The sequence below is a fragment of the Demequina phytophila genome, assembly GCF_000971135.1.
Classification (GTDB): Bacteria; Actinomycetota; Actinomycetes; order Actinomycetales; family Demequinaceae; genus Demequina; species Demequina phytophila.
The window spans coordinates 1-55,357 of sequence record NZ_BBLW01000003.1 but is presented as its reverse complement, the minus strand read 5'-3'; the positions used below and the strand labels follow the sequence as shown (position 1 = coordinate 55,357).

Genomic DNA, 55,357 nt, shown 5'->3' with positions numbered 1-55,357 from the left:
CGCTGATCGCGCGCATCGGGTCGATCGGCTGGGTGGTCGGCGCGTTCGGGCACTCGCTCGCGACGTACGCGAGCATCCGCGGCGCGCTGCCTGACGCGTCGCGCTTCGTCGAGGAGTGGTGGAGCTACTCGACCTCGGTCGACCTGCTGATCGCCTACCTGCAGGTGCTGGCCGCCGGCCTCGTGGCCTCCGTGCTGTGCACGCTGGTGAGGACGCCCGCGGTCGCCGCGTGGTCGCTGGTGCCGGTGGCGTGGGCGCTAGGCTGGCTCGCGGAGACCGGCCACGCCGCGGGCGCAGCCGACCATCACCTCGCGACGTCCGCCATGTTCCTCCACCTGGCCGGCGCGACGGTGTGGACGGGCGTGATCGGCGTGATGCTGCTGCTGCGCCGCTCGCTCGGGGACCGGACCAAGGACGCGGTGCGTCGCGCGTCGCGCATCGCGATCTGGGCCGCGGCCGCCGTGGTGGTCTCGGGCGCCGTGAGCGGCTGGATCCGGCTGTCGAGCCCCACGGAGCTGATCACCACCACGTACGGGCGTCTGCTGCTGCTCAAGATCGGCCTCATGGCGGTCGCGGTCGCCCTCGCGGCGCTGCACAGGCGCGTATCGCTGCCCCGTCTCAACGAGGCGCAGGCGCGCGAGCGCTTCTGGCGGCTCATGCTCGTCGACGTGGGAGCGCTCATGGCCGTCATGGGCGTCGCCGCGGTCCTCGCGTCGACCGCGCCGCCCATCCCGATCGTCCCCGTCGAGGAGCCCAGCCCCGCCTACTTCCTCACCGGCTACGAGCTGCCGCCCGCGCCCTCGTTCGCGACGTGGGTGGGGCTGTGGCGGCTCGAGATCATCACCGCGTTCGTGCTCGCCGCGATCGCGATCACGTACGTGCGGTGGGTGGTGCGGCTGCGTCGCCGCGGCGACGCGTGGCCCTGGTACCGCACGGCATCGTTCCTCGTGGGCATCGCGATCCTGGTGTGGATCACCCAGGGCGGGCCCACGGTGTACGGCATGGTGACCTTCAGCGGCCACATGCTGGAGCACATGCTGCTCGTCATGGTGGTACCCGTGCCGCTCACGTTCGGCGCACCGGTCACGTTGGCGCTACGCGCGCTCGCGCCCCGGTCGGATGGGTCGATGGGGCCGCGCGAGTGGATCCGCACGGTGGTCGAGTCACGGTGGATGCGCTTCTGGGCTCATCCGATCGTCGCCGCCGTGAGCTTCGCGGGCTTCCTCATCGTCTTCTACTACTCGCCGCTGTTCGAGTTCGCGCTGCGCAACCACGTGGGCCACCTGTGGATGATCCTGCACTTCACTGTGGTCGGGTACCTGTTCGTCAACGCGCTCGTGGGCATCGACCCGGGGCCCACGCGGCCCGGCTACCCGCTGCGGATCGTGCTGCTGTTCGCGACCATGGCCTTCCACGCGTTCTTCGGCGTCGCGATCATGATGTCGACCGTGCTCATCGCGCCCACCTGGTTCGGGCTGATGGGGCGCACGTGGGGTTCCGACGCGATCACCGACCAGCAGTACGGCGGGCAGATCGCGTGGGGCATCGGGGAGTTCCCCGTGGTGCTGCTCGCGATCGGGATCATCGCCGCGTGGCGTCGTGCGGACACGCGCGAGAGCCGTCGCCTCGACCGCAAGGCCGAGCGCGACGACGACGCCGAGCTGCGCGCCTACAACGCCATGCTGGCCCGCACCGCCCAGGAGGACGCGCAGCAGGAACGCTGAGGCGCGCTGGCCGGCTGTTGCTCGCGCCGCTCTCCACACGGATTCTGCAACCGCACCCGCGCTGGTCGGGTGTTGCGACGCGACCTGCATCGAAATCCGGCCTGGCACGGGCATCCGTGTGGAGCCCGGTCGGGTCCGACCGGGACGCCTAGCCCTCGAGCACGGTCCCGTCGGGGACGACCTCCGCCTTGCCCGTGTCCTCGAGCGTCACCACGCCCCGCACCACGACGCCGGCCCCGAAGGTCCAGTCGCCGCGCACGGTGAGCGAGGTCGCGTCGCGCAGCGACGGCGCCCCATGCGGGAACCGCGCCTCGAACGTGGACATGGTCTTGAAGTGCTTCGGGTCCAGGTCGACCAGCGGGGCCGCCTCGACCGCGAGGCGCAGCGCGCCGTCCGTGTCGAGCGTGTAGGCGTCCGAGCGCAGCAGCAGCAGGTCGTTGGTGGTCTTCACCGGCAGGAACCGGTCGCGGCCCACCACGATCGACGTCGCGCCCTCGAACACCTCGATCGCGGCGCCCATGGCGGTCTCGATCTGGAAGACCTCGGGCGACGTCGAGTCGGTCGGGTCGACGTTCTTGACGTTGCGGATGAGGGGCAGGCCCAGCACCGCGCCGCGCTCCTTGAGCGCCGCGAACAGCTTCTCGAGGTCGAACCACAGGTTGTTGGTGTGGAAGTACGGGTGGTGGTGCTCGTCCGTGAAGTAGTGCATCTCCTCGGGCGCCGTCTGGGCGGTGTCGCGCAGGATGAGCCGGCCGTCGGACCTACGGATCGCGAGGTGGCCGCCCTTGCGGTCGGCGGCGGTGCGGCGGCACAGCTCGGCCGCGTACGGCGCGCCCGACGCGGCGAACCAGCCCGCGATCGTGGGGCTCGGCACCGCGCCGAGGTTGTCGGAGTTGCCGGTGGAGGCGTAGCGGAAGCCCTCGTCGAGGAGCCGCTCGAGGATCCCCGAGCCCAGCAGGGCCGTGTAGATGTCGCCGTGGCCGGGCGGGCACCACTCGAGGGTGGGGTCGGCGGGCCACTCGGCGGGCATGAGGCCGTCGACCAGCAGCTTCGGCTCCGCGTTCTGCAGGAAGTCGAGCGGCAGGCCGTCCACCGCGAGGTCCGCGTACGGGGCGAGCGCCTCGAGCGAGTCGTCCTGCGTGCGGAAGCTGTTCATCAGCACCAGCGGCAGACGGGCGCCGGTGGCCTCACGGGCCTGGCGCACCTGCTCGACGATGAGGTCGAGGAACGACCTCCCGTCGCGGACCGGGAGCAGCGACTTCGCCCGATCCATCCCCATTGAGGTGCCGAGGCCGCCGTTGAGGCGGATGATCGCGGTCTTCGCGAACGCGTCCCTCGCCGCGTCATCGTCGATCTCGATCCCCTCGAGGAACGGCGGGTCCAGCAGCGGCTCGATCGTGTCCTCACGGATGAGGCCGGTCGCGCCGGCCTCCAGCTCCCCGAAGTAGTGGGAGAAGACGTCGATGGCGGTCTGGTCGACCCCGGCGGCGGCCATCTTGGCCTGGGCGGCGATGAGTCCAGGTGCGGTCATGCCCCCGAGCCTAGGGGGTGTGCGAGGGCCGCGGCCAGGTCGAAGGGCTCGGGATGTCAACGTCAACATGGGCATGACGCTGTTTCCACAGATTTCTTCCACAGGTGTGGGTAAAACCGTTCGGCTCCGCACGCGGCATGTGGATGACCATGTGGGGACATGGTGGACGGATGTTCGATGGCCGCTACGCCTTGCGCGCGCCCGCCGACGCGAGTAGAAACGCCTCTAGCGAGATGGTGGCGTGCGTGCCATCGGGGGCCGCTGAGAGCGTTCTCCGAGGTTCGTCGGACCCGTTGCGACGCCGGGAACGGCACGGGACGGGGGCGATGGCCGGCGCGTGCGCGCCTGATCGGACTCCTCGGACAACGGCGGTCCGCGTCTGCGGCCTCCTTGCGAGGCGGGCGGACCTGTGGGTGACGGCACAGGGCACGACGGGCCCGGGGGGTCGGCCGAGAGGTCGTCGCCGCGTCAGGGCGCCGCCCACCGTGGTCTCTCGAGCTACAGCAAGGCCCCCCGGACCCGAATTCCGGGGGGCCTTCGCTGTGCCCCCGCCGCGGGACGATGCGACACGCGCCTGCGCGCGGGACCGTCGCCTCCCGCGTGGGAGACTTGCCGGGATGCACGGCGGTCTGGAGGGCGCGATGGTCGACACGGTCGAGGTGCAACCGCGCGAGGATCTCGCGCGCGAGGGTGGTGACGGGCTGGGCATCTCCGCCTTCGTCGCCGGTTGCGTGGGCCTCGGACCCGTCGCGATCCTCCTCGGCGCGCTCGGGCTGTCGCGCTGGCGCCAGGGCCGTGCCGCGCATCGGCGCTGGCCGCTTGCGGGACTGGTGCTCGGGATCGTCGGCACCGTCGGATGGGCGGTGATCGCCGTGGCCGCGACCTCGTCCGACGCGCCTGCCGCGGAGCGCGACCTTCAGGCGCAGGTGGATGCGGTGACGCTCGGCAATGCGGTGGTCGACTGGTACGCCGCGAATCCTGGCGCGACGGCGATCGAGGTCGGTGTCGACGGCACGTCCTACGTGGTCGACGGCGCGCCCGTGACGATGACGCTGCCAGCCGACGCGCACCCCTCGGTCGCGGTCGAGGGCGTCACCGCCTACGACTGGTGCCTGAGGCTCGGGTACGACGGCGGCGAGGCGCCGGCGGCGGCGTACAGCGCGACCGCGGGCCTGGTCGATTCCTGCCCGACCGAGGGCTGATCGTTGTGACAGTGCTAATAGACGCTGGTGCGGCGACGATTGTTGCGCAAGAATGTGCCTCGGTTGGGTCCTCCAGCCAACAACCAGGTAGGACGATGTCATTCCTTGGGCTCATCCCTTCAGCGAGCCCGAGGGTCAGGCGGGGCGTCGCCTCGCCCATGGCGGAGTCCTCGAGCAGAGGGAGAACACCATGAGCAAGTGGAACGCATTCAAGGAGAGCACCGTCGTTCGCGCGTCCGCGAGCACCGGCACGCTCGTCGCCATCGCCGTGATCGTCGGCGCTGGGTATAAGTGGGCGTGATCCCACCTCGGAGCGAGGGCGGTGCGGGGAGGCGACTCCCCGCACCGCCCTCGCGCCTTGCCGTCTATGTGACGGTGATCGGCGCGCTCGGCATCGCCGGAGTCGCCTTTGTTCTCACCGGCACGTCCTGGTCGGACGTCGTCGACCAGCCGCTGCTCGGGTCCGCGGTCTTCCTCGCGGTCGCGGCGATCTTCGGCGAGGTGAAGCCGATCCGGCTGATCCGTGAGGGTGGCGAGGAGCGCACGCTCTCGACCTCGGCGCCGTTCATCCTTGCCTTGCTGGCGGTCTCCGGCGTGGGCGCCGCGGTGCTCGTCCAGGTCATCGCGAGCCTTCTCGACGACATCCTTCACCGCCGCCCCTGGCAGAAGTCGCTGTTCAACATCTCGCAGTACGCGCTGAGCGTGGTCGCCGCTGGCGCCGTGTACACGTGGCTGGCCGGTATCCCGTTCCTCGGTGTGTCGACCATCGGGCCGGGGGACAGCATCGGCGCGCTGCTTGTCGCCGGCACGGCGATGGTCGCCGTGAACTGGTTCCTGGTGGCGGGCGTCGTCTCTCTTGCCACGTCGCAGCCCCTGTCGCTCGCCCTGCGCGAGGAGTCCTGGCACGCCTTCGTCACCCACATCGTCCTGCTGACCATCGGTGGCATCGCGGCCGATGTCGCGGCCGACGGCGTCGCGACCCTCGCGCTCCTGGTGCCGCCCGTGATCGCGGCGCACCTGTTCACCGCCTCCGCCGCGCGCCACGCGCACGACGCGACGCACGACTCGCTGACCGGCCTCGGCAACCGCGGCCATCTGTATTACCAGCTCGAGCATGCGTTCGACTCGTCCGGCCCCGTTCGTCTCGGAGGTCCCGGCCTGGTGCTGGTCGACCTCGACCACTTCAAGGACTTCAACGACACTCTCGGCCACCCCGTGGGCGACGAGATCCTCCGGCAGGTGGGCGCGCGCCTGCTCGAGATCGCCCCGGAGGGGGCCTCGGTCCACCGGCTCGGCGGCGACGAGTTCGCCGTCGTCGTCCGCGGCGACCTCGCCCAGACCCGACAGGTGGCTCGCGACGTGCTCGCGTCGCTCGACGCCCCCGTCCACGTCGAGAGCCTCGAGCTGCTCGTCCGCGCGAGCGCCGGCGTCGCCGTCGCGCCGCTGCACGGAGACGACGGCGAGACCCTCATGAAGAACGCCGACATCGCGCTCTACCACGCCAAGCTCGAGCGCGACCGGATCAGCACCTTCTCCCAGGAGTTCGACATCAACACGGTCGAGCGCCTCCGCCTTCTCGCCGACCTGCGCACCGCCCTCGACACGGGCGAGCTCCACGTGGTCTACCAGCCGCAGTACGACCTCACCGACGGTCGCGCGGTCGCCGTCGAGGCGCTCGTCCGCTGGCGCCACCCCGAGCGCGGCCCGGTCCGTGCCGACGAGTTCATCCCGCTCGCGGAGAACTCGGGGCTGATCTTCCCGGTCACCGCGTTCGTCCTCGAGACGGCGCTCGCCCAGCTGGCGCGCTGGCACGCGTCGGGGCGGAACCTCCGCATGTCCGTCAACCTCTCGGCGCGACACCTGTCCGACCAGGGCCTGCCGCAGCAGGTGGCCGCCGCCCTCACGCGCCACGGCGTGCCGGCATCGTCCCTCGTCCTCGAGGTGACGGAGACCGCGATCCTCTCGGACCCCGCGCGCGCGGACCTGGTGCTCCACGCGCTGCGCCGGCTCGGGGTGTCGATCGCGATCGACGACTACGGCACCGGCAACGCCTCGCTGAGCTACCTGCGCCGCCTCGAGATCGACGAGCTCAAGATCGACAGGTCCTTCGTCAGCAACATCGGCGCGGACCACCACGACCTCATCATCGTGCGGTCCACCATCGCGCTGGCGCTCGCGCTCGACCTTCGCGTGGTCGCGGAGGGCATCGAGGACGCCGAGACGGTGACCGCGCTGCGCGGCCTCGGCCACGTGATCGGCCAGGGCTACCACCTGGGCCGGCCCGTCGAGGCGTCGGCGCTGGACCGCGTGTTCGGCACCGAGCAGGGCGTCGCCACCGCCGAGTCCGGCGAGCCGACCACCGGCCCCATCCGGAGCGTGTGACCGTGCTCGTGCTCGCCGCCTGCGTGATCGCGGTGCTCTCCCCGCTCCTGGCCGGACGCTGGCCCGCCGGGCTGCTGCTGCGCCGGTGGCGGTGGGCGTGGCTCATCTGGGCCTCGCTGGTGCTGCAGATCGTCATCATCGATGTCCACCTCCCCGGGGCGCTGTCCGAGGTGCTGCACGTCGGCACCTACGTGGCCGCGTTCGCGTTCCTGTGGCTCAACCGGGAGGTGCGCGGCACCCTCGTGGTCGCCGCGGGTGCGATCTCGAACGGCGTCACCATCGCGCTCAACGGCGGGGTCCTGCCCGCGAGCGCCGCCGCGACGGCCGCGGCCGGCATCGACCCGGACCACGCGTTCGCGAACACCGCCGTGATCGAGGACCCCGTGCTGCCGTGGCTGGGCGACGTGTTCGCGTGGCCCGACCCGCTGCCGCTGTCGAACACCTTCAGCGTCGGCGACGTGCTCATCGTCGTCGGCGTCGCCATCGTCGCCTGGTCGTCGTCGCGGCCCCTGCGGTCCGCCGGCGACGCTCGCGCGGGGGACGACGCGCCGGTCGCCCGCGCGGAAGGGTGACCCGCCGCTCGAGAGGGGCGTTGGTCGCCGCGCTCGCGGTCTACCTGGTCGCGCTCACCCTCCGCCCGGCGCAGACCTCGGTGGGGCCCGTGCTGGGCGACATCGGCTCCGAGCTGGGCCTGGGCGAGGGCGCGCTCGGCCTGCTGGGCGCGCTCCCGCTCCTTGGCTTCGCGGCCGTGTCGCCGGTGGTGCATCGCCTGTCGCGGCGGTGGGGCGCCGAGGGGACGCTCCTCGCGGCGCTCGCGGGACTCGTCGTCGGTGTCGTCGTACGGTCGTGGACTGGGGTGCCGGGACTGTGGGTGGGCACCGCGGCGATCGGAGCCACCGTCGCGATCGGCAACGTCCTCGTCCCGGTGATTGTCAAGCGCGACTTCCCCGATCGGGTGGCGGTCGCGACGGGGGCGTACTCCGCGGTGATCGCCGGCGCGGCCGCCGTCGGTGCCGCGGTCGCGGTGCCGTTGGCCGAGGTCGGCACGTGGCGCCTGTCCCTCGGGGTGTGGGCGGCACCGTTCGCGCTCGTCGCGTGCGTGTGGTGGCTGCGGACGCGCGTCGGCCACGATCCGGAGGCCCGCATCGCGGACGCGGACCTCGCACACGCGAGCGTCTGGCGATCCGGCACCGCGTGGCTCGTCACCGGATTCATGGGGCTGCAGGCGACCAGCTTCTACGTCCTGGTGACATGGTTGCCCACCATCGAGGCGTCCTTCGGGGTCTCGGCGCACACCGCGGGCATCCACCTGTTCGTCTACCAGATCGTCGGCATCGCCGGAGGGTTGCTCATCCCCCTCGCGATGCGACCGGACAGCGAGAGGGGCGCGGCGGTGCTCGCGACGGTCCTGGTCGCCGGCGGCACGGCGGGCCTCATCCTCGCCCCCGACGCGGCGGTCCTGTGGATCACCGTCGCAGGTCTCGGGTCGGGTGCGTCGCTGGTCACGGCGCTGTCCCTCATGAGCCTGCGGGGGAGGACGCCCTCGGAGACCACCCAGCTGTCGGGAATGGCGCAGTCGGTGGGCTACCTCCTCGCCGCTGCGGGGCCCGTTCTCGCGGGCGTGCTCGCCGAGTCCACGGGCTCGTGGACCCCGACGCTGCTCCTGCTGCTCGGCTTCGCGACCCTCCAGCTGGTGGTCGGTGTCGTCGTGGGCAGGGACCGTCGCGCGAGCCGCTGACGCGCCTCGCGAGCAGCGCACTCCTTGGACTGATACACCGGTGCAGACTCGAGGCAGCTTCTCTGCACGATCAGATCAACGGAGCACCCCGGCGCCGCCGAGAAACGACGAAGGCCCCTCCGGAGAGGGGCCTTCAGCAACGAGCGGGTGACGGGAATCGAACCCGCGCTATCAGCTTGGGAAGCTGAAGTTCTGCCATTGAACTACACCCGCGACGGCCGTCCGAGGGCGGCGCGTGCACCCAGTCTAGGGGGTAGCGGCGGGCGTCTCGCCCCCGGCGCGCCCCGCACCGTGCAGCGCGGGGGAGCGACGACGCGCCACAATGGCGCCATGCCTCGCCCGTCCGTGCTCCGTCTCGCCGTCGCGGCAGCGATCGTGGCGCCCGCGCTCGCGAGCTGCGCGGACGCCCCCGAGTACCCCGTCCTCGCGACCGCCGCGGTGGCGCAGCTGCCCACCGACTCGTTCGCGACGCGGTCGATCGAGGTCACCCTCGAGTCGCGGTGGGACGGTCCCGTGGTGGTGACGGGCGGCACCGTGTTCACGTCCTACTTCGAGCGCATGGACGCCGTCGGGGTGGACGCCGCCCTTCCCGCGGGAGGCGAGGTCACCGTCCGGCTGCCGCTCGGCGCGCCGACGTGCCCGGCGGGCGAGGGACCCACCAGCGCGCAGCTGGTGATCGACACCGGGGACGGAGAGCTGCTGCAGTCGGTGATGCTGCGCGACCGCGAGCTGAAGCCGCTCAACGCACGCGCGTGCGAGCTGATCGGCGGCCTCGACGACGAGTGAACCGAGGCGCGCGTCACCGCGCGCCGCGATCGCCTATTCCCACCTGTGACAATTCGCGTCATGCCTGGTAGATCACGCTAAAGGCGGACCCGGCGGCCTCGGTCCGGGGCATCGTCCCTGGCAGAGCGGCGTTGCACCGTCGGCGGGATCGCGACACACGCCCTCGGCCGGAGATCCCGGCGCGACGGAACGGCCCGCCGGAGAGCAGGGAACGCATCATGGCACTCGGTACCGGGATCTTCCTCATCGTCGTCGGTGCGATCGCGGCCTTCGCGGTCGACGACGCGATCGACGGCGTCGACCTCGCGATGGTCGGCTACATCTGCATCGCGGCGGGCGTGATCGCCCTCATCGTGTCGCTGGTCGCCAACCGCCAGCGCAGCCACACCACGCACACCGAGGTGCGCGACGAGCACGTGGACCAGCAGCGCCGCGTCGAGGGCTGAGCCGACGGGACCACCGCGGCGAGCGGCGCGTCCCGCCTCGCAGATGAGGTGATCGGGCGCGTCGCTTGACCCTCCCGTAGCGGGAGGGCCGATGCTGACGGCATGCACTCGGGAGAGCTTCTCAGCATCGGCCAGCTGGCCGCGCTGAGCCGCCTGTCCGTCAAGGCGCTCCGGCACTACGACGACCAGGGCCTCCTCACCCCCGTGCGGGTCGACCCCGTCAGCTCGTACCGCTACTACTCGACCGATCAGATCCGCTGCGCGACCCTGATCGGCGCCATGCGTCGCATCGACGTCCCGCTGCCCGTGATCCGTGAGCTCCTCGACGCCACACCCGCGCAGGCGGCCCCGGCGTTCGACGCGTGGTGGATCGCTCAGGAGAGGCGGCACGAGCAACGACGAGGGCTCGTCCGGTACATCGGCCACCAGCTGCATCACCAGGGGGAACCCGCCATGGACATCGCCACCCGCGTCGTGCCCGAGCGCACGCTCGCCTTCATCGCACGCGAGGTCTATCAGCCCGAGCTCGAGGAGTTCGTGATGACCGCGTTCGCCCGGCTGTTCGACTACGCCGCCGCCCATCCGGACCTGCGGCCGCTCGACACCACGCCCGAGGACCCGACCTACGCGATCTACCACGGATCCGTCACCCCCGACCAGAGCGCCCTGGTCGAGGTGTGCGTCGTGGTCGCGGCCGGTGCCCCTCCGGTGCCCGGCGTCGCGATCCGGCTCGAGCAGGCCCACGAGGAGGCCTTCGCGACGCTCACGCGTGCGCAGATCGAGTTCCCCGCGATCCTCGAGGCCTACGACGGCGTCGCGGGCTGGGTGCTCGCGCACGGCGAGATGATCGACGGGCTGCCGGCCCGCGAGGTCTACTTCACCGACGTCCTCGCGGCGGGAATGGACGACCCGGTCTGCGACGTCGCCTTCCCGTACCGGGCCGGCTGACGCCCCGGGGGACGATGCGGCGGTCGCCGCGGCGCGCATCGTCCCCCGCGCGGATCGTCCCGCGCGGACATACGCTGGCCGGTGGCGCGGGGGCCGCGCCGCGAGCCCGGGAGGAACCATGGCGACCGTCTCCACCTACCTCAACTTCGACGGCACCTGCGAGGAGGCGTTCGCCTTCTACAAGGAGGTCTTCGGCGGCGACTACGCGGCCCCGCTGCAGCGGATCGGCGAGGTACCCCAGCCGCCCGGCGCACCCGCGCTGAACGACGAGGAGGCCAACCGGGTCATGCACGTCGCCCTCGAGACCGTCGGCGGGCACCTGATCCACGGCACCGACATCGTGCCGTCGATGGGTCACGTGCTGGTCAACGGCAACGCGATCTCGATCAACGTCGAGCTCGATGACGAGGACGCGTTGCGCGACATCTGGACGCGGTTGTCGGCGGGCGCCGAGATCGAGATGGAACCCACCCCCATGTTCTGGGGCCAGCTGTTCGCGTCCTTCGAGGACCGCTACGGCATCCGTTGGATGATGGTCGCCCCGCTGACCGAGGGGACCGGGCTCGCCTGAGCGACCCGCCTACGAGTCGACGCCGTAGGTCTCCTCGATCGCGTCGAAGAACGCGTCGGCGAGGGACTGGAACGTCTCCCGGTCGAGGCGGATCGGGTCCCCGGAGTCGAGCCCGAGCACCGTCGTGGAGGCGTCGAGGCCCGAGCCCTCCGGCGGGTCGAAGCGACCGCCGTTGCCGTTGAGCGACGCCACCACGGCACGCAGCTCCTGCAGGGGGCCCGGCGAGGCGCCCTCGGCGCCGCGGCCGCGGTCGGTGAACATGCCCTCGAGCTGGCTCGCGACCGCCACGAAGTACTCGTCCTCGATGTCCTGGATCGCGGAGTCCATGGTGCCGTCGCCGGGCGCCTGGCTGCGCAGCAGGTCGAACGCCGCGACCTCCGCCTCGATGCGCCACCGGCAGGAGTCGATGTAGTCGCCGCTGTACTCGCTCACGTGGTCCACGGTCCACCTCCTGGGCCCCAGTATGGCGGGCGGACGCCGGTCGCGGCACGGGTGAGTTCGCGGGCGACCGGTCACGGCTGTGCGGAACGGTCCTCCAGCTGCTGGGCGAGGATGTCCTCGGCCGCCTGCGCACGCCGCTCGCGCTCCTCCTCGACCGCGGTGGGGTAGCGCACCCGGACGAACGGCCTGGACAGCTGGTAGCTGAGCGTCAGACGCGCGTCGCGCACCACCCACGCCGCCGCGGCCAGCGAGACCGCCAGCGCCGCGATCGCGCCCACCCCGATCGACCAGCGCGGACCCCAGTGCTCCCCGATCCACCCGACGATCGGGGAGCCGATGGGCGTGCCGCCGAGGAAGATCATCATGTAGAGCGCCATCACGCGCCCCCGCATGAGCGGCGTGGTGGTGGTCTGCACCGCGGCGTTCGCGGACGTGATCATGGTGAGCGCCGTGAAGCCCACGGGGATGCAGCTGAGGGCGTACAGCCAGTACGAGGGGGCGATCGCCATGAGCCCCGCGGCGACGCCGAACGCGAACGCCGCGCCCACGACCAGGCGCAGGCGGGGCCGCTTGCGCCTCGCGGCGAGCAGCGCGCCCGTGAGCGACCCGATCGCGGTGATCGAGCCGAGGATCCCGTACTCGCCCGGGCCCCTGCCGAACTCGGTGGCCGCCATCATCGCGCTGGTGAGCTGGAAGTTGAGGCCGAGCGCCGCGACGACGCCCACGACCACCATGATCACCACGATGTCCGGGCGGCGGCGGATGTACCGGATGCCCTCGCGCACCTGGCCGCGCCCGCGCGCGGCACGCTCCTGGTGGTGCAGCTCGCCCAGCCGCATCGCCGTGAGCGCGAAGATGGTGGCGCCGAACGTCGCGGCGTTGATGAGGAACACCCACCCCGTGCCGACCGCCGCGATGAGCAGGCCCGCGACGGCAGGCCCGATGAGCCGGGCAGCGTTGAACGAGGCGCTGTTGAGCGCGACGGCGTTCGGCAGCGAACCGCTGGGCACCAGGTCGGACACGAACGTCTGACGTGCCGGGCCGTCGATCGCGGACACCACACCGAGCCCGAGGGCGAACGCGTACACGTGCCACAGCTCCACATGGCCCATCACCGTGAGCAGGCCCAGCCCGAGCCCCATCGCACCCTGGCCGACCTGCGTCCAGATCAGGAGCTTGCGGTGGTCCACCCGGTCGGCGAGCACCCCCGCCCACGCGGACAGGAAGAGGAACGGCGCGAACTGCAGCGCGGTGGTGATGCCGACGGCGACGCCCGACTCGGGGGTGAGCACCGTCAGCACGAGCCAGTCCTGCGCGACCCGCTGCATCCAGGTCCCCACGTTGGACACGAGGGCGCCCGCGAACCACAGGCGATAGTTGAAGAAGCGCAGCGAGGCGAAGGTAGAGGACATGCCACCTGTTCAACCGGCTGACGCGGGCGGTTGTTCCGCGGCGTCGCGTCGGTACTGGCGCCTCCGCCACCCTACGCCCGCGGGCGGGCCCGGCCCGCGCATCGTCCACCCGTACCCACCCCCGCCCGCGCTCCACACGGAATCTGCACATCCACGCCCGCTCGTCGGGAGATGCGATGCGACCTGCGCCGCGGGAGCGCTCCCAGGCGGAGGAACGTGTGGAGCGCGGTCGGCAAGGCGCGTACCCTGGCACGAGCGCGCCGCGAGGGTCGGCGTCGAGGAGGAACGTTGGAGCTCTAGGGACGCCGGACCACGCGTCTGGCCACAGGTCACCTGCACCTTCCAGACCCCTGCGGAGCTCCCCATGCATGCCCTCTCCTTCTCCCACGTCTCCTTCGCGTGGCCCGACGGCCGCGCCCTGTTCACCGACCTCGACCTGACGGTGCCCGCCGGGCTCACGGCGCTCGTGGGTCGCAACGGCATCGGCAAGTCGACCCTGATCCGGCTCGCGGTGGGCGAGCTCGCCCCCGACACGGGCACGGTGACGCGTCCGCCCTCGTGGGCGTACGTGCCCCAGTCCGTGACCCTGGGGCTCGATTCCAGCGTCGCGCACGCGCTGGGCGTCGCATCCCGCGTCGCGGCGCTTCGCGCCATCGAGGCGGGTTCCGTCGACCCCGTCGACTTCGACGCGCTCGCCGACGACTGGTCTGTCGAGGAGCGCGCGACCGCGATGCTCGCCTCGCTCGGCCTGCCCGGCGATCTGGACCGCACCGTCGGACGGCTCAGCGGCGGCGAGGCGGTGCTCCTGACCATCGCCGCGGCGCTGCTCGACGGCCCCGACCTGCTGGTCCTCGACGAGCCCACCAACAACCTCGACGCGCCCGCGCGTGCCGGGCTCGCGGACCGGCTCGCCGCGCGCGACGGCGCGACGCTGGTGGTGAGCCACGACCGCGACCTGCTGGCGCGCGTCGACCGGATCGTCGAGCTGCGCGAGCGCGACGACCGCACCGTGCAGGCGCGAGGGTTCGGCGGCGCGCTCGACGCGTTCGAGTCCGCGCGCGAAGGCGAGCGGGACGCGCTGGCGCGCGACGTCTCCGCCGCCTCGTCGCAGGTGGTGCGCCAGTCACGCGTGCTCGCCGCGCACGCCGACGCGGCGGGCCGGCGACGCCGTGCCGGGGAGAAGGCGCGCGCGGACAGGCGCGTGGTCGGGCTCGCCGCCGACGCGAGGCAGCACCAGGCCGAGCGCACCGACGCCCGCGTTCGCGGGATCCACCAGGACCGGCTCGGCGCCGCCCGCGCGCGGCTCGCGGAGGCCCGCGCCGCGCTGCCGCGCGACCGGACCATCCGCGTCGACCTGCCGGGCACCGCCGTGCCCGAGCGGCGTCTGGTGCTCGAGGCCTCCGGGCTGGTCACGCGCACCGGCGCGACGCTCGACGCGCTGGTGCGCGGTCCCGAACGCATCCACGTCACCGGGCTCAACGGCGCAGGCAAGTCCACGCTGGTGGCGACGCTGCTCGGGGAGGCTCCCGCGGCGGCGGGCGAGGCGCGGATCGGGGTGCCCGTCGGGGTGCTCCCGCAGCGGCTCGTAGGGCTCGACGAGGGGGCCTCGGTGCTCGACAACGTGCGGCGTCGCGCTCCCGGGGCCGAGCCGCAGGAGGTCCGCGACCTGCTGGGACGCTTCCGGTTCCGCGGGGGCGCCGCGGACGCGCCGGTCGCGACGCTGTCGGGCGGGGAGAGGTTCCGCGCCTTCCTCGCGTGCGCGCTGCTCGCGCGCCCGGAGCCGCAGCTGCTGGTGCTCGACGAGCCCACCAACAGCCTCGACCTCGACTCGCAGGCGCAGCTCGTCGAGGCGCTGGACGGGTACCGCGGCGCGTTGCTGGTGGTGAGCCACGACGTCGCGTTCGTGGACGCGATCGCGCCGACCCGCGCGTGGGAGGTGAGGCCGGGCGAGCCGGTCGCCGACCGGCAGCTCCGCTAGGTGTCACCGCGTGCGGCTAGCCTGACCGCATGCCTTCCTTGCTCGTCCTTGGCGGAACCGCGTGGCTGGGACGCGAGATCGCGACCCAGGCGATCGCCCGCGGCTGGGACGTCACGTGCCTCGCGCGTGGCGAGTCGGGTGTGGTCGCGCCGGGCGCGGAGCTGGTGATCGCGGACCGCGACCAGGCTGGCTGCTACGCGGCCGTCGCCCGGCGCGACTGGGACGCGGTGGTCGAGGTCAGCTGGCAGCCGCGACAGGTGCGGGAGGCGGCGCAGGCGCTCGCGGGCCGCGCGCTGCATTGGACCTATATCTCCTCCGTCGCGGCGTACGCCCCCAGCCGGGAGCTCATCGCCGAGGACGCGCCGCTGCGCGAGCCCGCGGCAGTCGACGAGGCGGTGGACGGCTCGCGCTACGACGCCGCGAAGGTGCGCTGCGAGCTGGACACGGCCACCTCGCATCCGGACGCGCTGCTGGTGCGTGCCGGGGTGATCGTCGGTCCCGGCGACCCGACCGAGCGGTTCGCCTATTGGCCGCGCCGGGCCGCGCAGGCCGGCGGGGAGCCGATGCTGGTGCCCGCGCCCCCTGCCCACCCGGTTCAGGTGATCGATGTGCGCGACCTCGTCGCGTGGCTGCTGGGCGCGATCGAGGCGGGCCTGTCCGGCCCCGTCAACGCGGTCGGCGACCAGCGCGAGGGGCTCGAACTCATCGAGCTCATGCGCGAGGTCGCCGGCGCGCACGGCCCCATGGTGCGCCCGTCCGCGCCGTGGCTCCTGGACCATGGCGTGCGCCCGTGGAAGGGACCCGGGTCGCTGCCCCTGTGGGTCCCCGACGACGGTGAGCCGGCACGCATCGGGTACCACGCGGACGCGCGCTACCTCGCGACCGGGGGCACGCGGCGCCCCCTGATCGAGACCGTGCGGGACGTGCTCGTCGAGGAGAGGTCGCTGGGGCTGGACCGTCCCGGGCTCGCGGGCCTGTCCCGCGCGCGTGAGCTGGAGTTGATCGAGGAGTTCCGCGGGGAGTGAGCCCGCCGGGTGGTCGCCGCCGGCGACGCCCCTACGGCGTCGTGGCGCCGTCGATCGCCGCATCGTCCACCACCGGCACCGCGGCCGTGGCGGGCCGCGCCTTGCCGGGGCCCAGATAGAGGACCGTCGACCCCTTGGGCGGGATGAACCGCTGGTCGGGGGAGATGAGCCGCAGCGCGCCGGCCGGGTCGACGGCGCCGAGCGGGATGATGTCGGCGTCCCCGCCCAGGCGCTGCGCGAGCTCGCGCCTGCCGTACTCGCGGGTGAGGTGGGTGGCGTGGACGCGCCAGCCGTCGGCGACATGGGCGTCGAGCGAGGCGAGGTCGGTGGAGCCGTCGAACGCGTACGAGGCGCGCCGCTCGAACGTGAGGGCGCGGCGCTCGCCGGTGCCCTCCGCCGGCGCGACCTGGAAGGACCGGTGGAAGCCGTACTCGGTGCCGAGGCTGCGGGCGACGAGGGCGTTGTAATAGTCGTTGTCGGTGGCCGCGAGCACGTGGCTGACGCCCGCCTCCTCGAGGGTGTCGTCGGCGTGCTCCGACAGCACCTCGCCGAAGTACGTGTCGACGCCCGCCATGCGGGCGGGCTGCAGGCTCTGGTAGCGGCCGTCCGCGACGGTGGTCCTCACGCCGAGGCGCCGGAGCGCCTCCGCGAGCTCGAGCCCGAACCGGGACGCGCCCACCAGCAGCAGCCCGTTGCGCGGCCCCATGGTCAGCCCGAGGCGGCGTGCGAGCGGGGCGAGCGTGAAGCCGTGGGCGATGACGGTCACGATGATCACCAGGAAGACGGTCGGCACCAGCTGCGCTCCGTCGGGGTAGCCCGCGGCCTCCATCGCGGGGCCGAACGAGCCCGCGGTCGCCGCCGCCACGATCCCGCGCGGCGCGATCCATCCCAGCAGGATCCGGTCCGGCTTGGGCACGTCCGAGCGCAGCGTCACCAGCGCGATCGTGACCGGGCGCACCACGAACATCAGCACCACGACGAACGCGACGATGCGCAGGTCGAGCTCGCGCAGGTCCTCGGCGGTGAGCGTGGCCGGGATGACGATGAACAGCGAGCTCACCAGCACGATGGTGAGCCCCTCCTTGAAGTGGAGGAGCTGTTCGCGCTCGGCGAGGCGCATGTTGCCCAGCACCAGGCCCATCGCGGTGACGGCGAGCAGGCCGGTCTCGTCCTGCAGGCGGTTGCCGAGTCCGGCCACGAGCAGGACCGCGACGAGCAGCAGCGGTGACTTGAGGTGGCCGGGGACCCAGCCGCGACGGAACGAGACGCCCATGAGCAGACCCACCGCGGCGCCCATGCCGCCGCCCACGATGATCGCGAACAGGAGGCCGCCGAGGACCGAGACAGGGCCGTCGTCCGCGAGGGAGAACAGCTGGAACGTGAGGAAGGCCAGGGTGACGCCGATGGGGTCGTTGACGATCCCCTCCCACTTGAGCAGCGCCGCGGAGTCGCGCCGCAGGCCCGCCTGACGCAGCAGCGGCGCGATCACGGTGGGCCCGGTGACCACGAGGATCGCGCCGAGCACCAGCGCGACGGGCCAGTCGAAGTCGCCCACCCAGTGCGCGGCGCCCGCGGTGAGGGCCATCGCGACCGGCGGGCCGGCGATGGTGAGGCGGCCGATCCCCTTGCCCACGCGACGGAACTCGGAGAAGCGCAGGCTCATGCCCCCCTCGAACAGGATCACCGCGACGCCGAGCCCGATCAGCTCCGACAGCTCGTCGGGATCGAGGTCCACCGTCACCAGCCCGGTGAAGGGCCCGAGCGTGAGACCCACGGCGATGAGCACCACGATCGCGGGGATCCGCACGCGCGCGGCGAGCAGCTGGGAGGCGAGCCCGGCCACGAGGACCAGGACCACGGACGCGGCGATGTTCACGGGGTGAGCCTAGGGCCGCCGCGTCACCCGCGTGGGGAGCGTCATGTCCAGAACCCCTGGTGCGGCGCCGCTGCCTCGTCCTCGAGCAGCGGGCCGGTCACGTCGATGCGACGCGATCCGGCGCCCAGCACGTCACGGCACGGCAGGCTCAGGGTCGGGTTCTCCTCGTGGGCGCCGGTGAGGGCGAGCAGACCCGTCTCCGCGAGGCCGTAGACCACCGCGCCGATCCCGGACCAGTAGATCGCGCCCGAGCACATGGCGCACGGCTCGCAGCTGGTCACCAGGGTGCACGCCGCGAGCTCGTCCGCGTCGAGCTGGTTCGAGGCGAGGCGCACCAGGTTGGTCTCGGCGTGGCCGGTCGCGTCGCGGTGGGTCACCACGGTGTTCTCGGCCTCGAGGACGATGCGCCCCTCGCCGTCGACCAGCACCGCGCCGAACGGGTGGTTGCCGTGGTCGCGTGCGGCCTGCGAGACGGCGATCGCGCGGCGCAGGTGGTCGAGGTGGTCGCTCATGACGCCAGCCTAGGCAACGTCGCGCCCGCGCGGCGGAGCCTGTCGGGTCAGACGCGCCCGAAGGTCTCGATGTCCTCCGCGAACTCACCCGCCACCTGCGCGGACACCGTCGCGCGGGTGGCGGCGACGGCCTCCAGGTAGTGCGCGGTCGACGGGCCCGCGCCGTCGCCGCCGTCCACCGCGGCCTCGAGCGCCGCCTGGTTCGCGCGGCGGGCGGCGAACTCGATGTCGGCGGGCGTGAACCCGTCGCTCGCCGCCACCATCGCGTCGACGTCGATGGACCGTGCGGCGGCGGGAGGGAGGAACCGGCTCCAGATCGCGGCACGCGCCTCCGCGTCGGGCAGGCCGATCGGGATGACGTAGTCGAAACGACCGTGGCGAAGGAATGCACTGTCGAGCGAGCGGATGAAGTTGGTCGCGCACACCAGCAGCCGGTCGGGTCGCTCGCGGAACGCGGGGATGAGCTTGAGGAGCTCGTTGGTGACGCCCTGGAGGGGCGAGGGCGGGTCGCCGCGGCGGTGGGAGGCGATCTCCTCGACCTCGTCGATGAGGACCACGGCATGCTCGAGCTCGGCGATGCGGTGGAACGTGTCGCGCAGCGCCCCGGCGAGCCCCGCGGGGTCCGCCGCCAGCCTCGACGGGAACACCTCGACGAACGACCAGTCCAGGCGCGATGCGATCGCCTTCGCGAAGGTGGTCTTGCCGGTGCCGGGCGGGCCGAACATCACCACCGCGCGCGGCGGCGCGACGCCGTACCGGTCTGCGAGCGCCGGCTCGGCGAGCGGCAGCACCAGGCGCCGCTCGATGAGGTCCTTCTCGCGCCGCATCCCCGCGACGGCGTCCCAGAGCCCGCCCGGCAGGACGCGTCCGCCCAGCTCCTCGAGCAGGACCATCTCCTCGCGCTGGACACGGATGCGGCGCTCGAGGTATCGCACCGCCTTCTTCTCCGCGAAGCCGGCGTCGCGGAACGCGTCGAGGTGGGTCTGCTCCGCCGGGACCAGGGCGGACAGGGTGCTCGGGCCCGCCTCGGCGACCCGTGTCTCGACGGCGCGCAGGAGCCCGGGGCCGATGCCCACGCCGTGCCAGGCATCGTCCACCCCGTGGAACACCACCCACGCCTGGTTGTGCGCCCGCCGCGCGACGGCGGCCCCCACGATCCGCTCCTGCGCTGTCGCGACCACGGCGATGTCCTCGGTCGCGGACGTCAGCACCTCGGCGAGCGCGTAGACGGGCTCGACGCCCGCTGCCCGCGATCGCTCCCACAGGCGCACCACGGCCTCGAGGTCCTCGGCGTGGGCGTCTCGGATCCTCCAGGCGGGCATGCGGGCCTCCTCGCACCTCGACGTACGTGGCTCCGACGGTACCCCAGGGGGGTATCGGGCGGCGAGGGTTCGCATAGGCCCGACGTGCGGCGGGACGCTCACCGTGCTTGTCGGGCGCTCCGTGCTCCGGGCGGGACAGGCGGTCGGCTCCCGCGACGCGCGCCGTCGGTTCCCGTCGCCCTAGGCTGGCGGGGACAGCCCTCGACTCTAGGAGCGACCATGACCCTGCCCACCATCACCCGCGACGCGAACGGCGCGCCCAGCATCGACTTCGCGGGTGCGGAGAAGCCCGAGGGGCTCGTCGTGGAGGTCCACGAGGCCGGCGACGGTCCCGCCGTGACCGAGGGCCAGCACATCACCGTGCACTACAGCGGCTGGCTGTGGGACGGCGCGAAGTTCGACTCGTCGTGGGACCGCGGCGAGTCCATCTCCTTCCCGATCGCGTACGGCTCGCTCATCGACGGGTGGGTCGACGGGATCGTCGGCCAGCCGGTCGGCTCGAAGCTGCTGCTCGTGGTGCCGCCGGAGTCGGGCTACGGCTTCCGCCCCATGGGTCCGATCCCGGCGGGCTCGACGCTGGTGTTCACCGTGGACGTGCTCGAGGCGCGCTAGCCAGCCGCGCTTGCGCGCTGCCGCGCGCCGGGCGGCTGTCCCGCCCGGCGCGCAGCAGCGCGAGAAGGCACGGTGAGCGTCCCGCCCGCGCCGGGGGAGGCGCGAGCACTTGCGCCCCCGCGGATCCGGGGTTAACGTACAACCAAATGGTTGTAGAAATTGACCTGTCGGACGCCGAGGTGGACCGGATCTTCCGGGCCTTGGCGGACGCGACGCGCCGCGACATCGTCGAGCGCGTCCTCACCGGAGAGCAGTCCGTCAGCGCTCTCGCGGATCGCTACGACATGTCCTTCGCGGCCGTGCAGAAGCACGTCGCGGTGCTCGAGAGGGCGGGACTCGTGACCAAGCACCACCGCGGCCGCGAACGGCTGGTCCGCGGCAACCCCGACACCATCCGACGCGTCCAGCACCTGCTGGACCGCTACGAGCGGCTGTGGCGCGCGCGCATCGACGCGCTCGACGCGCTGCTCGCCGCCCCACCCTCCACCCCGCCTGCCACCACGCCCGTCCCCGAACAGGAGTAGGCCATGCCCATCACCTCCGTCACCAAGGACCCCGAGGCTCTCACCATGACGGTGACCGCGGACTTCGCGGTCCCCGTCCAGCGCCTCTGGGACGCCTACGCGGACCCCCGCCAGATCGAGCGGTTCTGGGGCCCACCCACCTATCCCGCGACGTTCCTCCGCCACGACATGGCCGCCGGCGGCCGCTCGCACTACGAGATGCACGGCCCGGACGGCGACGTCTCCTCCGGCTACTGGGAGTTCATCGCGGTCGACGCGCCGCGATCCTTCGAGGTGCGCGACGGCTTCGCCCGCGAGGACGGCACCCCCAACACCGACATGCCGCACATGCGCATGATCTTCTCCTTCGAGGAGACCGCGGGCGGCTCACGCCTGGTCACCACCACGTGGTTCAACTCCGCCGAGGAGCTCGAGCAGCTGCTCGGCATGGGCATGGAGGAGGGCATGACCCTCGCCATGGGCCAGATCGACGCCGTGCTCGCGGACCTCGAGGCCTTCGCCGCCGGACGTGGCGTGGTCTCCCAGATCCTCTCCGACACCCAGGTCCGCGTGTCCCGCGTGATCCGCGGCACCGCGGAGCAGATCTGGCGCGCCCACCACGAGCCCGAGCTGATGAAGCGCTGGCTCCTGGGCCCCGACGGGTGGGAGATGCCCACCGCGATCATCGCCCAGCACGTGGGCGACTCGTACCGCAACGAGTGGGCGCCCGTCCCCGGCGGCCCCGCGGACGGCGCCCCGCCGTTCGGCTTCGAGGGCGAGCTCCTCGAGTCCGAGCCGCCCTACCGCGAGATGACCACCGAGCGGATGATCGGCATGGAGGGCCCCGGCACCACCAACGAGCTCACCCTCACGCCCCGCGAGGAGGGCGGCACGCTGCTCAGCCTCCTCATCACGTACCCGAGCGCGGAGCTGCGCGACATCGTGCTCGCGACGGGCATGACCGACGGCATGGAGGCCAGCTACGCCCGCCTCGAGTCCGCGCTGGTGGACGCCTAGCGCCGGCCCGCCACGGCCACCGCGCCGAGCTCCTCATCCCGCTCGACGCGCACCTCGAGGCCCTCGTCGGCCGCCGCCTCCGCGGTGAGCGCGACGAGGGCCTCGCTCGTCTCGACCACCACCGTTCCGCCCGGTCGCAGCAGGCGGGACGATGCCGCGAGCACCGCGCGCTGCAACCTCGCCCCGTCGGGGCCGCCGTCGAGCGCGTGGCGCGGCTCGTGGTCGCGGGCCTCGCGCGGCATCAGGGGGATCGCCTCGGTCGGCACGTACGGGGGGCAGGCGGTGAGCACGTCGACCGTGCCGTCCAGGTGGCGCAGCGCGGAATCGACGTCGGATACCAGGGACGATGCGCGGTACGGGGCGAGGCTGGCGGCCGCCAGGGCAACCGCGGCCGGGTCCACGTCCGCCGCCACCACGGCGACGTCGGGCCGTGCCGCGCAGACGGCGATCGCGATCGCCCCGACGCCGCAGCACAGGTCCACCACCAGGCCGTCCTCGGGCGCCGCGGCGGCGGCCAGGCGTGCGATCAGCTCGGTGCGCCGCCGCGGCACGAACAGCCCCGGCGCCACCGGGACCCGCAGCCCCGCGAAGTCGACCCACCCGACCACCTGCTCGAGGGGATCGCCCGCGATGCGCCGCACGAGCATCGCCTCGAGGCGCGCGGGATCGCCCGCCGCCGCCTCGCGGATCAGCGCGGCCTCGTCCTCCGCGAACACGCTCCCGGCCGCGCGCAGCCGGGCCGCCGCATCGTCCCCCGTCACGCTCGCACGCTACCGCTCCGGTGGCGGATCCAGGGGAAGCGTGGACACTGGAGGGATGGACCCGGACCAGATCGACCCTGCCAGCGAGGGGCGCGTCCTGTCCCCGGATGACGGCGATTACCTGCGCTTCGAGCGCCGCCTCGCGCACCCGCCCGCCGAGGTGTGGGAGGCGCTCACGCATCCCGACCGCACCGCGGCGTGGGCGTTCCGCACCGAGTTCGAGCCGCGCGAGGGCGGCACCGTGATCATGTCCTCGAGCGGCGAGGGCGAGGTGCTCGCGTGGGACGAGCCGCACGCGCTCGAGTACGCGTGGGAGGGCTACGGCGGGCGGTGGCACGTGCGGATCGCGATCGCGGAGCTGCACGACGGCACCCTCCTGACCTTCGACCACGTCGCGCCGGACCCCAACAATCCCGACTTCGCGGCGGGGTGGCACTGGCACCTCGACCGGCTCGAGCTGCATCTGTCGGGCGAGGTGCCTCCGCGGGTCGACTCGGACGCGCACTTCGAGGAGCTGCAGCGCCTCTACGCGCACGCCGAGGGCTGAGTCAGTCCAGCCGCGCGTGCGCGAAGGCGCGCACCGCAGCCCAGCACCCGGCCGCCGCGAACGCGGCCGCGAGCACCAGCGACCAGGGGCCGATCGCCGCCGCCTCCTCGGGTCCGCCGGCACCCGCCCACATCGCCGGGGCGATGTATGGCACCCAGGCGCCCGTGCCCAGCATCGCGAGGATCTGGCTCGCCGCCGTCACCGCGATGATCGCCCCCGCGGCGCCCAGGTATCCGCGCGAGCGGACCGCGACCCACCCGAAGCCGAGCGCCAGGGCCGCCATGAGCAGCCCCGCGACCCAGACCCGCGCGAGCTGGACGGCCACCGCGCCGGTGAGCGACGCGCCGTCGGCGAGCATGAGCCCGCCCACCACCAGCGCCATCGCGAGCGTGAGGCACGCGGCGGCCCAGACCGCCACCACCGTGAGTTTGGCGCGGGCGATCCTGGCGCGGGAGACGGGCAACGCGAACAGCGAGCCGAGCGTGCCGTCCGCCCATTCGCGCCCCACCAGCCATGCGACGGCGAAGCCCACGCCGATCAGCGCGACCACGGACACCACCTGGCCAGCGAGCGCGGCGACGGCCTCGCCCACGGTGCCCTCCCGGTAGGGCGCGAGCTTCGCCGCTGAGGGTCCGGCCGCGTCCGCAGCGCGCGCCACCAGCACCATGCCGACGGACATGAGCGGGGGGAACGCGGTGAGCAGCACCGTCGCGAGGCGCGCGGTGAGCGACCGCGAGAACGTCGGGACCTGCAGCGCGAGCGCGGGGCTCATGCCGCCACCTCCACCCGGTGACCGGCATCCCAGGCACGCACCGCCTCGAAGAACCGGCGCTCGAGGTCCACCTCGCCGGGCTCGAGGGTGCCGATCACGCGTCCGGCGTGGACGAGCGTGATGCGGTGCGCGATGCGTGAGACCTCGTCGAGGTGGTGGCTCGACACCAGGACGCCGGCGCCGCGCGCGGCCGCGGCCAGGATGACGTCGCGCAGCAGCAGGATGCCCGCGGGGTCGAGAGCGTTGGTGGGCTCGTCGAGGATGAGGAGGTCGGGGCGGTGCGCGGCGACGCAGGCGAGCCCCAGCCGCTGGCGGTTGCCGAGCGACAGGCCGCGTGCGCGGCGCCCGGCCCACGGGGCGAGCTCCAGCCGTGCGAGCCAGGACCGTGCGGCGGCCGCCGCGGCGTCTCGGTCGAGGCCGTGCAGGCGCGCGGCGTGGACCACGTTGTCGCGGACGGAGAGCTCCGGGTAGCCGAACGGCTGGTCGATCGCGAAGCCCAGGCGGGCGAAGACGGCCGGTCCGGCCTGCGCGAGCGGGGTGCCGCACAGCCGCACCTCGCCCGCGTCGAGCCGGGTGTGTCCCACCATCGCCTTCATGGCCGTGGTCTTGCCGGCGCCGTTGAGCCCGACGATGGCGTGGATCTGTCCGGGCTCGACCGTGAGGCTGAGCCCGTCGAGGGCGCGCAGGTCGCCGTAGGCGCGCACGGCGCCCGAGATCTCGAGAAGGGTCATGGGGTGGCTCCGAGGAAGGCGGGCACCGGGGCGTCCGCGAGCTGAGGGGTGACGGTGACGACCGCCTCGGTGAGGAGGTCGCCCAGGGTGCGGTCGGTGCCGGCGGTCGCCCAGTCGAGCAGCGCCGCGGTGATCGCGGCGAGGCAGGCGGCGGCGGCGATGCGGGTCTCCCGCTCGCGTCCGGGCGCCGCGGCGACCTCGACGATCGCGCGCTCCGTCTCCGCGGTGTTGGACGCCATGCCCGCCTGGAGCTCGGGCACGCCGGCCGCGATACGCAGCCCGCGGCGGGCGGACTCGGTGGGCTCCTGGTCGAGCAGCGGGGCGAGCGAGAGCATGCCGCGCGCGACGCGCTCGATCGCGGGCAGGTCCGCCGGCTGGGCGGCCACCGCGGCGGCGATGACCGGGTCGAACGGGTCGTCGAGGAGGACCCGCTCCTTGGTGGGGAAGTGGCGGAAGAACGTCATGTGGCTGACGCCCGCCGCGGCCGCGATCTCCTCGACGGTGACCGCGCGGTAGCCGCGCGCCTCGAACAGGTCGAGGGCGGCGGACTGGAGGCGGGCCCTGGTGGCCGCGGCGCGGGTGCTCATGCCCCAAGTGTTAGTCACTAACATCTATTGCGCAAGGGGTGCGGGCGATACGGTGCCCGGATGAGCGATTACCAGGTGTTGGAGATGGGCGCCCTCGACGGATGGCGCGACCACCACGGCGGTTTCCAGCCGCACACGCAGCGCGACGGGCGCCGCGTGGTGGACCACGAGCTGGCGATGCAGTACATCGGGATGACGGCCAACGCCTTCGTGCCGGGCGAGGAGGCGGGCTACTGGCACACGCATCGCGACATCGAGGAGCTCTACGTGTTCCTCGCGGGCCGCGGCCAGATGGCCCTCGACGGCGACATCGTGGACGTGGGGCCCGGCACCGCGGTGCGCGTGGGCCAGGGCGTGTGGCGCACGTGGCGGTGCGTGCCCGACAGCCCCGAGCCGATGCGCTGGTTCTGCATCCGCGCGGGCGGCGGCGAGCTGCCGCACCTGCCGGACGACGCTACGCGCGACGAGGGCCGCCCCTCGCCGTGGTGAGCGCTCGTCCGGGCGCGACGCGACCGCGCTCCACACGTGAGGCCGGCCTTGGGCCGATCTCGATGCCGCTCGCCCCGTGAATCCCGAGATGACGGTGGGGAGTGGCAGAAACCGTGTGGAACGCGGTCGGGGTGGGTGCGCGTGGTGCGGTGCGCCTCAGGCCGGCTGGAGCGCGCTCGCGGTCGACGCGGCCACGGGCGAGCCGCCCAGCTCCGCGCGGCGCGACGGCAGCAGCGTCGCGACCAGGGTGGTGACCAGGAGGATCGCCGCACCCCACAGGACGGCCGTCTGCGCGGCGTCCGTGTAGCCGGTGGGGGTGAGCTCGCCGCCCACGCCGGTGAACACCGCGGTGAGCACCGCGATGCCGAGCGCGACCCCGATCTCCCGCACGGTCGCGTTGGTGCCGGAGGCGCGCGCGTGGTCCTCGTCGCGCATGTGCGCGAGCACCGCAGTCGCGAGCGGCGCGAACACCAGCCCCATGCCCACGCCGCAGGCCACGAAGCCGGGCACCAGGGTGCCGTACGCGACGGCGGGGTCGAGCACCACGCCGATCCACGCGAGGCCCGCGGCCTGCAGCGCGACGCCGGCCGTCACGAGGACGCGGGTGCCGACGCGCGGCGCGACGATCCCCGTGAGCGGGGCGACCACCAGCGGGGCCATGGTCCACGGCATGGTCATCGCGCCCGCCTCGAGCGGGGACTTGCCCTGCACCACCTGCAGGAACTGGATGAGGATGAACACCGCGCCGAAGATCCCGACGGAGAACATGAGGCCCACCGCGTTCGCGACGGAGAACGACCGGTCGCGGAACAGCCGCAGCGGCAGCAGCGCCTCCTCGCGGCGGCGGTGCTCCCACACGAGGAACGCGACCAGCAGGACCGCCCCGCCCACGAGGCCGGCGAGCACCTGAGGCGAGGTCCACCCGGCATCGTTCCCTCGCACGATCCCGAAGACCAGGCCGAACACGGACGCCATCCCGAGGCCGAGGCCCACCAGGTCGAGCCGCACCGCTGCGCCGCGGGTCTCGGTGAGGAACGCCCGGATGAGGACCAGCGCGAGCACGCCCACCGGCACGTTCAGCCAGAAGATCGCGTGCCAGGTGAGGCCCTCGACCACCGCGCCGCCGATCAGCGGGCCCACGGCGACGCCCAGGCCGGCGACGCCGCCCCAGATGCCGATCGCGAGGGGCCGCATGCGCGCGGAGACGTTGGTCGACAGGATCGCGAGCGACAGCGGCATGAGCGCCGCGCCGCCGACGCCCTGGAGCACCCGGGCGGCGATGAGGGTCTCGGCGGTCGGGGCGAGCGCGCACAGGATCGACGCGAATGTGAACAGGGTCACCCCGCCGGCGAAGATCCGGCGGCGTCCGAACCGGTCGCCGAGCGCGACCGCCATGAGGATCATGCTCGCGAACGCGAGCGAGTAGCCGTTGATGAACCACTGGAGCTGCTCGAGCGTCGCGTCGAGGTCCGTCGCGAGGACGGGCAGCGCGTTGGTGACCACGAGGTTGTCGAGGCTCGCCATGAAGGCCGGGATCGACGCCGCGAGGATCACGAGACCCACGGGCGTCCGGCGTGCGGTGGTGGACATGTTCCCTCCCCGGAACGGTTCTGAGTAATCAATTGATTACTACATCTCGACACGCTAGTAATCGCTTGATAACCTGTCAACATGAGCACCGCGGATACCCGTCTGACCAGCGACGACAGGCGCGAGCAGATCCTTGCCGCGGCCACCGTGGTGTTCGGTGAGCGGGGCTACGCGGGTGGCACCACCGATGCCATCGCGAAGCAGGCCGGGATCTCCCAGGCCTACGTGGTGCGCATGTTCGGTTCCAAGGAGCGCCTGTTCCTCGAGGTCGCCCGCCGTGCCACCGGCCGCCTGCGCGAGCGGTTCGGCCTGGTCATCTCCTCCTTCACGGGTGCGGAGACGTCGCAGGACCGGCAGTCGGCGCTGGGGGTCGCGTACGCGGAGCTCGTCTCCGACCGCGGCACGCTGCTCGCGCTGCTGCACCTGTTCGGACTGGGGGCTGATCCGGTGTTCGGCCCTGAGGGGCGCGAGTGCTTCCTGTCCGTCTACCGCCTGGTGCGCGAGGAGGCGGGCTTCACGCCCGAGGAGACGGTCGAGTTCTTCTCACGCGGCATGCTCATGACCATCCTCCTCGCGCTCCGCATGCCCGACGCCACGGATCCGGCCGCGTCGGAGCTGCTGGTCACCGCGATGGGTCCGCAGTGCGAGGCGATCCTCGCGGGCTACGAGAGCGCGGTGTCCGCGACCGTCTGAGCCGCCGCCGGGAACGCGAGGCTCACCGTGGTGCCGCGACCCTCCGCGGAGTCGACGTCGAGCGTCCCGCCGTGCACCGAGACGATCGCGGCCGTGATCGCGAGCCCCAGGCCCGAGCCGCCCGTCGCGCGGGTGCGCGAGTGGTCGCCGCGCACGAACCTCTCGGTCGCGCGCGCCGCCACGTCGGGCGCCATGCCGGGGCCGTCGTCCTCGATGTCCACCCGGGCCACCGCATCGTCCCTGCGCACCCGGACGGTGACGTGCGAGCCGCCGTGGACCGCCGCGTTGGTCACCACGTTGATGAGCGCCTGGCGGAGGCGGTCCGGGTCGCCCTCGATGGTGACGGGCTCGGGCGCGTCGAGCGTGAAGGTGACGCCCTCGCGTGCGGCGGTCGCGTCGCGCACCACCTCGCCGCACACGTGCGAGAGGTCGAGCGCGATGGGGGACAGCTGCGGCTCGGCGTCGTAGCGGGCGAGCTCGAGCATGTCCTCGACCAGGCGGCGCATGCGGCTCGCCTCGGCCTCGGTGCGCGCCCACGCGTCGGCCACGTCCTCGTCCCGCTTGAGGGCGCCGCGACGGTACAGCTCCGCGTAGCCGAGCACCGTGGTGAGGGGGGTGCGGAGCTCGTGGGAGGCGTCGGCGACGAACTCCCGCAGGCGAGCCTCGGACCGCTCGCGCTCCTCGAGCGAGGCGGTGAGCGTGTCGACCATGGTGTTGAGCGAGGCCGCGAGCTCGGCGGACTCGCTGCCGCGGCCCCGGCCCTCGAGGCGCACGTCCAGGTCGCCCTCCGCGATGCGCGTCGACGCGTCGACCATCCGCCGCATGGGCGCGATGCCGAGCCGGATGACCCACCAGCCCACCACGGCGAGCGCGGCGAGGATGAAGGCGATGCCGAGCGCCTCGATGAGGATCAGGCGGTGCGTCGTCGCCTCGACCGAATCGAGGGGCAGCGCGGTGAGGTCGGTGCCGAGCGTGGTGGCGCGTGCGAGCACGCGCCACTCGCCCTCGCCGTCGGACGATGCGACGGTGAAGTAGGACTTCCCGGTCGCGGGCATCTCGGCGGCCTCGATGAGAGGGCGGGAGCCGGACGAGTCGGTGGTGTTCGGCACGAAGAGCACCTCCACCTCGCCGTTGGACGCGAGCACCGCCTGCCACGCCTCCGAGGGGCGTGCGTACTCGCCCTGGATCTCTTCGGGGTCCGCGAGCGAGGGCTTGTGGTCGTAGTCGAACGGGCCCGAGAAGGATGCGAGGCGCTCGTCGATCTGGGTGACCAGGTGCGAGTGGGTGACGCCGGTGACGGCGATCGCGACGGCGATCGCGATCGCGGCGATCGCGCCCAGCCCGATCAGCAGGCGCGAGCGGAGGCTCATGCCCGGGGAAGCGGTCACGGCAGCCTCAGCGTGTAGCCCACCCCGCGGATCGTGTGGATCAGCTTGGGGTCGACGGTGTCGACCTTGCGGCGCACGTAGCCGATGTAGGTCTCGACCACGCCCGGGTCGTCGTCGCGCGAGTAGCCCCACACGCCCTCGAGGAGCTGGCCGCGGGACAGCACACGGCCCGTGTTCTGCATGAGGTGGCGCAGGAGGTTGTACTCGGTGGGGGACAGCTGGATGTCCTCGCCCGCACGGGTCACGCGGTGCGCGACGTCGTCGAGCTCGAGGTCCGCCACGCGGTAGACGTCAGAGGCGCTCGGGGTGCGCTCGACGCGGCGCGACACGGCCTCGACGCGGGCGACGAGCTCGTCCAGGTTGAACGGCTTCTCGAGGTAGTCGTCGCCGCCGATCGTGAGGCCCTCGACCTTGTCCTGCGAGCTGTCGCGCGCGGTGAGGAAGATGATCGGGGTGCGGTCGCCCGATTCGCGCAGGCGGCGCGTCACAGCGAAGCCGTCGAGTCCCGGCATCATCACGTCGAGCACGATGAGGTCGGGGCGCTGCTCGCGTGCGGCCTTGAGCCCGGCCTGGCCGTCGCTGGCCTCCGAGACGTCGTAGCCCGCGTATCTGAGGGCGGCGCAGAGCATGGTGCGGAGGTTGTCCTCGTCATCGACCACGAGGATGCGGCGTTCAGGCATGCCCCCAGTATCGCGGCTCAACCTGAGCATTCGCTGGGAGGCCGCTGGGCGTGGACGGGGAGAGGCGTCCCCGGTCAACTCTCCCGGCCCTCCCAGTGTTCTCCCAGGTCCCGTCGGTTAACTCGAGGTGAACAACGGCCCGGAGCGCCACTCCGACGCCCCAGACCCGAGAGGTGCCCATGCCCTACTACGCCTTCATCGCCGCGGACCTGATCGCGATCGCCATCCTCGTCTTCGGCCTCTACTTCCCGCGTCACCGCCGGCGCGACCTGATCGTCGCGTTCCTGTCGATCAACGTCGGCGTCATGGGGGTGACGTACGCGATGACCAACGCGGACATCTCGCTCGGCTTCGGCATGGGCATCTTCGCGGTGCTGTCCATCATCAGGCTCCGCTCGACCGAGATGGACCACGCCGAGATCGCGTACTACTTCACCGCGATCGCGCTCGGCCTCCTGGGTGGCTTCCCCGCGCTGTCCGCGTCGCTCAGCTTCACGCTCATGGCGGTCCTGCTCGGCGTCATCCTCGTGGGCGACAACCCGCGCCTGTTCCCGCGCAGCCGTCAGCAGCAGATGGTGCTCGATCGCGCGTTCACCACGGAGGAGGACGCCGCGAACCACCTCGCGCTGCTGCTGGGCGCGACCATCAACCGCGTCGCGATCCGCCGTGTCGACCTGCTCAACGAGTCGACCATGGTGGACGTCCGCTACACCCTCCCGCCCGCCGGCGCCGCGACGTACGATGCGCCGGTCGCCGCCGAGCGTCCGGCCGCCTCGGTGCGACCGGCGGCGAGCGAGCGACCCCTCGCGATGGACGTCCCCGCCGCCGAGGTGGCCCGGTGAGCGGCTGGCAGCAGCGGGTCGCGTCGCTGCCGGCCGTGACGCTCGCCGAGCTCGAGGTCGAGGCCGCGCTGCTGACCCGGGTGGACCGCAAGTACATCGTGTCGCCTGCGCTCCTCACCGAGGTGCTCGACTCCGTGGCCGGGCTACGTGCGCTCGAGATCGACGGCGAGCGGTCCTTCGGGTACGCGTCCGTCTACTTCGACACCCCCGACCTCGAGTCCTACCGCGACGCCGCGCGTCGCCGGCCCGCCCGCTACAAGGTCCGCACCCGCGAGTACCTCGACACCGGCGGTCGTGCCATCGAGGTGAAGCTGCGCTCCGCCAAGGGCGAGACGGTCAAGCACCGCGAGTGGATCGGCGCGGAGGTGGCGCGCGGCGCCGCCCTCGACGGCGAGGCCAGGGCGTTCGTCGCATCGTTCCCGCAGGTCGGCGACGCCGTCGACGCCCTGAGCCCCATCCTCACCACGCGCTACCGCCGCTCGACGCTGGTCGCGGACGGCGCCCGCGTCACGATCGACCAGGACGTGACCGCGGTCGAGGCCGGCGGCGAGTCCGTGGGCTTCGGCGCCGCCCTCATCCTCGAGACCAAGTCCTCCCTGCGGGCCGGCGACGTCGACCGCGCGCTCTGGGCCCGCGGCGTCCGCCCGGCCCGCGTCTCCAAGTACTGCACCACCCTGGCCGCGCTGCAGCCCGAGCTTCCGGCGAACCGCTGGAACCGCACCCTGCGCCGCCACCTGACCCCCACCGTGTCCACCGCGGCCTGAGAAAGGCGATCGATCATGCGCAAGCCCACCACCGTCTTCGCCGGCATCCTCGCCGGCACCCTGCTCCTCGCGGGCTGCTCCACCACCACCGGCTCCGACGCCGCGTCCACCACGGCCGGGACGGAGGAGACCACCACGACGACCACCGCCGCGACCTCGACGGACCTCACCGAGGTCGCGTACGAGGACCTCGGGGTCAACGACCTCGACACCTCGGCCGACCTCGACGGGGCCATCGACGTCACCCTCTCCGACTCGGGTTCCACCGGCGGCGACGGGGTGAGCGTCGACGGCGACACGGTCACCATCACCGCCGGCGGCACCTACCGCCTCTCCGGCAGGCTCTCCGCGGGGCAGGTGGTGGTCGATACCGCTGACGAGGACGTCACCCTGGTCCTCGACGGCGTCGACATCACCTCCCCCGACACCGCCGCGATCGACATCGAGGGCGCCGACGAGGTGGTGATCTGGCTCGAGGACGGCTCCACCAACACCCTGTCCGACGCCGCCGACGCCACCGCGGCGGAGGACTCCGAGTCGGACGTGCCGAACGCCACCCTGTACTCGACCGCGGACCTGTGGATCGCGGGCGACGGCGCGCTCAGCGTGAACGCGGTCGCCGAGGACGGCATCGCCTCCAAGGACGGGCTCGTCATCGAGTCCGGATCGATCTCCGTCACCGCGGCGGACGACGGCATCCGCGGCAAGGACTACCTGGTGATCTCCGGCGGCGACATCACCGTCGACGCCGAGGGCGACGGGCTGAAGTCCACCAACGAGGCCCTCGACGAGGAGACCGCGGTCGGCGTCGTGTGGATCTCCGGCGGCACGTTCGACATCGCCTCCGGCGTCGACGGCATCGACGCGGTCAACCAGGTCACCGTCGAGGGCGGCGACCTGTCGATCGCGGCCGGCGACGACGGCATCACCACCGACGGGGTGCTGCACGTCTCGGACGGCACCATCGACGTCTCGACGTCGGTCGAGGGCCTCGAGGGCGGGGTCATCCTGCTCAGCGGCGGCACCGGGACCATCAAGTCGAGCGACGACGGCGTCAACGTCTCGGGCGGCACCTCGTCCGGAGGCGGCGACATGGGCGGCCAGATGGGCGGAGGGATGCCCGGCGGCGGCGAGATGGGCGAGCGCCCGTCCGGCGGGATGCCCGGCGAGTCCACCACCGACACCACCACCGACTCGGGCACCGCGACCTCGACCACGTCCTCGGTGACCTCGGCGGCGTACGCGACCGACGCATCGTCCACCGGCACGACCTCTGCCGACACCGCCACGACCGACGGGTCGACGGACGGCACGGATGCGACCACCGTGGCCGGCGGCGGCATGGGCGGCATGGACCAGGCCGTCGAGGGCCGCTACCTCGAGATCTCCGGAGGCACCTGGTACATCGACGCGGACGGCGACGGGCTCGACTCGAACGGCACCGCGACCATGACCGGCGGCACCGTGGTGGTCGACGGCCCCACCAGCAGCGGCAACGGCGCGCTCGACGTCAACGGCGAGTTCACCATCAGCGGCGGCACCCTCGCGGCGTCGGGGGCCTCGGGCATGCTCGAGACCCCGACCGCCGACGGTCAGGGCGTGCTCACCATCACGTTCGCGTCCGCGATCGCGGCGGGCACGCCGATCACCGTGACCGATGCGGACGGCAGCCAGGTGGCGACGTTCACCACCGGCAAGATCTCGCAGTCGCTGGTGCTGTCCTCGGACGGGATCGCGTCGGGCGAGACCTACACCATCACCACCGGCGCGACCGTGTCGGGCGACGCGGTGGCCGGCGGGCTGGTGCTCGGCGACGCCGCGACCGGCGGCGACGAGCTGGGCACGGTGACCGCGGACTGACCCGCGGCTCCGGCCACTGCCGCGCGCTCCTCCACACACGTGACCCCGGATCGGGCCCATGCCGAGCATGTGCCCGCTCACCTCGGGGGTGGTGTGTGGAGGAGCGCTTCTCCCGTGTGGATGAGCGCACGCGGGGCCACTCCCGGGCACCTCTCGCCTGGCTCCCAGCGTTCTCTCAGGCGCGGGCGATTGTATGAATACCAGGAGCCCCCGCCCCCCAGGGGCTCTGAGCCGAGAGGCGCCCATGGTCGCCGGCCCCGCCGTCCACCCCGCGTCGACGGCCCTCGTCCTCCCCGAGGGTCCCGACTGGACGGCGGCCGGTGAGCTCCGGACCTGATGACCGGCCCCGGCCGGACCGGAGCGAGGCCGTGGACGCCTCTCGGCTCCCTCCCAGGGGCGACGGCTGCCAACGCCGCCCCGAGACTGCGCGAGGCTCCCGGTGACTGCCACATCGGGAGCCTCGCGGTCGTCTACAGCCCCGTGACGAGCAGGCTCGCGAACGCCTCCGCCGCCGGCGCGGCGTCCCGCGGCACCGCGAGGAAGATGTCGCGATGCGTGTCCGGGCGGGTGGGGATGGCGACGATGCCGGGGATGGCCGGGCTCGCGTCGAGCGCCATGCGTGTGAGGAGCGCCACCCCGAGGCCCTCCGCGATGAGCCGCTGCGCGGCGATGTAGTCCTCGGTCACGAAGGCGATGTGGGGCACGAATCCGGCCTCGTCCGCGTGCGCCACCAGGTGGGTGCGGCAGCGCACGCAGCCGGAGATCCATCGCTCGTCCGCGAGGGCGCCCAGCTCGAGGAAGGCCCGCCCCGCGAGCGGGTGGGTCTCCGGCAGGATCGCCAGATACTCGTCGCGACCCAGCGGCACGGTGGGGACGTCGACCGGCGGCGGCGTCGCCGCGTCCGAGAACCCGATCACCAGGTCGGCGGCTCCGGACCGCAGCAGGGCGAGCGCGGGATCCGTCTCAGTCTCCTCGAGCCCGATGTCCACGCCGGGATAGGTGTGCGCGAACTGCGCGAGCGGGCGCGGCAGCACCGTCGCGCAGAACGACGTGAACGCCGCGATGCGCAGCTGGCCCACCTGAAGGTCCGCGTGCCGGTGCAGGCTTCGCTCCGCGTCCTCGAGGCTCGCGGCGATCGCGTCCGCGTGCTGCACCAGCGCCTCGCCCGTGGGGGTGAGGCGCGTGACGCGTCCCGCTCGCATCGTGAGCGGCACGCCCGCGCGGCGCTCGAGCGCACGCAGGTGGTGCGCGACGGTGGGCTCGCTGAGCTGCAGCGCCCGCGCGGCGGCGGCCTTGGAGCCGTGGCGCGCGACCTCGCGCAGGATCAGGAGGCGCTCGACATCGATCACGGGACCATCATCTCATCGAGGTCTAGATGTCGTCGATGCGGTCTTGTCGAGGGATGGTCGCGTGGCGACCATGGTCGCATGCTCGAGATCGCGTCCTCCTTCCGCCGGGTTCCGGGGTACATCGACACGCCCTCGTACGGCCTGCCCGCCCGTGCCACCGCGGCCGCGCTGCGCCGCGCGACCCGCGACTGGGAGCGCGGGACCCTCGATCCGTGCCGCCTCGACGCGGTGGTCGACCGTCTGCGCGCGGCCTACGCGACGCTCGTGGGCGTGCGACCCGACGACGTCGCGCTCGCGGGCTCCACGTCCCAGGTGGTCGGCATGGTCGCGGCGTCGCTGCCCGACGGCGCGCGCGTGCTGGTCGCCCAGGGCGACTTCGCGTCCGTGCCGCTGCCGTTCGTGAACGACCCGCGCCTGCGCGTGCGGGCGGTGCCGCTCGCGCGGATCGTCGCGGAGACCATGCGCGGCGCCGATCTGGTCGCGGTGAGCGCGGTCCAGTCCGCGGACGGCGCGGTGGTCGACCTCGACGCGCTCGCGACCGCCGCACGGCTGACAGGCGCGCGCACCCTCGTGGATGCGAGCCACGCCGCCGGCTGGATGCCGCTGCGGGCCCGCGACTTCGACGTCGTGGTCGCCAGCGCGTACAAGTGGCTGGGCGCCCCGCGCGGCATCGCGCTGGCCGCGGTGCGCCCCGCGGCCTCCTGGGTGAGGCCCGTCAACGCCAGCTGGTACGGCGCGGACAGCCCGTGGACCTCCCTCTACGGGCACGAGGTCCGCCTCAGCTCCGCCGCGCGGCGCCTCGACACCTCGCCGCCGTGGCAGCTGGTCGAGGCCGGTGCGATCGCGCTCGAGCTCCTGGCCGCGCAGGGTGTCGACGCGATCGGGCGCCACAGCGTGGGCCTCGCGAACGACCTTCGCGCGCGCCTGGGCCTGCCTGCCGGGGCCTCGCCGATCGTCTCCGTCGATGGCGTCGACGCCGCCGCCCTGGCCCGCGCGGGCGTCCGCGCCGCCTCCCGCGGCGGTCGTGCGCGGCTCGGCTTCTACGTCTACAACGACGAGCGCGACGTCGACGCCGCGGCCTCCGCGATGCGCGTCGCCCAGGCCGCCTGACGCGCGGGGGACGATGCGCGGGTCACCCGATCGCGGCATCGTCCCGCGGTCAGCCGGCGAGCTGCGCGCCGAGCTCCTTGGACCGCGCGACCGCGGCGTTCGCGCCGGCGGAGATGACGCCCTGCAGGCCGGCGTGCTCCATGGCCTCGAGCGCGGCGAGCGTGGTGCCGCCGGGCGAGCTGACACGGCGGCGCAGCTCCTGCGGGGTGTCGCCCGACTCCGCGAGCAGCTGGGCCGCGCCGGTGAAGGTCTGCTGCGCGAGCAGCGTCGCGAGGTCGCGGTCGAGGCCCTGCATCACGCCGGCCTCGGTCAGGGCCTCCGTGATCGCGTAGAAGTACGCGGGCGCGGATCCGGCGACGGCGATGACGGCGTCGATCTGGTCCTCGGGCACGCGCACCACCAGGCCGGTGGCGCGCAGCATGCGCTCGGCGAGCGCGAGGTGCTCCTCGGTCGCGTGCGCGCCCGGCGAGACGGACGTCGCGCCGCGGCCCACCACGGACGGGGTGTTGGGCATGGCGCGCACCACGGGCGTGCCGGCGGGCAGGCGCTCCTCGTAGAAGGACGCCGGCAGGGCGGCCGCGACCGTGATCACGAGCGCGCCGGGGGCGACGGCGTCGCGGATGGTGGCGAGGACCTCGCCCATCTGCTGCGGCTTCACGGCGAGGACCACGATCCCCGCGCCGGTGACCGCGTCGACGGCGTCCGCGGCGGCGTTGATGCCGTGCGCCGCGACGAGAGCCTCGCGGCGCTCGGCGCCGCGGTTCGCGACCGTGACGGAGGCGCCCGGCCACCCGGCGACCCGCATCGCGGCGATGAGGGTGCCGCCCATGACGCCGCCGCCGACGACGGCGACTGAGGGCAGGGCGGACGCGTTCTCGGCTGCTTCGGTGCTCATGCGTCCAACCTAGCGCGGTCCTCGGACCGTCTCGCGGGGTGGGCGAAGCCGTGCCTCAGAGGCCGAGCGTCTCCACGAAGCCCTCGACCCCGCCGGCGGGGCCGGTCGCCTCGAAGTACGCGCTGCCGTTCGTCCACCTCACCGTGGTGACGCCGTCCTTCTCGCTGACCGCACGCTCCCCGACGACCGTCGAGCCGACGGTCGCGTCCTCGAGCGCCGCCTTCCTGCCCGCCGCGCGGACCAGCGCGTCGTGGGCGTCCTGCTCCGTGTAGAGCTGGCGGGCCGTGAGCGTGACCTGGTCCGTGCCGTCGTCGTACGTGAGCACCTGGACCTCCGCGACCCGCTCGGGCAGCGCGGCGTCCTTCGCCGGGTCCGGGGTGGTGACCTCGGTGAGCGACCACATGCCCGACGTCACCGGCATCGCCGCGAGGAACGGCGTCGGGTCCTCGGGGACGATCGGCTCGACCACGCGCGCCGCGGGCACGTCCACCACCTGCTGGGCGGGGATCTCCACCGTCGCGGGCCGGAACAGCGCCCACGCCGCGCCCGCGAGCACCGCAACGAGGATGACGAGCCCGATGAGGATCAGCGGCCACGCGCGGTCCCCGCCCCGAGGCGGGGCAGGGGGCGCCGGAGCGTCCCCGTCGCCTCCGTCGCGGTCGGGTGCGGAGGCGGACGATGCTGCGGTCGCGGGGGTCTCGCCCGTCGCCATCCGCGGGCGGTACAGCGCGGGACCGGTGGCCTCCGCCGGCGGCGCGGCGCCGTCCTCGGCGACCGCCACCCAGGACGGGATCGGGGACGGAGCGTCCGCCGGCGCCGCGGCGCGCGCGGGGACGGTGGGCACGTACGTCGGGCCGGCGGGCGCGTCGACGGCGCCCGATCCCCGATCCGAGGGCGCCTGCGCCGGGGTGACGCGCGGCACCCCGCCCAGCGGCGTGGGCGCGCCAGCGGCGTGGAGCGCGGCGTTGCGTGCCGCGGCGGCGCCGAGCAGCTCGTACGAGGTGGGCGTGCTCGGCCGCGCGGCGACGGACTCGGCCTCGACCGCGAGGTCGAACGGGGAGCGCGGCTCCGGCATGACCTCCTCCGCGGGCGGCGCCGGAAGGGGGGAGGCCACGTCGTCGGCGTCGCTCTCGAGGTCGATGGGGACGGGCGCGAGCGGTGCGGGCGTGGCGCGCGGTGCCGCCGGCTTCGACGGCGCCACCCCGCGGGCCATCTCCGCGTCGTCGCGCGCGGGCGTGCCCAGGCCGGTCTCGTCGCGCGTCATGGGGGTCAGCCTAGGCCCGTGGTCAGGCGGTGCCGCCGAGCGCGCTCGCGTGTCCGCCCGCCTCGGCTGTCGGAGGCCGCCGGTAGCGTGGGCGCATGGCCACCACCACCCGCAAGGCGACCCCCGGATACCGTTGCACCGAGTGCGGCTGGACCGCGGTGAAGTGGGTGGGTCGCTGCGGCGAGTGCCAGGAGTGGGGCACCGTGATCGAGGCGGGTGCGGCGCCGGCCGGGCCCGCCACCAAGGCCACCGCCGTCACCGCGCCCGCGACGCCCATCCCCGACGTGTCGTCCGCCGCCGCGACGCGCTCCGCGACGGGCGTCGGCGAGTTCGACCGCGTGCTCGGCGGCGGGCTGGTCCCCGGCGCCGTGATCCTGCTCGCGGGAGAGCCGGGCGTGGGGAAGTCCACCCTGCTGCTCGACGTGGCGGCACGCACGGCGCGCGGCGGCGGCCGGGTCCTCTACGTGACGGGCGAGGAGAGCGCGGGGCAGGTCCGTCTGCGTGCCGAGCGCATCGGCGCGCTCGAACGCGACGTGCTGCTGGCCGCGGAGACGGACCTGGGCGCGGTGCTCGCGCATCTCGCGGACGCGGAGCCCGCGCTCGTGATGATCGACTCGATCCAGACCATCGCCTCCTCCGAGGTCGAGGGCACGCCCGGCGGCGTGGGGCAGGTGCGCGAGGTCTCCTCCGCGCTCATCCAGGCGGCCAAGACGCGCGGCATCCCGATGGTCCTGGTCGGGCACGTCACCAAGGAGGGCTCGGTCGCCGGCCCCCGGATCGTCGAGCACCTCGTTGACGTGGTGTGCCACTTCGAGGGCGACCAGCACAGCCCGCTGAGGCTGCTGCGCGCGCTCAAGAACCGCTTCGGCTCGGTCGACGAGGTCGGCTGCTTCCAGCTGGTCGACTCGGGCATCGAGTCGGTGTCCGACCCTTCGGGTCTGTTCCTGTCGCGCGAGACCGAGGCCGTCCCCGGCACCTGCCCCACCATCACCATCGACGGCAAACGCCCCCTGCCCGCGGAGATCCAGGCGCTCGTCGCGCCCAGCGCGCTGTCGAACCCCCGGCGGGCGACGTCCGGCGTCGACGGCCCGCGTGTGGCCATGCTGCTCGCGGTGCTCCACCGTCGCGTGGGACTCGCCGTCGCCGCGGACGACGTCTACGTGTCCACCGTCGGCGGCGCGCGCGTCACCGAGCCCGCCGCGGACGTCGCGCTCGCGCTCGCGCTCGCCTCGGCGCGCGCGGACCGGCCGCTGCGGACGGGATGGGCCGCCGTCGGCGAGGTCGCGCTGTCCGGCGCCGTGCGGCCCGTCTCCGCGGTCGCGCAGCGGGTCGCGGAGGCCGCTCGTCTGGGCTTCACGGACGTGATCGTCCCCGCGGGCGTCGAGGTGGGCAAGGTGGCCGCGAGCGTGCGGGTCCACCCGGTCGGATCGGTGGGGCAGGCGGTCGGCCTCGCGCTCCCCACCCGATCCTGACGGCCACTACTCGAGCACGAACGGGACCGCGTCGGCCTTCACCCCGGCGACGGTGACCTGTGCCCAGTAGGTACCCGCACCCGGCGCCTGATCGGTCGCGGCGCAGCCCTCGGCGCTGCGGATGCGGGGCCATGCGACCTGGACGTCCTTCGAGGCGCCCGCGTCGAGCAGCCACTCCTTGCCGATCAGCGCCTGCTCGGCGGGGCAGTCGGCGGAGCTCCAGATGCGGTCATCGCCGGACGTGATCACCAGTCTGGTGTTGTCGCCCGTCGCGTCGAGCACGCAGGGCACGTCGCCGTTCTGGTCGATCGTGACGTCGAACTTGGGCTGGGTGTCCGCGGGCACGTTCGCCGGGTTGGCGGCCATCGAGACCTCGATCGCGTCCTTCGCGCACGCGCCGACCTCGTGGGAGGCGGTCGCGGTGGTGCTCTCGGTGGGCTCGGGGCTGGTGCTCGAGGAGCTCACGGCCTCGGGCTTCGCCGAGGGATCGGCCTTCGCGCCGTCGGAGGACAGCGCGCTCACGATGAGCCATCCGAGCGCGACCACGACGCCGAGCGCGACCAGGAGCACGATCCTGCGTCGCCAGTAGACCTCCGAGGGCTGGTTCCCCACAGGTGCGCGTAGACCCTTCATGGTTCCTCCCCACGTTCGCCATCCACGGTAGGCGTGCGATCCGCTGGGATGATGAAGCCATGCCGACCGCACCGCAGAACGCAGCCGCGCGCCCCGACACCCGCTCCGAGGACATGGTGGACGCGGTGCGCCAATGGTTCGCCGAGGCGGGCCGGGACCTCCCCTGGCGTGGTCGCACCACGCCCTGGGGCGTGTTGGTGAGCGAGATCATGCTCCAGCAGACGCCGGTGGTCCGCGTCGAGCCGGTCTGGCGCGAGTGGATGGAGCGGTGGCCCACCCCGGCGGCGCTTGCGGCCGCCACCCAGGCGGACGCGGTCCGCGCGTGGGGACGCCTCGGATACCCGCGGCGTGCGAAGCGCCTGTGGGAGTGCGCGGTCGTGCTGGTGGAGCGTCACGGCGGCGAGGTGCCCGCCACGGTCGACCAGCTGCGGGCGTTGCCCGGCGTGGGGGACTACACGGCCGCCGCGGTGGTCTCGTTCGCGTTCCACGGCCGTGCGCTGGTGCTCGACACCAACGTCCGCCGCGTGATCGGTCGCGCGTGGCGCGGGGACGCCCTGCCGGCCGCGCACCAGACCGTGGGCGAGCGCACGCACGCGCGGTCGCTCATCCCTGCGGACCCGGCGGGCGCCGCCGAGTGGGCCGTCGCGTCCATGGAGCTGGGCGCGCTCGTGTGCACGGCGAGGGTCGCGCGGTGCGATGAGTGCCCCCTCGCATCGACGTGCGCGTGGTTCGCCGCCGGCTGCCCGGGCCTGGAGGCGGCGCCGCGCCGCACCCAGGCGTGGCACGGCACCGACCGGCAGGTCCGGGGCCGGATCATGGCGCTGCTGCGTGCCGCCGCGGCGCCGCTGAACATCGCAGGCCACGCCGCGCTCGCGGACGTCGAGCCGGGGCAGCTCGACCGGTGCCTCGACGGGCTGGTCTCCGACGGGCTGGTGACCCGCGACGAGGCGACCGGTCGCTGCTCGCTCTAGCCGCGCATCGTCCTCACGCGTAGTACGTGCCGTGCACCGCGTGCGGCTCGATCGCAGCGATCTCCTCGGCCGTGAGGTCGGGGAAGCCCAGCGCCTCGACGTTGGCGCGCAGCTGCGCGACGGAGGACGCCCCCACCAGCGCGGACGTGACGCGACGGCCCCGCAGGACCCACTGCAACGCGAGCTGAGCGAGGGTCTGGCCGCGCTCCTGCGCGATCGCGTTGAGCGCGCGCGTGCGCTCCAGGTACGTCTCCGTGATCTGCCCCTCGCTGAGGAACTGCGAGTGCGTGACGCGCGAGCCGTCGGGGATGCCCTTGAGGTAGCGGTCGGTGAGCATGCCCTGCGCGAGGGGCGAGAACACGATCGAACCCGTGCCCGTGTCCTCGAGCGCGTCGAGCAGGCCGTCCTCGGGGGTGCGCTCGTACATCGAGTACTTGAACTGGTGGATGAGCAGCGGGGTGCCCAGGTCCGCGAGGATCGCGGCCGCCTCGCGCGTCTCCTCGGGACCGTAGTTCGAGATGCCGGCGTAGAGCGCCTTGCCCGAGCGGACGGCACGGTCGAGCGCCATCATCGACTCGCCGATGGGCGTGTCCGGGTCCGGACGGTGGTGGTAGAACACATCGACGTAGTCCACGCCCATGCGCGTCAGGGACTGGTCGAGGCTGCTGAGCAGGTACTTCCGCGAGCCCCAGTCACCGTAGGGCCCGGGCCACATGTGATAGCCGGCCTTGGTGGAGATGACGATCTCGTCGCGGTACGGCTTGAGGTCGCGCGCGAGGAAGCCGCCGAAGTTGGTCTCGGCGCTGCCCGGCGGCGGTCCGTAGTTGTTCGCGAGGTCGAAGTGCGTGATGCCCATGTCGAACGCGGCGAGCAGGATCGCGCGCTGGTTGTCGAGGGCGTGGTGGCCGCCGAAGTTCTGCCACAGGCCCAGGCTGATCGCGGGCAGCACCAGCCCCGATTCGCCGGAGCGGCGGTAGTCCATGGTGTCGTAGCGGGCGGCGTCGGCCACATACGGATCGTGGGTCATGACGTCAGCCTAGGTGGTGCCGCGGGGTGATTCCTCCTGGCAGCGGGGTGACTCCCACTGACGCTTGTGACGAGGGTGTTCTCGCGTGACGGATGTGACCGCCACACGAGTCGATCCGCGTCACTCCCTGCACAAGCGTCATGGGAACTCGACGCGCGGCCCGGACATGCGAAGGGCCCGGCCCCCGCGAACGGGGATCGGGCCCTCGGACTCACCGGGAGGTGAAGGTCACTCCGGCTTGGAAGCCACCTCGGGGTCCTCGACGGGCTCGCCGACGACGGCGTCGCGGTCGATGCCCTCGAACGTGAACTCGCCCAGGATGCCCTCGCCCTGCGCGTCCACGCGGATGATCTGGCCCGAGGTGACCTCGCCGAAGAGGATCTTCTCCGACAGCGGGTCCTCGATCTCGCGCTGCAGCGCACGGCGCAGCGGTCGCGCTCCGAGGACCGGGTCGTAGCCCTTCTCCGCGAGCAGCTGCTTGGCCGCCGTGGTGAGCTCGATGCCCATGTCCTTGTCCTTCATGCGCTCGTCGAGGCGGGCGACCATGAGGTCGACGATCTGGATGATCTCCGCCTGCGTGAGCTGCGGGAACACCACCACGTTGTCGACGCGGTTGAGGAACTCCGGCTTGAAGTGCTCCTTCAGCTTGCCGTTCACCAGCTTGACCATGTCCTCGTAGGTGTGGCCGCCCTCCTTGATCGCGGAGAAGCCGGTCGCCTGGCGACGCGAGATCGCGTCGGCACCGAGGTTGGTGGTCATGATGATGATGGTGTTCTTGAAGTTCACCTCGCGACCCTGGGCATCCGTCAGCTTGCCGTCCTCCAGGATCTGGAGCAGCGAGTTGAAGATGTCCGGGTGGGCCTTCTCGACCTCGTCGAACAGGACCACGGAGAACGGCTTGCGGCGCACCTTCTCGGTGAGCTGGCCGCCCTCCTCGAAGCCCACGTAGCCGGGAGGCGCACCGAACAGGCGGGCCACCGTGTGCTTCTCGCCGTACTCGGACATGTCGAGCGAGATCAGCGAGTCCTCGTCGCCGAACAGGAACTCGGCGAGCGCCTTGGCGAGCTCGGTCTTACCCACACCGGTCGGGCCGGCGAAGATGAACGAGCCGCCGGGACGCTTCGGGTCCTTGAGGCCGGCGCGCGTGCGGCGGATCGACTGGGACAGGACCTTGATGGCCTGCTCCTGGCCGATGATGCGCTTGTGGAGCTCACCCTCCATGTGGAGCAGACGCGAGGACTCGTCGGAGGACACGCGCGTCACGGGCACGCCCGTGGACATCGACAGCACCTCGGCGATCAGGTCCTCGTCCACCACGGCGGCGACGTCGAGGTCGCCCGACTTCCATGCCTCCTCCTTGCGCGAGCGCTCCTCGGAGAGGCGGCGCTCGACGTCGCGGAGCGACGCGGCCTTCTCGAAGTCCTGCGAGTCGATCGCGGACTCCTTGTCGCGGCGGACGCCGGCGATCTTGTCGTCGAGCTCCTTGAGCTCCGGCGGCGACGTCATGCGACGGATGCGCAGGCGCGCGCCCGCCTCGTCGATGAGGTCGATCGCCTTGTCCGGCAGGAAGCGGTCGGAGATGTAGCGGTCCGCCATGGTCGCGGCGGCCACGATCGCGTCGTCCGTGATGGTGACGCGGTGGAACGCCTCGTAGCGGTCGCGCAGGCCCTTGAGGATCTCGATCGCGTGAGCGAGCTCCGGCTCTGGCACCTGGATGGGCTGGAAGCGACGCTCGAGCGCGGGGTCCTTCTCGACGTGCTTGCGGTACTCGTCGAGCGTGGTCGCGCCGATGGTCTGCAGCTCGCCGCGCGCGAGCATCGGCTTGAGGATCGAGGCCGCGTCGATCGCGCCCTCGGCCGCGCCGGCACCCACGAGCGTGTGGATCTCGTCGATGAACAGGATGATGTCGCCGCGGGTGCGGATCTCCTTGAGCACCTTCTTGAGGCGCTCCTCGAAGTCACCGCGGTAGCGGGAGCCCGCGACCAGCGACCCGAGGTCCAGCGTGTACAGGTGCTTGTCCTTGAGCGTCTCGGGCACGTCGCCGCGCACGATCGCCTGGGCCAGGCCCTCGACCACGGCGGTCTTGCCGACGCCGGGTTCGCCGATGAGGACGGGGTTGTTCTTGGTGCGGCGCGACAGGACCTGCATCACGCGCTCCATGATGAGCTCGCGGCCCACGACGGGGTCGAGCTTGCCCTCGCGCGCGGCCTGCGTGAAGTTGCGGCCGAACTGGTCGAGCACGGTCGAGCCCGCGGGCTGACCCTCCTGGGGGCCGCCGCCCGACGTGACGGGCTCCTTGCCCTCGTAGCCCGACAGCAGCTGGATGACCTGCTGGCGCACGCCGCCGAGGTCCGCGCCCAGCTTGCCCAGCACCTGCGCCGCCACGCCCTCGCCCTCGCGGATGAGGCCCAGCAGGATGTGCTCGGTGCCGATGTAGTTGTGGCCCAGCTGCAGCGCCTCGCGCAGCGACAGCTCGAGGACCTTCTTGGCGCGCGGCGTGAAGGGGATGTGGCCGGACGGGGCGTGCGAGCCCTCGCCGATGATCTCCTGGACCTGCTCGCGGACGCCGTTGAGGGAGATGTCCATCGCCTCGAGGGCCTTCGCGGCCACGCCTTCGCCCTCGCGCACCAGGCCGAGCAGGATGTGCTCGGTGCCGATGTAGTTGTGGTTGAGCATCCGCGCCTCTTCCTGCGCGAGCACCACCACTCGACGGGCTCGATCGGTGAACCGTTCGAACATGTCAGCCTCCCTTGATTCGTCCGGCCGGGGCCGGGGTCGCGACGGTCGCCCACCGCGGGTGATTCCAGGCTAACGGCGGGCCCCCGCCGCTCATGCCCGTGTTCGCCAGGGGCGTGACGATGGTTACCGCGCCGAAACATGCGGGGGGACGATGCGGCGGCCGGGTGGGGTGGCGCCGTCCGGCGGGCACGAGGCCGCCTGGGGAGGCGCCGGGTCAGCGCCGTGTCTGGCGGTCGGCGCGCATGATGCGCCGCACCAGGTCACCGAGGTTCCACAGCACGTCGAGGAGCCAGTTCATGGCCCCGTCATACCATCGCGACGCCGCCGCTGGCGAGGGGCGGCGCGACGATGCGCGGCGCGCCTGTTGAGCATATGTCCAGGTACCACGGCTGTAGTAGGGCGAAACCCTGACGGGACCGAGGTCTGGTCGGAGCAGCGATATCGCGGCTACCTTGGTCCTCGTCGAGCACCGGCCGACAATGCACCACTGGGAGGGCGCAGCACATGATCGAGGCGAGAGACCTCACCAAGAAGTACGGCAGCAAGACCGCCGTCGACCACATCACCTTCACCGTCCAGCCCGGGGTCGTCACGGGCTTCCTCGGCCCCAACGGCGCCGGGAAGTCGACGACCATGCGCATGATCCTGGGCCTCGACCGGCCCACCGCCGGCCAGGTCACCGTCAACGGCAAGCCGTACGCGCGGCTCGCGACCCCGCTCGGGGAGATCGGCGCGCTCATCGACGCGAAGGGCGTGCACCCCCGCCGCTCGGCCCGCTCGCACCTGCGCGCGCTCGCCGCCACGCACGGCATCGCCGACCGCCGCGTCGACGAGGTGCTCGAGCTCACCGGCCTCACCGAGGTCGCCAAGAAGAAGGCCGGCAACTTCTCGCTCGGCATGGGACAGCGCCTCGGCATCGCGGGCGCGCTGCTGGGCGACCCCAAGATCGTCATGTTCGACGAGCCGGTCAACGGACTCGACCCGGACGGCGTGCTGTGGGTGCGCCAGCTCGCGCGACGCCTCGCCGAGAACGGCCGCACGGTCTTCCTCTCGAGCCACCTCATGAGCGAGGTTCAGCAGACCGCCGACCACGTCATCATCATCGGCCGCGGGCGCATCCTGGCCGACGCGCCGTTGCACGAGTTCGTCCAGGCCCACGCCCGCGAGGGGGTCCTCGTGACGTCGCCCGACGCCGGCCGCCTCGCCGAGGCCGTCACGGCCGCCGGCGGCGCGGTCCAGGCCGTCGACCACCGCGAGCGGATCTCGATCACGGGGCTCGACGCCCGCGCGATCGGGAGGATCGCGCGCGACAACAGCCTGTGGCTCGCGGAGCTGCGCGACGAGAGCACGAGCCTCGAGGACGCGTACATGCACCTCACGGCCGACCAGACCGAGTACCGGGCCGGAGTGCCCACGGAGCAGGACGCTGCAGCGAAGGAGGCCTCCAAGTGAGCGCCGCGACTCAGACCGACCGGGCCGTCGGCACGGATGTGGTCACGCACCGCGCCGGCTACGCGCGTGCCGTCCGCTCCGAATGGATCAAGGCGCGATCCGTGCGCTCGACGTGGATCCTCGTGCTCGTCGCGCTCGCTGCCTTCGTGCTCATCCCCCTGCTGAGCGCGAGCGGAGGCACCGTGACCGTGCCCGAGGGCACCACGGGAAGCGCGCTGGGGATGGGAACCCTCTACTCGGGCTCGATCTTCGTGCTCATCCTCGTCGCGGTGCTCGCCGCGCTGTTCACCACGTCCGAGTTCACCACGGGCATGGCGCGCAACACGTTCACCGCGACCCCTGCTCGGGGTGCCGTGCTGGCGGCCAAGTCCACCATCGCCGCGCTGTTCGCGCTGGGGATCGCGCTGGTCGGGGCGGTCGCGGCCTGGCTGGCCACCCAGGGCACGCTCGCGGACGCCGGCATGTCGATCGACCTCGCCGATCCGACCACGCTCAAGGTGCTCGGTGTCGAGCTGCTCACCTACGTGGTCATCGCCGTGCTCTCGGTCGCGCTCGGCGTCCTCATGCGGTCGTCGGTGGGCACCATCTTCACGATCGTCGCGATGCAGCTCATCGCGCCGGGGATCCTGCTCGCCGTGAACAACTCGATCGCCAACTGGGTCGGCAGGGTGCTGCCCTCCGTCGCGGGCGAGGCCGCAACCGCGGCCCAGGGCCCCGGTCCCGGCGAGATCGGCCTGTCGCCGGCGGGTGGCCTGCTGGTCCTGCTCGCGTGGGCGGTGCTGCCGTACCTCGCGGCGCTGTGGGTGCTCCGCTCCCGAGACGTCTGACGCGAGCCTCCGCACGCGAGGGGTCGGCCGGTGGCCGGCCCCTCGTCGCGTCCCGGGGGACTACGCCTCGAGCAGGATCGTGATGGGGCCGTCGTTCACCAGCGACACGTCCATGTGCGCGCCGAACACCCCGGTCCCGACGTCGAGACCGCGGGCGCGCAGCGCGGTCACCACGGCCTCGACCAGCGGCTCCGCCACGGGGCCGGGCGCGGCGCCGTTCCACGAGGGACGGCGGCCCTTGCGCGTGTCCGCGTAGAGGGTGAACTGGGAGACCACGATCACGGGCGCGTCGACGTCCGCCACCGACTTCTCATCGGACAGGATCCGCAGCTCCGCGATCTTGCGCGCGATGGTCTGCACCTGCTCGGGGCCGTCGCCGTGGGTGACGCCCACGAGGGCCACGATCCCCTGGCGGTCGAACGACGCGGTGACGGCGCCGTCGACGGTCACGGAGGCGCGCGAGGCGCGCTGGAGGACTGCCTTCACCCGCGGGTCACCAGCCGCCGGTGGAGCGCCCGCGCGAGCCGCCGGAGGGACCGTAGCCGCCGCCGAGCTTGGGGCGCACGTCCACGAGGTACACGATGACCGCGACGATCGCGGCGATGCCCAGGATGCCTCCGATGCCGCCGCCCGTGCCGAGCGGCCAGGGCAGCGAGATGAACGCGACGATGGTCGCGACGCCCAGGATCACCAGCCAGATGGTCTTGGACCACTTGCCGGCGGCGGTGAACGCGCCCTCGGGCCGCCGCGCCGCGTCGATCAGCCCCCAGATGGCGCCCGCGAACGCGGCGAGCGAGATGAGGAGCACGACGGTGTCCTGCAGGAAGCCGAACATGGGGGTACCTCCGGGTAGGCGCGACGGGTACCTACGCTAACGCAGGGGGCAGGACCTGCAGTCCCTCCGCGCGCCCGGCTGCCGCGAGGCGCCGGTCCCAGCATGCGAACACCGGCGAGGCGCCGGCCAGCGTGAGCGCGCTCGCGAGATGGATGGCGTCGCCCGCGCGCAGCGGTCGGCGGTCGGTCAGGTCCGCGGCGCGCTCGCATACGGCGGCGCTCACCTCGACCTTGACCAGCCCGGGCCACAGCTCGCTCCAGCGGTCGCGCGCGGCCGCCGCCGGTGCCGCGTCGATGCGCCCGATGCGTTCCGCGGACGCCAGCACGGACCGGACCTCGGCGTCGGCGATGCGGGAGGTGACCAGCGCATCGGCCCCCTTCCACAGGGACACGGCGAGGTCGCTGCCCGTCTCGAGGACGCACAGCTTGAGCAGGGCGGACGTGTCGAGGTAGACGAGTGCCACGGCTACCTGCGCAGTCGCCCGAGCAGGCTGGACAGCGCGTCCTTGGCCGCCTCGGCCTGCGGCAGCCGCGGCACGGCGCGGTCGGAGGCGGGCACGGCGATCACGCCCTCCTCGGCCAGCCTCTCGAGCAGGGACGCGGACTCGACGGGGCCGAGCCTGGCGACCGGCAGGCCGCCCTCGGTCAGGATCACGTCCTCGCCGCCGCGGGCGGCGGCCAAGGCATCGTCCAGGTGCGATGCCAGATCGCTCACGGGGATCTCCACGGGGCCACCGTAACCCCGCGGCGCTCCGAGCGCCGGGAACGGCGCCGCGATCAGCCGGGCAGGTCGCCGCCGTCGGCGGCGCAGCCCTTGCCCATGAGCAGGCCCTTCATGGTGGGACCCGGCTTCGGGGGACGGTCGGCGGAGAAGCCGTCCGCGTTCACGATCAGCTCCTGAGCGGCGGACACCGGCCCGCCGTCGGTGGGCACCGTGAGCACGGAGGACGGGTCGACGGAGCGCTTGAGGATCGCGAGGGCGACGGGGCCCAGCTCGTGGTGGCGCGCCACCGAGGTCACGCGTCCCACGGTCGCGCCCTCGGCGTTGAGCACGTCGGCGCCGAGCTCGGGAAGCGAGTGGCCCGACCCGTCGAGCAGCAGCATGGTGAGGCGCCGCGGCGGCCGGCCCACGTTGTGCACCTTCGCCACGGTCTCCTGGCCGCGGTAGCAGCCCTTGTGCAGGTGGACGGCGGTCCGCAGCCAGTCGAGCTCGTGCGGCAGGGAGTGGTCGTCGACGTCGAAGGCCGCGCGGGGACGATGCGCGGCGATCCTGATCGCCTCCGTCGCCCACGTGCCGGCGAGGGTCCAGCCGGCGTCGACGCGCGCCTCGATCTCGGCGGCGAGCGTGGCGCGCGGTACCAGCACGAGGCGCCACGGGCGCACCGCGTCGGACAGCGCCGCCGGGTCCGCCGCGTAGGAGGTGCCGCCGGCGGTGACGCCGGGCCACGGGTCCACCCAGGTGACCGGCTCGCCGTCGCTCGCGGGACGCGAGACCGCCTCGCCGATCGCCGCCCATCCGGCCGTGGCATCGTCCACCTCGACCCGCAGCATGAAGCGCATGCGGTCGAGGAACGCGGCGAGCGCGGGGGCGGTCTCCGTGACCAGCCAGGCGGTGGTGCCGTCGTCGACCAGGCCGGCGACGTGCTCGATGCGGCCCTGGGGCGACAGGATCATCAGTTCCGCGGACTCGCCGGGCGCGAGGCCCGCGACCTGCTGCGTGCACAGCGAGTCGAGCCAGGTGAGGCGGTCGGGTCCGGTGACGGTGACGATGCCCAGGTGCGACTGGTCGGCGACCGCGCGGCCGGCCTCGAGGGCGCGCTGCTCCGCGGTCGGGTCGCCGTAGTGCCACGCCACGCTCGCGTCGGTGCCGAGGCCCGCGACGGCGCCGTGGCGATCGAGAAGGGGGGAGGTCATGACGGTGTCAACGAGCGGAGGGCCGCTCAGGATTCCTCAGCCTCGTCGGGACCCACCGTCTCGGCGCCCTCGGGGACCGACGGCCCGTCGACGCGGGCGAGGCGGGCGCTCGCGTACGACTGCAGCTCGTGCCCGAAGGCTGCCATGTCCCACGCCCACATGAGCTCGCCGCCCACGTTGCCGTACATGCGGGTCGCGCCACGCACGTCGGGGCCCGACTCGGTGGCCGCCGCGAAGCGGGTCGCGAGGTCGATGCGGCCGTTGCCGACGGCGCCGAAGTACGCGGTGAGCAGGCCGGAGGCGTCCGCGAGGACCACCTCCAGCGGGTGCTGGAAGTCGGCGAGCTCGACACCCTCGGGGGCGCTCGGCGCGACGCGCCAGAATCCGGACTCGACGGACCACACCTGGCCCACCTCACCGTCGGGGCCCATCAGCGTGATGGAGGACGTATAGGAGAGGTACGGCCCGCCGTCGTGGTCGAACACCACGCGCTGGCGGAAGTCCGCGGCGTCGATGCCCGGGTAGTCGATGACGCCGTGGCCCTCCCACGTGCCCACCACCCAGGCGAGGGGGTAGACCTCGGGTGCGAGATCCGACGGGATGACGAACGTCACCGCTTCGGGCCCTTCACCAGACGGAAGGCGACCACGCCGGCCACCCAGGCGGTGGCGGCGAAGGCGGCGACGGCGAGCGCGATGAACGTGACCTCGAGAGCAGTCATGCGCCGAGTCTATGCCGGGACCGAGGTCCCGCTCCACGCGCATCGCGGGGGACGATGCGGTGGCTCAGTACACCAGCGCGGTCGCGTCGGGCGCGATGGCCTCCGCGACGAACGCGGCGGCGCCGGCGATCCGGGCGCCGGGGATGAGGTCGTCCTCGGTGATCTCGCGTCGCATGGCGCACTGCGCGCACACCGTGAGCCTGCCGCCGGACGCGAGGATCGCGTCGCGCAGCTGCGACAGCGGCGGCGAGTGGGGGATCACCACCTCGTCGGTGCCGGGGAGGGCGTGCAGGGTCGCGTCGCCGGTCAGCCACACGCTGACGTCCAGGCCCGACGCCGCGCCCGTGGACGCGACGGTGAACGCCTGCATCAGGGTCTCGACGCGCTCCGGGCCGGACGTGATCTTGACGACGAGGGTGGGCATGTCAGGCGGCGCGGGTGGTGGCGCGCTTGAACAGCAGGTAGATCTCGCAGCCGAGGCAGAGGTCGAACACGCTGTTGAGGAAGGACGCGAACGTCACGAAGCCGGTGAAGACGTAGAAGCCGGTGTCGAAGCCGAGGACGCCCGAGCTGACGGCGAGGATGCAGAAGGTGATACCCATCTGCTGCGCGAAGCGCGGCGGGCGGAAGGACTCCGTCTCCTTGGGCGGGTCCAGGCGCGGGCGGATCGCCTTGCGGAACACCCAGCCCTGCAGCGTGGCCTGCGGGCCGATGATCGCGCCGGGGATGAACAGGATGAGCAGGACGGCCATGATCGCGATGCCGACCGGGTTGGCGCCCGCGATGAGCGCGGACACGGAGAACGCGAGCTGCCAGAACGCGCCGAACCGTGGCCCGCGCGGGTCGATCTGGATGTCCTTCATGGTGCTCCCCTCGCTGGTAGCCGGAGTCTACGGCTAGATGGTGTAGTCCGTGCCGGTGCGCGGCACGGCGGCGAGGGCCTCACGGGCCTGCTGCTCGGTGGGTGCCCCGGAGATGCGCGACACCACCACGCCGTCTCCGTCGAGCAGCAGGATGGTCGGGGTGCGCATGATCTCGAGCTCGCGCGCCAGGTCGAGCCGCTCGGCGGCGTCGATCTCGATGTGCGCGACGCGAGGGTCCTCGGCCGCGATGCGGGTGAGCAGCTGGGCGGTCGGCGGGCACTTGGCGCACATGGGCGTCGAGAACTGGACGAAGGTCGCGTGGTAGCCGCGCTTGGCGCCGAGCGTGGTGGAGGACAGCGCCCCGGCGCGCTCCACCTCGCGGGCGACGCCCTGGCGCCGCTGCCACCACAGGGCGACGGCGGTCGCGAGCACGAGGATCGCGACGACGATGACGATGCGCAGGACCACTTTTCCTCCGGGATGACCTCAGCCGACGAGCAGGCGGCCGCCGATGTAGACGAGCGCGCCCGCAGCAAGAACGGGCGCGAGGGCCGATGCCATTCCCGGCAGCCAGCCGGGCTGACGCGGCTCGCGGCGGTTGAGCTCCTGGAGCAGCGTCACGATGATCGCGCACAGCAGGCCCACGCCGCCGCCGGCGTACCACGGGATCTCGGGGAACAGGGCGCCGGTCGCGACGCCCGACAGCGTGCCCATGGCGAGGGCGATCAGCGAGTTCGCCTGGGCGCTGCGTGTCATCACGCCCGTGACGGCGGCGACCGCGAGGGCGATCCCGCCGGTCACCACGAGGTCCTCGGCGCCGTTCGTGCGGGCGGCGGCTACCCACGCGGCGCCCGAGGCCACCACGATCGCGCCGCCGCACGTCGCGGCCACCGAGGTGACGGCCCGGCCGCGCGAGCTGGGCCAGAACACCTCCGCCACGAGCGCGGCGATGACCATGAGGGCGACCGCGACCGCCATGTGGCGCAGGTGCGGCTCGACGCGTCCGGCGAGCACCGCCACCAGGGCGAGAGCGCCGCCGCCGATGAGGATCACCGAGGCCGTGCGGCGGCGCGAGGCGCGCAGCAGCACGGGCCACCCGAGCGCGAGCAGCACGACGAGCGCGAGGACAGTCGCGGCGAGCGCGGTGGCGCCGAGGAATCCGCCCACGGCGACGAGCGCGGCCGCAGACGCGCTGATGGTCGCCCTGGTGGTCGAAAGCATGGGCGTTAGTGTCTCAGACCTGGCACCGCTAAAGTGAAGCGCAATCGGAGGTGGCGATGGCAGACCTGCTCGTGCTCACGCCGTCGGCAGACGGCGCGGCCGATGTCCTGCCTGCCCTCGCACTGCTGTCCCACCGGACCCGTGTGGTGGCGCCGGAGCCGTCCGCGATGCTCGACGCGATGGACGCCGACGTCCTGGTGGTCGACGCCCGCACCGACCTGGTGGAGGCGCGCAACAACTGCAACCTCATCCAGGTGACCGGTGTCGCGGTGCCTCTGCTGCTGGTGCTGCGCGAGGGCGGCATGTCGATCGTCAACGCCGACTGGGGCGCCGCCGATGTGGTGCTCGCGGAGGCCTCGCCCGCGGAGGTCGAGGCACGTATCCGACTGCTGATCGGCCGGGCCAACGCCGCCGACCCGCTCGACCGCGTCGCGGAGTTCTCGTCGGGGGACCTCACCGTCGATGTGGGCGGCTACACCGCCCGCCTCAAGGGCGTGCCGCTCGACCTCACGTACAAGGAGTTCGAGCTCCTCAAGTACCTCATGCAGCACCCTGGACGCGTCTACACGCGTGACCAGCTGCTCCAGGAGGTGTGGGGCTTCGACTACTACGGCGGCACCCGCACCGTCGATGTCCATGTGCGCCGCCTGCGCGCCAAGCTGGGCGCAGAGCATGAGCAGCTCATCGGCACCGTCCGCAACGTCGGCTACCGCTTCGACCCTCCTCAGCCGCAGCGCACGGGGGTTCAGGAGCCGGTCTGACGCTCTCGATAGGATGGCGGCGACCCCCGTACCCGTCCCAGGAGCGTCATGACCTCGAGCCCCGCCTCCCGTCTCTTCTCGCGGCTGACGCCGTCGACCGAGCGGACCCTCGTCGACGTGCTGCGCACGGAGCGGGCCGGCGGGATCCTGCTGCTCATCGGCACCGCGGCGGCGCTGATCTTCGCGAACACCGGTCTCCAGGACTTCTACCGGAACCTCAGCGACTTCACGATCGGCCCGCACGCGCTCCACCTGGACCTCAGCATCGCCACGTGGGCCAAGGACGGACTGCTGGCGATCTTCTTCTTCGTGGTCGGCCTCGAGCTCAAGCGTGAGATCGTCGCCGGCGAGCTGCGCCGTCCCGCCACCGCGATCGTGCCCATCGTGGCCGCGGTCGGAGGAATGGCCGTTCCCGCGCTGCTCTACATGCTGTTCAACCTGGGTCCCGACGGCTCCCTCCAGGGCTGGGCGGTGCCCACGGCGACCGACATCGCGTTCGCGGTCGCGGTGCTCGCCGTCGTCGGCAAGTGGCTCCCGAACGCCCTGCGCGCGTTCCTGCTCACCCTCGCGGTGGTCGACGACCTGTTGGCGATCATCATCATCGCGGTGTTCTTCTCCGAGGACCTCAACTTCCTGTGGCTCGGCGCCGCGGTGCTGGCGATCGTCGTGTTCGGTCTGCTGATCCGCAAGGGCTGGGGCAACGCCTACCTGCTGTTCCCGATCGCGTTCGCCGCGTGGGCGTTCATGCACGCCTCCGGCATCCACGCCACCATCGCCGGCGTCGCGCTCGGCATGATGGTGCCCGCCGTCGCCCGGCAGGGCGAGCGCACCTCGCTCGCGGAGCACTGGGAGCACGTGTGGCGCCCTGTCTCCGCCGCCGTCGCGGTCCCGGTGTTCGCGTTCTTCGCGGCCGGCGTCACCATCAACTCCGAGGCGATCTCGGAGCTGGTGTCCAGCCCCGTCGCGCATGGCGTGATGGCGGGCCTCGTGATCGGCAAGCCCCTCGGCATCGTGCTCGCCACCTGGCTGGTGGCGACCTTCACCCGTGCCCAGCTGGACCGCGGCCTGTCCTGGCTCGACGTCACAGGCATGGGCATGCTCGCCGGCATCGGCTTCACCGTGTCGCTGCTGATCGGCGACCTCGCCTTCGGCGGCGAGAACGCCGAGGTGGTCAAGCTGTCGGTGCTGTCCGCCTCCGTGCTCGCGGCCGCCCTGGGCGCATCCCTGCTGTTCGCGCGCGATCGCTTCTACCGCAAGCTCTACGAGAAGCGCTCGACTCCGCTGCCGCTGCCCTCGAACCGGATGGCCAAGCCGCACGAGCTCGGAAAGTCCGTGGGCGTCGACCCCGCCGAGGTGGGCGTCGAGGAGCCGCCCGCGGAGGACAAGGCGCACTAGCGAGCGCATCGTCCCCGGGTCCCGACCCCGCGCCCCGCTCCCGACCGCGTTCCACACAGGATCCGGCGCCTACCCGGATCCACCTGCGACTCACGCCGCGTCGCCCGACCAGCCCCGGTGCGGTTGCAGAATCTGTGTGGAGACCGGTCGCCGGTCCCGCGCTATCCGTCGACGCGAAC

56 protein-coding genes and 1 tRNA gene (1 of these 57 cut by a window edge) are annotated in these 55,357 nt (G+C 72.8%); 27 read left to right on the top strand and 30 right to left on the bottom strand.

Annotation, left to right across the window (positions count from 1 at the left end; genetic code table 11):
• A protein-coding gene (locus tag AOM01_RS05335; RefSeq protein WP_062290117.1) for a bifunctional copper resistance protein CopD/cytochrome c oxidase assembly protein crosses the window boundary here: on the top strand, nt 1-1,724 show its 3' portion. It extends 127 nt beyond the left edge of the window; 1,724 of the gene's 1,851 nt are visible here — the last part of the coding sequence; the start codon falls outside the window, past its left edge; it ends in the stop codon at nt 1,722-1,724.
• Between the two features lie 148 nt (nt 1,725-1,872).
• On the opposite strand, the gene AOM01_RS05330 is transcribed toward AOM01_RS05335, so the two are convergent.
• Nucleotides 1,873-3,255, bottom strand: coding sequence for a UTP--glucose-1-phosphate uridylyltransferase (locus tag AOM01_RS05330; protein WP_062290113.1), 1,383 nt, complete (start codon nt 3,253-3,255; stop codon nt 1,873-1,875).
• Nucleotides 3,256-3,872: 617 nt separating this feature from the next.
• Here AOM01_RS05330 and AOM01_RS14665 point away from each other — a divergent pair.
• The 4 genes from AOM01_RS14665 (at nt 3,873) to AOM01_RS05310 (ending at nt 8,577) form a co-directional block, all read left to right on the top strand.
• Nucleotides 3,873-4,457, top strand: a complete 585-nt coding sequence (locus AOM01_RS14665) for a DUF4190 domain-containing protein (RefSeq protein ID WP_062290110.1) — start codon at nt 3,873-3,875, stop codon at nt 4,455-4,457.
• 369 nt (nt 4,458-4,826) lie between these two features.
• Complete coding sequence (locus tag AOM01_RS05320; RefSeq protein ID WP_062290107.1) at nt 4,827-6,839, top strand: putative bifunctional diguanylate cyclase/phosphodiesterase; 2,013 nt, start codon at nt 4,827-4,829, stop codon at nt 6,837-6,839.
• A gap of 2 nt (nt 6,840-6,841) precedes the next feature.
• On the top strand, nt 6,842-7,411 hold the full coding sequence (locus AOM01_RS05315; protein WP_156155845.1) for a DUF5317 domain-containing protein: 570 nt from the start codon (nt 6,842-6,844) through the stop codon (nt 7,409-7,411).
• Between the two features lie 20 nt (nt 7,412-7,431).
• A complete protein-coding gene (locus tag AOM01_RS05310) occupies nt 7,432-8,577 on the top strand; it encodes an MFS transporter (RefSeq protein ID WP_228374223.1) in 1,146 nt (381 codons plus the stop codon).
• 142 nt (nt 8,578-8,719) lie between these two features.
• Here AOM01_RS05310 and AOM01_RS05305 read toward each other — a convergent pair.
• A tRNA-Gly gene (locus AOM01_RS05305) sits at nt 8,720-8,790 on the bottom strand.
• A 117-nt stretch (nt 8,791-8,907) separates the two neighbouring features.
• Between AOM01_RS05305 and AOM01_RS05300 the strand changes: the two genes are divergently transcribed.
• From AOM01_RS05300 to AOM01_RS05285, 4 genes are all read left to right on the top strand, one after another.
• The gene (locus AOM01_RS05300; protein ID WP_062290099.1) at nt 8,908-9,363 is read left to right on the top strand and encodes a hypothetical protein; all 456 of its coding nucleotides are present in this window, start codon (nt 8,908-8,910) and stop codon (nt 9,361-9,363) included.
• Between the two features lie 218 nt (nt 9,364-9,581).
• A complete protein-coding gene (locus tag AOM01_RS05295; protein ID WP_062290096.1) occupies nt 9,582-9,809 on the top strand; it encodes a DUF6458 family protein in 228 nt (75 codons plus the stop codon).
• 102 nt (nt 9,810-9,911) lie between these two features.
• The gene (locus AOM01_RS05290) at nt 9,912-10,757 is read left to right on the top strand and encodes a MerR family transcriptional regulator (protein ID WP_062290093.1); all 846 of its coding nucleotides are present in this window, start codon (nt 9,912-9,914) and stop codon (nt 10,755-10,757) included.
• Nucleotides 10,758-10,875: 118 nt separating this feature from the next.
• Nucleotides 10,876-11,328, top strand: coding sequence for a VOC family protein (locus AOM01_RS05285; protein WP_062290090.1), 453 nt, complete (start codon nt 10,876-10,878; stop codon nt 11,326-11,328).
• 9 nt (nt 11,329-11,337) lie between these two features.
• On the opposite strand, the gene AOM01_RS05280 is transcribed toward AOM01_RS05285, so the two are convergent.
• Nucleotides 11,338-11,760, bottom strand: a complete 423-nt coding sequence (locus tag AOM01_RS05280; protein ID WP_169746520.1) for a hypothetical protein — start codon at nt 11,758-11,760, stop codon at nt 11,338-11,340.
• 80 nt (nt 11,761-11,840) lie between these two features.
• Nucleotides 11,841-13,181: an MFS transporter gene (locus AOM01_RS05275; protein WP_062290085.1), complete on the bottom strand. Its 1,341-nt coding sequence runs from the start codon at nt 13,179-13,181 to the stop codon at nt 11,841-11,843.
• Between the two features lie 364 nt (nt 13,182-13,545).
• Between AOM01_RS05275 and AOM01_RS05270 the strand changes: the two genes are divergently transcribed.
• Both AOM01_RS05270 and AOM01_RS05265 read left to right on the top strand, forming a co-directional pair.
• On the top strand, nt 13,546-15,159 hold the full coding sequence (locus AOM01_RS05270) for an ABC-F family ATP-binding cassette domain-containing protein (protein WP_062290082.1): 1,614 nt from the start codon (nt 13,546-13,548) through the stop codon (nt 15,157-15,159).
• A gap of 29 nt (nt 15,160-15,188) precedes the next feature.
• Entirely contained in the window at nt 15,189-16,184 is a 996-nt protein-coding gene (locus AOM01_RS05265; RefSeq protein ID WP_062290078.1) for an NAD-dependent epimerase/dehydratase family protein, read from the top strand.
• A gap of 31 nt (nt 16,185-16,215) precedes the next feature.
• Here the strand turns inward: AOM01_RS05265 and AOM01_RS05260 are convergent, their stop codons facing one another.
• Genes AOM01_RS05260 through AOM01_RS05250 form a run of 3 tightly spaced genes read right to left on the bottom strand, consistent with a single transcriptional unit; the run spans nt 16,216 to nt 19,894 of the window.
• Nucleotides 16,216-18,060 (bottom strand): cation:proton antiporter, encoded by a 1,845-nt coding sequence (locus AOM01_RS05260; RefSeq protein ID WP_062290075.1) that lies wholly within the window; start codon nt 18,058-18,060, stop codon nt 16,216-16,218.
• A 41-nt stretch (nt 18,061-18,101) separates the two neighbouring features.
• Entirely contained in the window at nt 18,102-18,572 is a 471-nt protein-coding gene (locus AOM01_RS05255; protein WP_062290072.1) for a nucleoside deaminase, read from the bottom strand.
• A 47-nt stretch (nt 18,573-18,619) separates the two neighbouring features.
• The gene (locus AOM01_RS05250; protein WP_062290069.1) at nt 18,620-19,894 is read right to left on the bottom strand and encodes an ATP-binding protein; all 1,275 of its coding nucleotides are present in this window, start codon (nt 19,892-19,894) and stop codon (nt 18,620-18,622) included.
• 219 nt (nt 19,895-20,113) lie between these two features.
• Here AOM01_RS05250 and AOM01_RS05245 point away from each other — a divergent pair, with 219 nt between their 5' ends.
• The 3 genes from AOM01_RS05245 (at nt 20,114) to AOM01_RS05235 (ending at nt 22,026) form a co-directional block, all read left to right on the top strand.
• Entirely contained in the window at nt 20,114-20,506 is a 393-nt protein-coding gene (locus tag AOM01_RS05245) for an FKBP-type peptidyl-prolyl cis-trans isomerase (protein ID WP_062290066.1), read from the top strand.
• A gap of 146 nt (nt 20,507-20,652) precedes the next feature.
• Nucleotides 20,653-21,030 (top strand): ArsR/SmtB family transcription factor, encoded by a 378-nt coding sequence (locus AOM01_RS05240; RefSeq protein WP_062290063.1) that lies wholly within the window; start codon nt 20,653-20,655, stop codon nt 21,028-21,030.
• Between the two features lie 3 nt (nt 21,031-21,033).
• Nucleotides 21,034-22,026 (top strand): SRPBCC family protein, encoded by a 993-nt coding sequence (locus tag AOM01_RS05235; RefSeq protein WP_062290060.1) that lies wholly within the window; start codon nt 21,034-21,036, stop codon nt 22,024-22,026.
• Here AOM01_RS05235 and AOM01_RS05230 read toward each other — a convergent pair.
• A complete protein-coding gene (locus AOM01_RS05230) occupies nt 22,023-22,787 on the bottom strand; it encodes a putative protein N(5)-glutamine methyltransferase (protein ID WP_062290057.1) in 765 nt (254 codons plus the stop codon). The genes AOM01_RS05235 and AOM01_RS05230 overlap by 4 nt on opposite strands.
• Nucleotides 22,788-22,842: 55 nt before the next feature.
• Here AOM01_RS05230 and AOM01_RS05225 point away from each other — a divergent pair, with 55 nt between their 5' ends.
• Nucleotides 22,843-23,334: an SRPBCC family protein gene (locus tag AOM01_RS05225; protein WP_062290054.1), complete on the top strand. Its 492-nt coding sequence runs from the start codon at nt 22,843-22,845 to the stop codon at nt 23,332-23,334.
• 1 nt (nt 23,335) lies between these two features.
• On the opposite strand, the gene AOM01_RS05220 is transcribed toward AOM01_RS05225, so the two are convergent.
• The 3 genes from AOM01_RS05220 to AOM01_RS05210 are packed head-to-tail and all read right to left on the bottom strand — an operon-like array spanning nt 23,336 to nt 25,424.
• Nucleotides 23,336-24,106 carry an ABC transporter permease gene (locus AOM01_RS05220; RefSeq protein ID WP_062290051.1) on the bottom strand — a complete coding sequence of 257 codons (771 nt, stop codon included), beginning with the start codon at nt 24,104-24,106 and terminating at the stop codon, nt 23,336-23,338.
• Nucleotides 24,103-24,837 (bottom strand): ABC transporter ATP-binding protein, encoded by a 735-nt coding sequence (locus AOM01_RS05215; protein ID WP_062290048.1) that lies wholly within the window; start codon nt 24,835-24,837, stop codon nt 24,103-24,105. The genes AOM01_RS05220 and AOM01_RS05215 overlap by 4 nt, the downstream gene beginning before the upstream one ends.
• Nucleotides 24,834-25,424: a TetR/AcrR family transcriptional regulator gene (locus AOM01_RS05210; protein ID WP_062290045.1), complete on the bottom strand. Its 591-nt coding sequence runs from the start codon at nt 25,422-25,424 to the stop codon at nt 24,834-24,836. The genes AOM01_RS05215 and AOM01_RS05210 overlap by 4 nt, the downstream gene beginning before the upstream one ends.
• 60 nt (nt 25,425-25,484) lie before the next feature.
• On the opposite strand from AOM01_RS05210, the gene AOM01_RS05205 reads away from it, so the two are divergent.
• Nucleotides 25,485-25,913 (top strand): cupin domain-containing protein, encoded by a 429-nt coding sequence (locus tag AOM01_RS05205; protein ID WP_062290043.1) that lies wholly within the window; start codon nt 25,485-25,487, stop codon nt 25,911-25,913.
• Nucleotides 25,914-26,069: 156 nt separating this feature from the next.
• On the opposite strand, the gene AOM01_RS05200 is transcribed toward AOM01_RS05205, so the two are convergent.
• Complete coding sequence (locus AOM01_RS05200) at nt 26,070-27,503, bottom strand: DHA2 family efflux MFS transporter permease subunit (protein ID WP_062290040.1); 1,434 nt, start codon at nt 27,501-27,503, stop codon at nt 26,070-26,072.
• An 81-nt stretch (nt 27,504-27,584) separates the two neighbouring features.
• Between AOM01_RS05200 and AOM01_RS05195 the strand changes: the two genes are divergently transcribed.
• Entirely contained in the window at nt 27,585-28,196 is a 612-nt protein-coding gene (locus AOM01_RS05195; protein ID WP_062290037.1) for a TetR/AcrR family transcriptional regulator, read from the top strand.
• Here the strand turns inward: AOM01_RS05195 and AOM01_RS05190 are convergent.
• Both AOM01_RS05190 and AOM01_RS05185 read right to left on the bottom strand, forming a co-directional pair.
• Nucleotides 28,166-29,584, bottom strand: coding sequence for a sensor histidine kinase (locus AOM01_RS05190; protein ID WP_156155843.1), 1,419 nt, complete (start codon nt 29,582-29,584; stop codon nt 28,166-28,168). The two genes, AOM01_RS05195 and AOM01_RS05190, sit on opposite strands and share 31 nt — an antisense overlap.
• Nucleotides 29,581-30,264, bottom strand: coding sequence for a response regulator transcription factor (locus AOM01_RS05185; RefSeq protein WP_062290033.1), 684 nt, complete (start codon nt 30,262-30,264; stop codon nt 29,581-29,583). The genes AOM01_RS05190 and AOM01_RS05185 overlap by 4 nt, the downstream gene beginning before the upstream one ends.
• Nucleotides 30,265-30,443: 179 nt before the next feature.
• Here AOM01_RS05185 and AOM01_RS05180 point away from each other — a divergent pair, with 179 nt between their 5' ends.
• The 3 genes from AOM01_RS05180 to AOM01_RS05170 are packed head-to-tail and all read left to right on the top strand — an operon-like array spanning nt 30,444 to nt 33,730.
• Complete coding sequence (locus tag AOM01_RS05180) at nt 30,444-31,106, top strand: DUF4956 domain-containing protein (protein WP_082110011.1); 663 nt, start codon at nt 30,444-30,446, stop codon at nt 31,104-31,106.
• Complete coding sequence (locus AOM01_RS05175; RefSeq protein ID WP_062290030.1) at nt 31,103-31,870, top strand: polyphosphate polymerase domain-containing protein; 768 nt, start codon at nt 31,103-31,105, stop codon at nt 31,868-31,870. Before AOM01_RS05180 ends, AOM01_RS05175 begins: the two co-directional genes overlap by 4 nt.
• Nucleotides 31,871-31,885: 15 nt before the next feature.
• Entirely contained in the window at nt 31,886-33,730 is a 1,845-nt protein-coding gene (locus AOM01_RS05170) for a carbohydrate-binding domain-containing protein (RefSeq protein WP_062290027.1), read from the top strand.
• A gap of 470 nt (nt 33,731-34,200) precedes the next feature.
• On the opposite strand, the gene AOM01_RS05165 is transcribed toward AOM01_RS05170, so the two are convergent.
• Complete coding sequence (locus tag AOM01_RS05165) at nt 34,201-35,079, bottom strand: LysR family transcriptional regulator (protein WP_062290024.1); 879 nt, start codon at nt 35,077-35,079, stop codon at nt 34,201-34,203.
• A gap of 78 nt (nt 35,080-35,157) precedes the next feature.
• Between AOM01_RS05165 and AOM01_RS05160 the strand changes: the two genes are divergently transcribed.
• Nucleotides 35,158-36,189: an aminotransferase class V-fold PLP-dependent enzyme gene (locus AOM01_RS05160; RefSeq protein WP_062290021.1), complete on the top strand. Its 1,032-nt coding sequence runs from the start codon at nt 35,158-35,160 to the stop codon at nt 36,187-36,189.
• 49 nt (nt 36,190-36,238) lie between these two features.
• Here the strand turns inward: AOM01_RS05160 and proC are convergent, their stop codons facing one another.
• Together proC and AOM01_RS05150 are read right to left on the bottom strand one after the other, a co-directional pair.
• Nucleotides 36,239-37,084 (bottom strand): pyrroline-5-carboxylate reductase, encoded by an 846-nt coding sequence (proC, locus tag AOM01_RS05155; RefSeq protein WP_062290018.1) that lies wholly within the window; start codon nt 37,082-37,084, stop codon nt 36,239-36,241.
• A gap of 55 nt (nt 37,085-37,139) precedes the next feature.
• Entirely contained in the window at nt 37,140-38,348 is a 1,209-nt protein-coding gene (locus tag AOM01_RS05150; protein ID WP_062290015.1) for a hypothetical protein, read from the bottom strand.
• 95 nt (nt 38,349-38,443) lie between these two features.
• Between AOM01_RS05150 and radA the strand changes: the two genes are divergently transcribed.
• Nucleotides 38,444-39,820: a DNA repair protein RadA gene (gene radA, locus AOM01_RS05145; RefSeq protein WP_062290012.1), complete on the top strand. Its 1,377-nt coding sequence runs from the start codon at nt 38,444-38,446 to the stop codon at nt 39,818-39,820.
• Nucleotides 39,821-39,826: 6 nt separating this feature from the next.
• On the opposite strand, the gene AOM01_RS05140 is transcribed toward radA, so the two are convergent.
• A complete protein-coding gene (locus AOM01_RS05140) occupies nt 39,827-40,453 on the bottom strand; it encodes a hypothetical protein (RefSeq protein WP_156155842.1) in 627 nt (208 codons plus the stop codon).
• 59 nt (nt 40,454-40,512) lie between these two features.
• Between AOM01_RS05140 and AOM01_RS05135 the strand changes: the two genes are divergently transcribed.
• On the top strand, nt 40,513-41,424 hold the full coding sequence (locus AOM01_RS05135) for an HhH-GPD family protein (protein ID WP_082110010.1): 912 nt from the start codon (nt 40,513-40,515) through the stop codon (nt 41,422-41,424).
• A 13-nt stretch (nt 41,425-41,437) separates the two neighbouring features.
• Here AOM01_RS05135 and AOM01_RS05130 read toward each other — a convergent pair whose 3' ends face one another.
• Complete coding sequence (locus AOM01_RS05130) at nt 41,438-42,451, bottom strand: aldo/keto reductase (RefSeq protein ID WP_062290008.1); 1,014 nt, start codon at nt 42,449-42,451, stop codon at nt 41,438-41,440.
• A gap of 228 nt (nt 42,452-42,679) precedes the next feature.
• On the bottom strand, nt 42,680-45,190 hold the full coding sequence (locus AOM01_RS05125; protein WP_062290006.1) for an ATP-dependent Clp protease ATP-binding subunit: 2,511 nt from the start codon (nt 45,188-45,190) through the stop codon (nt 42,680-42,682).
• 504 nt (nt 45,191-45,694) lie between these two features.
• Here AOM01_RS05125 and AOM01_RS05120 point away from each other — a divergent pair.
• Complete coding sequence (locus AOM01_RS05120; RefSeq protein WP_062290004.1) at nt 45,695-46,642, top strand: ABC transporter ATP-binding protein; 948 nt, start codon at nt 45,695-45,697, stop codon at nt 46,640-46,642.
• Nucleotides 46,639-47,469, top strand: coding sequence for an ABC transporter permease (locus AOM01_RS05115; RefSeq protein ID WP_062290001.1), 831 nt, complete (start codon nt 46,639-46,641; stop codon nt 47,467-47,469). The genes AOM01_RS05120 and AOM01_RS05115 overlap by 4 nt, the downstream gene beginning before the upstream one ends.
• 60 nt (nt 47,470-47,529) lie before the next feature.
• Here the strand turns inward: AOM01_RS05115 and dtd are convergent, their stop codons facing one another.
• From dtd to AOM01_RS05065, 10 genes are all read right to left on the bottom strand, one after another.
• Nucleotides 47,530-47,955, bottom strand: coding sequence for a D-aminoacyl-tRNA deacylase (gene dtd, locus AOM01_RS05110; RefSeq protein ID WP_062289998.1), 426 nt, complete (start codon nt 47,953-47,955; stop codon nt 47,530-47,532).
• A gap of 7 nt (nt 47,956-47,962) precedes the next feature.
• The gene (locus AOM01_RS05105; protein WP_062289994.1) at nt 47,963-48,304 is read right to left on the bottom strand and encodes a DUF2516 family protein; all 342 of its coding nucleotides are present in this window, start codon (nt 48,302-48,304) and stop codon (nt 47,963-47,965) included.
• A gap of 31 nt (nt 48,305-48,335) precedes the next feature.
• The gene (locus tag AOM01_RS05100) at nt 48,336-48,767 is read right to left on the bottom strand and encodes a type II toxin-antitoxin system VapC family toxin (RefSeq protein WP_062289992.1); all 432 of its coding nucleotides are present in this window, start codon (nt 48,765-48,767) and stop codon (nt 48,336-48,338) included.
• Between the two features lie 2 nt (nt 48,768-48,769).
• Complete coding sequence (locus AOM01_RS05095; RefSeq protein ID WP_156155841.1) at nt 48,770-49,018, bottom strand: type II toxin-antitoxin system Phd/YefM family antitoxin; 249 nt, start codon at nt 49,016-49,018, stop codon at nt 48,770-48,772.
• A gap of 62 nt (nt 49,019-49,080) precedes the next feature.
• The gene (gene ygfZ / locus AOM01_RS05090) at nt 49,081-50,217 is read right to left on the bottom strand and encodes a CAF17-like 4Fe-4S cluster assembly/insertion protein YgfZ (protein ID WP_062289986.1); all 1,137 of its coding nucleotides are present in this window, start codon (nt 50,215-50,217) and stop codon (nt 49,081-49,083) included.
• Between the two features lie 26 nt (nt 50,218-50,243).
• Nucleotides 50,244-50,831 carry a heme-binding beta-barrel domain-containing protein gene (locus AOM01_RS05085; RefSeq protein WP_062289982.1) on the bottom strand — a complete coding sequence of 196 codons (588 nt, stop codon included), beginning with the start codon at nt 50,829-50,831 and terminating at the stop codon, nt 50,244-50,246.
• 171 nt (nt 50,832-51,002) lie between these two features.
• A complete protein-coding gene (locus AOM01_RS05080) occupies nt 51,003-51,362 on the bottom strand; it encodes a DsrE family protein (protein WP_062289978.1) in 360 nt (119 codons plus the stop codon).
• A 1-nt stretch (nt 51,363) separates the two neighbouring features.
• Complete coding sequence (locus tag AOM01_RS05075; RefSeq protein WP_062289975.1) at nt 51,364-51,801, bottom strand: DUF4395 domain-containing protein; 438 nt, start codon at nt 51,799-51,801, stop codon at nt 51,364-51,366.
• Between the two features lie 33 nt (nt 51,802-51,834).
• A complete protein-coding gene (locus tag AOM01_RS05070; protein ID WP_062289972.1) occupies nt 51,835-52,269 on the bottom strand; it encodes a thioredoxin family protein in 435 nt (144 codons plus the stop codon).
• A gap of 18 nt (nt 52,270-52,287) precedes the next feature.
• A complete protein-coding gene (locus AOM01_RS05065; protein WP_062289970.1) occupies nt 52,288-53,022 on the bottom strand; it encodes a hypothetical protein in 735 nt (244 codons plus the stop codon).
• A 56-nt stretch (nt 53,023-53,078) separates the two neighbouring features.
• Here AOM01_RS05065 and AOM01_RS05060 point away from each other — a divergent pair, with 56 nt between their 5' ends.
• Together AOM01_RS05060 and nhaA are read left to right on the top strand one after the other, a co-directional pair.
• A complete protein-coding gene (locus tag AOM01_RS05060) occupies nt 53,079-53,783 on the top strand; it encodes a response regulator transcription factor (protein WP_062289967.1) in 705 nt (234 codons plus the stop codon).
• A 48-nt stretch (nt 53,784-53,831) separates the two neighbouring features.
• Entirely contained in the window at nt 53,832-55,178 is a 1,347-nt protein-coding gene (gene nhaA, locus AOM01_RS05055; protein WP_082110009.1) for a Na+/H+ antiporter NhaA, read from the top strand.
• The last annotated feature ends 179 nt before the right edge of the window (nt 55,179-55,357 follow it).

Coding starts and splice junctions, on each gene's coding strand:
- AOM01_RS05120 (WP_062290004.1), top strand. CDS start 45,695: ATGATCGAGGCGAGAGACCTCACCAAGAAGTACGGCAGCAAGACCGCC.
- AOM01_RS05295 (WP_062290096.1), top strand. CDS start 9,582: ATGGCACTCGGTACCGGGATCTTCCTCATCGTCGTCGGTGCGATCGCG.
- AOM01_RS05330 (WP_062290113.1), bottom strand. CDS start 3,255: ATGACCGCACCTGGACTCATCGCCGCCCAGGCCAAGATGGCCGCCGCC.
- AOM01_RS05210 (WP_062290045.1), bottom strand. CDS start 25,424: ATGAGCACCCGCGCCGCGGCCACCAGGGCCCGCCTCCAGTCCGCCGCC.
- AOM01_RS05270 (WP_062290082.1), top strand. CDS start 13,546: ATGCATGCCCTCTCCTTCTCCCACGTCTCCTTCGCGTGGCCCGACGGC.
- AOM01_RS05130 (WP_062290008.1), bottom strand. CDS start 42,451: ATGACCCACGATCCGTATGTGGCCGACGCCGCCCGCTACGACACCATG.
- radA (WP_062290012.1), top strand. CDS start 38,444: ATGGCCACCACCACCCGCAAGGCGACCCCCGGATACCGTTGCACCGAG.
- AOM01_RS05220 (WP_062290051.1), bottom strand. CDS start 24,106: ATGAGCCCCGCGCTCGCGCTGCAGGTCCCGACGTTCTCGCGGTCGCTC.
- ygfZ (WP_062289986.1), bottom strand. CDS start 50,217: ATGACCTCCCCCCTTCTCGATCGCCACGGCGCCGTCGCGGGCCTCGGC.
- AOM01_RS05240 (WP_062290063.1), top strand. CDS start 20,653: ATGGTTGTAGAAATTGACCTGTCGGACGCCGAGGTGGACCGGATCTTC.
- AOM01_RS05065 (WP_062289970.1), bottom strand. CDS start 53,022: ATGCTTTCGACCACCAGGGCGACCATCAGCGCGTCTGCGGCCGCGCTC.
- AOM01_RS05125 (WP_062290006.1), bottom strand. CDS start 45,190: ATGTTCGAACGGTTCACCGATCGAGCCCGTCGAGTGGTGGTGCTCGCG.
- AOM01_RS05250 (WP_062290069.1), bottom strand. CDS start 19,894: ATGCCCGCCTGGAGGATCCGAGACGCCCACGCCGAGGACCTCGAGGCC.
- AOM01_RS05080 (WP_062289978.1), bottom strand. CDS start 51,362: ATGCCCACCCTCGTCGTCAAGATCACGTCCGGCCCGGAGCGCGTCGAG.
- nhaA (WP_082110009.1), top strand. CDS start 53,832: ATGACCTCGAGCCCCGCCTCCCGTCTCTTCTCGCGGCTGACGCCGTCG.
- AOM01_RS05285 (WP_062290090.1), top strand. CDS start 10,876: ATGGCGACCGTCTCCACCTACCTCAACTTCGACGGCACCTGCGAGGAG.
- AOM01_RS05200 (WP_062290040.1), bottom strand. CDS start 27,503: ATGTCCACCACCGCACGCCGGACGCCCGTGGGTCTCGTGATCCTCGCG.
- AOM01_RS05300 (WP_062290099.1), top strand. CDS start 8,908: ATGCCTCGCCCGTCCGTGCTCCGTCTCGCCGTCGCGGCAGCGATCGTG.
- AOM01_RS05170 (WP_062290027.1), top strand. CDS start 31,886: ATGCGCAAGCCCACCACCGTCTTCGCCGGCATCCTCGCCGGCACCCTG.
- AOM01_RS05150 (WP_062290015.1), bottom strand. CDS start 38,348: ATGACGCGCGACGAGACCGGCCTGGGCACGCCCGCGCGCGACGACGCG.
- AOM01_RS05135 (WP_082110010.1), top strand. CDS start 40,513: ATGCCGACCGCACCGCAGAACGCAGCCGCGCGCCCCGACACCCGCTCC.
- AOM01_RS05225 (WP_062290054.1), top strand. CDS start 22,843: ATGGACCCGGACCAGATCGACCCTGCCAGCGAGGGGCGCGTCCTGTCC.
- AOM01_RS05290 (WP_062290093.1), top strand. CDS start 9,912: ATGCACTCGGGAGAGCTTCTCAGCATCGGCCAGCTGGCCGCGCTGAGC.
- proC (WP_062290018.1), bottom strand. CDS start 37,084: ATGAGCACCGAAGCAGCCGAGAACGCGTCCGCCCTGCCCTCAGTCGCC.
- AOM01_RS05075 (WP_062289975.1), bottom strand. CDS start 51,801: ATGAAGGACATCCAGATCGACCCGCGCGGGCCACGGTTCGGCGCGTTC.
- AOM01_RS05275 (WP_062290085.1), bottom strand. CDS start 13,181: ATGTCCTCTACCTTCGCCTCGCTGCGCTTCTTCAACTATCGCCTGTGG.
- AOM01_RS05140 (WP_156155842.1), bottom strand. CDS start 40,453: ATGAAGGGTCTACGCGCACCTGTGGGGAACCAGCCCTCGGAGGTCTAC.
- AOM01_RS14665 (WP_062290110.1), top strand. CDS start 3,873: ATGCACGGCGGTCTGGAGGGCGCGATGGTCGACACGGTCGAGGTGCAA.
- AOM01_RS05235 (WP_062290060.1), top strand. CDS start 21,034: ATGCCCATCACCTCCGTCACCAAGGACCCCGAGGCTCTCACCATGACG.
- AOM01_RS05205 (WP_062290043.1), top strand. CDS start 25,485: ATGAGCGATTACCAGGTGTTGGAGATGGGCGCCCTCGACGGATGGCGC.
- AOM01_RS05195 (WP_062290037.1), top strand. CDS start 27,585: ATGAGCACCGCGGATACCCGTCTGACCAGCGACGACAGGCGCGAGCAG.
- AOM01_RS05245 (WP_062290066.1), top strand. CDS start 20,114: ATGACCCTGCCCACCATCACCCGCGACGCGAACGGCGCGCCCAGCATC.
- AOM01_RS05060 (WP_062289967.1), top strand. CDS start 53,079: ATGGCAGACCTGCTCGTGCTCACGCCGTCGGCAGACGGCGCGGCCGAT.
- AOM01_RS05180 (WP_082110011.1), top strand. CDS start 30,444: ATGCCCTACTACGCCTTCATCGCCGCGGACCTGATCGCGATCGCCATC.
- AOM01_RS05265 (WP_062290078.1), top strand. CDS start 15,189: ATGCCTTCCTTGCTCGTCCTTGGCGGAACCGCGTGGCTGGGACGCGAG.
- AOM01_RS05215 (WP_062290048.1), bottom strand. CDS start 24,837: ATGACCCTTCTCGAGATCTCGGGCGCCGTGCGCGCCTACGGCGACCTG.
- AOM01_RS05160 (WP_062290021.1), top strand. CDS start 35,158: ATGCTCGAGATCGCGTCCTCCTTCCGCCGGGTTCCGGGGTACATCGAC.
- AOM01_RS05255 (WP_062290072.1), bottom strand. CDS start 18,572: ATGAGCGACCACCTCGACCACCTGCGCCGCGCGATCGCCGTCTCGCAG.
- AOM01_RS05185 (WP_062290033.1), bottom strand. CDS start 30,264: ATGCCTGAACGCCGCATCCTCGTGGTCGATGACGAGGACAACCTCCGC.
- AOM01_RS05105 (WP_062289994.1), bottom strand. CDS start 48,304: ATGTTCGGCTTCCTGCAGGACACCGTCGTGCTCCTCATCTCGCTCGCC.